55 protein-coding genes and 1 pseudogene are annotated in these 55532 nt (G+C 74.1%); 20 read left to right on the forward strand and 36 right to left on the reverse strand.

From position 1 onward, the window contains the following. Positions 1–75: 75 nt before the first annotated feature. The 5 genes and pseudogenes from IN07_RS04280 to IN07_RS04300 form a co-directional block, all read right to left on the reverse strand. A pseudogene (locus IN07_RS04280) lies at positions 76–531 on the reverse strand (GNAT family N-acetyltransferase); the annotation flags it as partial. Positions 532–552: 21 nt separating this feature from the next. Beyond that, complete coding sequence (locus tag IN07_RS04285) at positions 553–1281, reverse strand: alpha/beta hydrolase (protein ID WP_052090766.1); 729 nt, start codon at positions 1279–1281, stop codon at positions 553–555. A 4-nt stretch (positions 1282–1285) separates the two neighbouring features. After that, a complete protein-coding gene (locus tag IN07_RS04290; RefSeq protein ID WP_036333953.1) occupies positions 1286–1489 on the reverse strand; it encodes a hypothetical protein in 204 nt (67 codons plus the stop codon). A gap of 129 nt (positions 1490–1618) precedes the next feature. Then, complete coding sequence (locus IN07_RS04295; RefSeq protein ID WP_036333905.1) at positions 1619–2641, reverse strand: NADP-dependent oxidoreductase; 1023 nt, start codon at positions 2639–2641, stop codon at positions 1619–1621. Beyond that, positions 2638–3405: an SDR family NAD(P)-dependent oxidoreductase gene (locus IN07_RS04300; RefSeq protein ID WP_036333906.1), complete on the reverse strand. Its 768-nt coding sequence runs from the start codon at positions 3403–3405 to the stop codon at positions 2638–2640. Before IN07_RS04300 ends, IN07_RS04295 begins: the two co-directional genes overlap by 4 nt. 97 nt (positions 3406–3502) lie before the next feature. Between IN07_RS04300 and msrA the strand changes: the two genes are divergently transcribed. From msrA to IN07_RS04315, 3 genes are all read left to right on the forward strand, one after another. Then, positions 3503–4156 carry a peptide-methionine (S)-S-oxide reductase MsrA gene (gene msrA / locus IN07_RS04305; protein ID WP_036333907.1) on the forward strand — a complete coding sequence of 218 codons (654 nt, stop codon included), beginning with the start codon at positions 3503–3505 and terminating at the stop codon, positions 4154–4156. A gap of 83 nt (positions 4157–4239) precedes the next feature. Next, positions 4240–5154 carry a haloalkane dehalogenase gene (locus tag IN07_RS04310; protein WP_036333908.1) on the forward strand — a complete coding sequence of 305 codons (915 nt, stop codon included), beginning with the start codon at positions 4240–4242 and terminating at the stop codon, positions 5152–5154. A gap of 118 nt (positions 5155–5272) precedes the next feature. Next, entirely contained in the window at positions 5273–6394 is a 1122-nt protein-coding gene (locus tag IN07_RS04315) for a class I SAM-dependent methyltransferase (RefSeq protein ID WP_036333954.1), read from the forward strand. An 89-nt stretch (positions 6395–6483) separates the two neighbouring features. On the opposite strand, the gene IN07_RS04320 is transcribed toward IN07_RS04315, so the two are convergent. Next, the gene (locus tag IN07_RS04320; RefSeq protein ID WP_036333909.1) at positions 6484–6975 is read right to left on the reverse strand and encodes a phosphoribosyltransferase; all 492 of its coding nucleotides are present in this window, start codon (positions 6973–6975) and stop codon (positions 6484–6486) included. 191 nt (positions 6976–7166) lie between these two features. On the opposite strand from IN07_RS04320, the gene IN07_RS04325 reads away from it, so the two are divergent. After that, positions 7167–8777 carry a methyl-accepting chemotaxis protein gene (locus IN07_RS04325; protein WP_052090771.1) on the forward strand — a complete coding sequence of 537 codons (1611 nt, stop codon included), beginning with the start codon at positions 7167–7169 and terminating at the stop codon, positions 8775–8777. Positions 8778–8815: 38 nt separating this feature from the next. On the opposite strand, the gene IN07_RS04330 is transcribed toward IN07_RS04325, so the two are convergent. The 4 genes from IN07_RS04330 to uraD form a co-directional block, all read right to left on the reverse strand. Next, a complete protein-coding gene (locus IN07_RS04330; protein ID WP_036333910.1) occupies positions 8816–9550 on the reverse strand; it encodes a hypothetical protein in 735 nt (244 codons plus the stop codon). A gap of 123 nt (positions 9551–9673) precedes the next feature. After that, positions 9674–10573: a factor-independent urate hydroxylase gene (gene pucL / locus IN07_RS04335; protein ID WP_036333911.1), complete on the reverse strand. Its 900-nt coding sequence runs from the start codon at positions 10571–10573 to the stop codon at positions 9674–9676. 54 nt (positions 10574–10627) lie between these two features. Continuing rightward, a complete protein-coding gene (gene uraH, locus IN07_RS04340; RefSeq protein ID WP_036333912.1) occupies positions 10628–10948 on the reverse strand; it encodes a hydroxyisourate hydrolase in 321 nt (106 codons plus the stop codon). After that, positions 10945–11448: a 2-oxo-4-hydroxy-4-carboxy-5-ureidoimidazoline decarboxylase gene (uraD, locus tag IN07_RS04345; protein WP_036333913.1), complete on the reverse strand. Its 504-nt coding sequence runs from the start codon at positions 11446–11448 to the stop codon at positions 10945–10947. The genes uraH and uraD overlap by 4 nt, the downstream gene beginning before the upstream one ends. Positions 11449–11468: 20 nt before the next feature. Between uraD and IN07_RS04350 the strand changes: the two genes are divergently transcribed. From IN07_RS04350 to IN07_RS04365, 4 genes are all read left to right on the forward strand, one after another. Next, positions 11469–12692 carry a DUF6986 family protein gene (locus IN07_RS04350; RefSeq protein ID WP_036333914.1) on the forward strand — a complete coding sequence of 408 codons (1224 nt, stop codon included), beginning with the start codon at positions 11469–11471 and terminating at the stop codon, positions 12690–12692. Between the two features lie 184 nt (positions 12693–12876). Then, positions 12877–13854, forward strand: a complete 978-nt coding sequence (locus tag IN07_RS04355; RefSeq protein ID WP_064972360.1) for a sensor histidine kinase — start codon at positions 12877–12879, stop codon at positions 13852–13854. A gap of 68 nt (positions 13855–13922) precedes the next feature. After that, the gene (locus tag IN07_RS04360; protein WP_036333915.1) at positions 13923–14771 is read left to right on the forward strand and encodes an SDR family oxidoreductase; all 849 of its coding nucleotides are present in this window, start codon (positions 13923–13925) and stop codon (positions 14769–14771) included. Beyond that, on the forward strand, positions 14768–15349 hold the full coding sequence (locus IN07_RS04365; RefSeq protein WP_231557986.1) for a MarR family winged helix-turn-helix transcriptional regulator: 582 nt from the start codon (positions 14768–14770) through the stop codon (positions 15347–15349). The genes IN07_RS04360 and IN07_RS04365 overlap by 4 nt, the downstream gene beginning before the upstream one ends. A gap of 97 nt (positions 15350–15446) precedes the next feature. Here IN07_RS04365 and IN07_RS04370 read toward each other — a convergent pair whose 3' ends face one another. Next, complete coding sequence (locus IN07_RS04370) at positions 15447–15842, reverse strand: STAS domain-containing protein (RefSeq protein ID WP_036333916.1); 396 nt, start codon at positions 15840–15842, stop codon at positions 15447–15449. A gap of 29 nt (positions 15843–15871) precedes the next feature. Beyond that, on the reverse strand, positions 15872–16411 hold the full coding sequence (locus IN07_RS04375) for an NUDIX domain-containing protein (RefSeq protein WP_036333917.1): 540 nt from the start codon (positions 16409–16411) through the stop codon (positions 15872–15874). Between the two features lie 39 nt (positions 16412–16450). Between IN07_RS04375 and IN07_RS04380 the strand changes: the two genes are divergently transcribed. Then, entirely contained in the window at positions 16451–16936 is a 486-nt protein-coding gene (locus IN07_RS04380; RefSeq protein ID WP_036333918.1) for a DnaJ family domain-containing protein, read from the forward strand. 46 nt (positions 16937–16982) lie between these two features. Here IN07_RS04380 and IN07_RS04385 read toward each other — a convergent pair whose 3' ends face one another. The 15 genes from IN07_RS04385 to IN07_RS04450 all read right to left on the reverse strand — a co-directional run bounded on the left by IN07_RS04385 (position 16983) and on the right by IN07_RS04450 (position 33268). Further along, positions 16983–17546 (reverse strand): hypothetical protein, encoded by a 564-nt coding sequence (locus IN07_RS04385; protein ID WP_036333919.1) that lies wholly within the window; start codon positions 17544–17546, stop codon positions 16983–16985. 151 nt (positions 17547–17697) lie between these two features. Next, complete coding sequence (locus IN07_RS25070; protein WP_156119034.1) at positions 17698–17838, reverse strand: hypothetical protein; 141 nt, start codon at positions 17836–17838, stop codon at positions 17698–17700. 52 nt (positions 17839–17890) lie between these two features. Beyond that, a complete protein-coding gene (locus IN07_RS04390) occupies positions 17891–19774 on the reverse strand; it encodes a hydantoinase B/oxoprolinase family protein (RefSeq protein ID WP_036333920.1) in 1884 nt (627 codons plus the stop codon). Beyond that, positions 19771–21834 (reverse strand): hydantoinase/oxoprolinase family protein, encoded by a 2064-nt coding sequence (locus IN07_RS04395; RefSeq protein WP_036333921.1) that lies wholly within the window; start codon positions 21832–21834, stop codon positions 19771–19773. Before IN07_RS04395 ends, IN07_RS04390 begins: the two co-directional genes overlap by 4 nt. 115 nt (positions 21835–21949) lie before the next feature. Then, complete coding sequence (locus IN07_RS04400) at positions 21950–24385, reverse strand: FAD-dependent oxidoreductase (protein ID WP_052090778.1); 2436 nt, start codon at positions 24383–24385, stop codon at positions 21950–21952. Next, positions 24382–25623 carry a beta-ketoacyl synthase N-terminal-like domain-containing protein gene (locus IN07_RS04405; protein WP_036333922.1) on the reverse strand — a complete coding sequence of 414 codons (1242 nt, stop codon included), beginning with the start codon at positions 25621–25623 and terminating at the stop codon, positions 24382–24384. The genes IN07_RS04400 and IN07_RS04405 overlap by 4 nt, the downstream gene beginning before the upstream one ends. Beyond that, positions 25620–26909 carry a beta-ketoacyl-[acyl-carrier-protein] synthase family protein gene (locus IN07_RS04410; RefSeq protein ID WP_036333923.1) on the reverse strand — a complete coding sequence of 430 codons (1290 nt, stop codon included), beginning with the start codon at positions 26907–26909 and terminating at the stop codon, positions 25620–25622. Before IN07_RS04410 ends, IN07_RS04405 begins: the two co-directional genes overlap by 4 nt. After that, a complete protein-coding gene (locus tag IN07_RS04415) occupies positions 26906–27337 on the reverse strand; it encodes a cupin domain-containing protein (RefSeq protein ID WP_036333924.1) in 432 nt (143 codons plus the stop codon). Before IN07_RS04415 ends, IN07_RS04410 begins: the two co-directional genes overlap by 4 nt. Then, a complete protein-coding gene (locus IN07_RS04420; protein WP_036333925.1) occupies positions 27334–28308 on the reverse strand; it encodes an ACP S-malonyltransferase in 975 nt (324 codons plus the stop codon). Before IN07_RS04420 ends, IN07_RS04415 begins: the two co-directional genes overlap by 4 nt. Then, positions 28305–28799 (reverse strand): SRPBCC family protein, encoded by a 495-nt coding sequence (locus tag IN07_RS04425; protein ID WP_036333926.1) that lies wholly within the window; start codon positions 28797–28799, stop codon positions 28305–28307. Before IN07_RS04425 ends, IN07_RS04420 begins: the two co-directional genes overlap by 4 nt. A gap of 100 nt (positions 28800–28899) precedes the next feature. Next, positions 28900–29169 carry an acyl carrier protein gene (locus tag IN07_RS04430; RefSeq protein WP_197058351.1) on the reverse strand — a complete coding sequence of 90 codons (270 nt, stop codon included), beginning with the start codon at positions 29167–29169 and terminating at the stop codon, positions 28900–28902. Then, a complete protein-coding gene (locus tag IN07_RS04435; protein ID WP_156119035.1) occupies positions 29151–30656 on the reverse strand; it encodes an acetyl-CoA carboxylase biotin carboxylase subunit in 1506 nt (501 codons plus the stop codon). The genes IN07_RS04430 and IN07_RS04435 overlap by 19 nt, the downstream gene beginning before the upstream one ends. Further along, positions 30653–31177, reverse strand: coding sequence for an acetyl-CoA carboxylase biotin carboxyl carrier protein (locus IN07_RS04440; RefSeq protein WP_052090780.1), 525 nt, complete (start codon positions 31175–31177; stop codon positions 30653–30655). The genes IN07_RS04435 and IN07_RS04440 overlap by 4 nt, the downstream gene beginning before the upstream one ends. 1 nt (position 31178) lies before the next feature. Next, the gene (accA, locus tag IN07_RS04445) at positions 31179–32894 is read right to left on the reverse strand and encodes an acetyl-CoA carboxylase carboxyltransferase subunit alpha/beta (protein ID WP_231557987.1); all 1716 of its coding nucleotides are present in this window, start codon (positions 32892–32894) and stop codon (positions 31179–31181) included. A gap of 47 nt (positions 32895–32941) precedes the next feature. Beyond that, a complete protein-coding gene (locus IN07_RS04450; RefSeq protein WP_036333928.1) occupies positions 32942–33268 on the reverse strand; it encodes a TcmI family type II polyketide cyclase in 327 nt (108 codons plus the stop codon). Positions 33269–33647: 379 nt separating this feature from the next. Here IN07_RS04450 and IN07_RS04455 point away from each other — a divergent pair, with 379 nt between their 5' ends. Together IN07_RS04455 and IN07_RS04460 are read left to right on the forward strand one after the other, a co-directional pair. Continuing rightward, positions 33648–34370, forward strand: coding sequence for a LuxR C-terminal-related transcriptional regulator (locus IN07_RS04455; protein WP_052090783.1), 723 nt, complete (start codon positions 33648–33650; stop codon positions 34368–34370). 135 nt (positions 34371–34505) lie between these two features. Then, entirely contained in the window at positions 34506–35321 is an 816-nt protein-coding gene (locus IN07_RS04460; protein WP_081975182.1) for a response regulator transcription factor, read from the forward strand. A 37-nt stretch (positions 35322–35358) separates the two neighbouring features. Here the strand turns inward: IN07_RS04460 and IN07_RS04465 are convergent, their stop codons facing one another. Together IN07_RS04465 and IN07_RS04470 are read right to left on the reverse strand one after the other, a co-directional pair. After that, a complete protein-coding gene (locus tag IN07_RS04465; protein WP_052090785.1) occupies positions 35359–36285 on the reverse strand; it encodes an ABC transporter permease subunit in 927 nt (308 codons plus the stop codon). Next, complete coding sequence (locus IN07_RS04470; RefSeq protein WP_081975183.1) at positions 36282–37304, reverse strand: ABC transporter ATP-binding protein; 1023 nt, start codon at positions 37302–37304, stop codon at positions 36282–36284. Before IN07_RS04470 ends, IN07_RS04465 begins: the two co-directional genes overlap by 4 nt. 336 nt (positions 37305–37640) lie before the next feature. On the opposite strand from IN07_RS04470, the gene IN07_RS04475 reads away from it, so the two are divergent. Continuing rightward, entirely contained in the window at positions 37641–38921 is a 1281-nt protein-coding gene (locus IN07_RS04475; RefSeq protein ID WP_036333929.1) for a right-handed parallel beta-helix repeat-containing protein, read from the forward strand. 158 nt (positions 38922–39079) lie between these two features. Continuing rightward, entirely contained in the window at positions 39080–39436 is a 357-nt protein-coding gene (locus IN07_RS04480; protein WP_036333930.1) for a VOC family protein, read from the forward strand. Between the two features lie 19 nt (positions 39437–39455). On the opposite strand, the gene IN07_RS04485 is transcribed toward IN07_RS04480, so the two are convergent. After that, positions 39456–40292 carry a dienelactone hydrolase family protein gene (locus IN07_RS04485; RefSeq protein WP_036333966.1) on the reverse strand — a complete coding sequence of 279 codons (837 nt, stop codon included), beginning with the start codon at positions 40290–40292 and terminating at the stop codon, positions 39456–39458. Between the two features lie 183 nt (positions 40293–40475). On the opposite strand from IN07_RS04485, the gene IN07_RS04490 reads away from it, so the two are divergent. Then, complete coding sequence (locus IN07_RS04490; RefSeq protein ID WP_081975184.1) at positions 40476–42050, forward strand: molybdopterin-dependent oxidoreductase; 1575 nt, start codon at positions 40476–40478, stop codon at positions 42048–42050. Positions 42051–42121: 71 nt separating this feature from the next. On the opposite strand, the gene IN07_RS04495 is transcribed toward IN07_RS04490, so the two are convergent. Then, positions 42122–42736, reverse strand: a complete 615-nt coding sequence (locus IN07_RS04495) for a copper chaperone PCu(A)C (protein ID WP_036333932.1) — start codon at positions 42734–42736, stop codon at positions 42122–42124. Between the two features lie 133 nt (positions 42737–42869). On the opposite strand from IN07_RS04495, the gene IN07_RS23785 reads away from it, so the two are divergent. The 3 genes from IN07_RS23785 (at position 42870) to IN07_RS04510 (ending at position 45938) form a co-directional block, all read left to right on the forward strand. Next, positions 42870–44357 carry a phosphatase PAP2 family protein gene (locus tag IN07_RS23785; protein ID WP_052090787.1) on the forward strand — a complete coding sequence of 496 codons (1488 nt, stop codon included), beginning with the start codon at positions 42870–42872 and terminating at the stop codon, positions 44355–44357. After that, entirely contained in the window at positions 44354–45244 is an 891-nt protein-coding gene (locus IN07_RS04505) for a metallophosphoesterase (protein WP_052090788.1), read from the forward strand. The genes IN07_RS23785 and IN07_RS04505 overlap by 4 nt, the downstream gene beginning before the upstream one ends. A gap of 70 nt (positions 45245–45314) precedes the next feature. Beyond that, on the forward strand, positions 45315–45938 hold the full coding sequence (locus tag IN07_RS04510) for a dihydrofolate reductase family protein (RefSeq protein ID WP_036333933.1): 624 nt from the start codon (positions 45315–45317) through the stop codon (positions 45936–45938). Positions 45939–45947: 9 nt separating this feature from the next. Here IN07_RS04510 and IN07_RS04515 read toward each other — a convergent pair whose 3' ends face one another. Beyond that, positions 45948–46364, reverse strand: a complete 417-nt coding sequence (locus IN07_RS04515; protein WP_036333934.1) for a MarR family winged helix-turn-helix transcriptional regulator — start codon at positions 46362–46364, stop codon at positions 45948–45950. 67 nt (positions 46365–46431) lie between these two features. On the opposite strand from IN07_RS04515, the gene IN07_RS04520 reads away from it, so the two are divergent. From IN07_RS04520 to IN07_RS04530, 3 genes are all read left to right on the forward strand, one after another. Further along, positions 46432–48276, forward strand: coding sequence for an ABC transporter ATP-binding protein (locus tag IN07_RS04520; RefSeq protein WP_269429945.1), 1845 nt, complete (start codon positions 46432–46434; stop codon positions 48274–48276). A gap of 63 nt (positions 48277–48339) precedes the next feature. Then, the gene (locus tag IN07_RS26620) at positions 48340–49650 is read left to right on the forward strand and encodes a methyl-accepting chemotaxis protein (RefSeq protein ID WP_036333935.1); all 1311 of its coding nucleotides are present in this window, start codon (positions 48340–48342) and stop codon (positions 49648–49650) included. 125 nt (positions 49651–49775) lie between these two features. Beyond that, a complete protein-coding gene (locus IN07_RS04530) occupies positions 49776–51125 on the forward strand; it encodes a pectate lyase family protein (RefSeq protein WP_036333936.1) in 1350 nt (449 codons plus the stop codon). Between the two features lie 43 nt (positions 51126–51168). Here IN07_RS04530 and IN07_RS04535 read toward each other — a convergent pair whose 3' ends face one another. From IN07_RS04535 to IN07_RS04550, 4 genes are read right to left on the reverse strand one after another with little or no spacing between them, the layout of a single operon-like run. After that, positions 51169–52257, reverse strand: a complete 1089-nt coding sequence (locus tag IN07_RS04535; RefSeq protein ID WP_197058353.1) for a M24 family metallopeptidase — start codon at positions 52255–52257, stop codon at positions 51169–51171. Positions 52258–52276: 19 nt separating this feature from the next. Continuing rightward, a complete protein-coding gene (locus tag IN07_RS04540; protein ID WP_081975188.1) occupies positions 52277–53374 on the reverse strand; it encodes a LacI family DNA-binding transcriptional regulator in 1098 nt (365 codons plus the stop codon). Further along, positions 53371–54288, reverse strand: a complete 918-nt coding sequence (locus IN07_RS04545; RefSeq protein ID WP_064972359.1) for a DUF6807 domain-containing protein — start codon at positions 54286–54288, stop codon at positions 53371–53373. The genes IN07_RS04540 and IN07_RS04545 overlap by 4 nt, the downstream gene beginning before the upstream one ends. Before the next feature lie 2 nt (positions 54289–54290). Beyond that, entirely contained in the window at positions 54291–55484 is a 1194-nt protein-coding gene (locus IN07_RS04550; protein ID WP_231557988.1) for a Gfo/Idh/MocA family protein, read from the reverse strand. Between the last annotated feature and the right edge of the window lie 48 nt (positions 55485–55532).

Here is a 55532-nt window from a genome sequence, read left to right on the forward strand (position 1 = left end):
GCACTCACCGCGGCATGATCAACGAACCGAACGTGTCCGGAAAACCGGGTCAAGCTCCCCCTGAGCATGGCGCGGTCATGTCGTTGGCCGCTCGGCGGCCAGTAGCGACCACAGGACAACATCGCCGGGTGTCCCTCGGTGCAGGTACCGGGAGCGCAGCACGCCCTCCGCGGTGAACCCGGCGCGCTCGGCGACCCGGTTCGACCCGACGTTCGCCGGGTCAGCGATGAGTTCCACCCGCCTCACGTTGAGCACGTCGAGCGCCCAGTCGCCGAGCACCCGCAGTGCCTCAGCTGTCAGGCTCTGCCCGCGCTGGTCAGCGACGGTCCAGTAACCGGCCGGGGCCACGCCATCGCGCACGCCGTGCAGACCCATGCTGCCGACCAGGCGGTCGTCGGCTTGGGCTTCCACCGCGAACAGGGCGCCGCCTGCGGCCCAGGTGCTGGTGGCGACCTCGCCGACGAACTGCTCGGCGTGCTCGGGCAGGTAGGGCACCGGTGATTCGGTCCACCGCTGCAGCTCAGCGTCTTGGCAGGCGGCGAAGCTGACGGGTCAGAGGGGGACGGCGAGGCCCTCGGGGCTCGGCTGGCGCAGGGCGTCGGCGATCGCTTCGGGCATCGGCGCCAACCCCGTCCCGGCCAGGACGACGTCTCGGGCGAAGCGGTGCCAGCGCTGCGACCGCCGCACCATGCCGTGCCCGCCGACGATGGTGAACCGGGCCACCCGGGCGTGCGCCCGCCGGGCCCGGACGGCGAACTCCGCGGACAGCCGCGGGGGCACCCAGCGGTCGCCGCGGCCGTGCAGGATCACCACCGTCTGACCGCCCAGGTGCATGACCGGCTCACCGGGCGGGGTCCACGGGGCGAGGGCGCAGACCGCGGTCACCGAGGGCTCCCCACCCGCGCGGAGCGCGGCCCGGCCGCCCATCGAGTGCCCGACCAGCACGATCGGGACGTCGGTGCCGTGCTGCTCGCGCAGCTGACCGATCGCCCAGCGGACGTCCTGGTAGGCGTCGGCCGCCTCCCCGTTCCAGCCGGCGACCCGGTAGCGGAGGACGGCGGTGGCGATGCCCTGGTCGGCGGTGCTGGCGTGCACGTACTGCTCGAAGGCCCGCATCCGCACCAGCGAGAGCGCCCGGGTCTTCGGTGGCTCGATGCTGGCGGGGGTTCCGCCGTGACAGAACAGGGCGATGCCCCGGGTCTCCCCGACCGCCGACCGCTGTTCCAGTTCGGGGGAACGGGGGTCGGGGCGATCGGCGTCGGGGGTGGAGAACTCGGTCACGTCGTCAGCGGCCGCGGCGCTTGCCGCCCAGCTTGAGGCGGGCCTTCTCACCGAGGTCGCCGGCCTTGAGCAGGCCGTTGCTGATCGTGGAGGGGCCGTTGCGCTTCCGCAGGGCCTGGCCCAGGTTGCGCAGCACCTTGGTCGCCAGCGGCGCGAGGACGGTGAGGATGACCCACATGCGGAAACGGCGGGTGAGGAAGAGCCACATGATCCGCACTCTGCCCTGATCCCGCGGTCGCCAACCGGCGGCCACCGGCTCCGCATGATCACCACGGGCTGAGGGTGGTCTCGATGGAGCGGAGACAGCCATCAGCCCGTGGTGATCACCGGGGCGGGGTCAGGAAGGGTCGGGCGCCAGCCGGACGACCATCTTCCCGGTGTTGCCCCCGCTCAGCAGTGCCCGGAACGCGTCGACGGCGGAGTCCAGCCCGTCGACCACCGTCTCCCGGGCGACGAGCGAGCCGTCCTGCAGCCAGCCCGACACCGCGCCGACGAACTCCGGCCGCAGGTCGGCGTGGCTACCCACGATGAACCCGCGCAGTGTCAGCTGCTTGCCGACGATGAACCCCAGGTTGCGCGGCCCGGGGGGCGCCGTGGTGGCGTTGTAGCCGGAGATCGACCCGCACAGCGCGGCCCGCCCGTACGTCCGGAAGGCGCCGATCGCCGCCTCCAGGTGCTCCCCGCCCACGTTGTCGAAGAAGACGTCGATCCCGTCGGGTGCGGCGGCGGTGAGCAGGTCGGCGACCTTGCCGTCGTGGTAGTCGAACGCCGCGGAGAAGCCCAGCTCCTCGCGCAGCCAGCGCACCTTCTCCGGTGTCCCGGCGCTGCCCACGACCCGCGAGGCCCCGCGCAGCCGGGCGAACTGGCCGACCAGGCTGCCCACCGCCCCGGCGGCGCCGGAGACGAAGACGGCGTCCCCCTCGCGGAAGTCGGCGAGCCGGAACAGTCCCGCGTACGCGGTGAGCCCCGGCATGCCGAGCACCCCCAGGTACAGCGACAGCGGCAGGCCGGGCAGCGGCTCGACGACCGAGACGTGCTTCGCCGGGACGACGGCGACGTCCCGCCAGCCCAGGCCGTGCAGCACCAGCGCGCCCTCGGGGACGGCGTCCGAGCGGGAGGCGACGACCTGGCCGACGGCGCCGCCCTGCATCGTCTCGCCCAGCTCCCAGCTGGCGGCGTAGGACTTCGCCGCGCTCATCCGGCCGCGCATGTACGGGTCGACCGACATCGCGATGGTCTGCACCACGACCTCGCCGTCCGCCGGGTCCGGGCGCTCCGCCGACACCAGCCGGAAGTCCTCGGCCACCGGCTCGCCGTGGGGGCGCCGGACCAGCTGCCACTCGCGCGTGGAGATGCTCATCGCGGGAAGTCCGGCTCGTTGCGGGGGATGACGAAGACCTCGGGCACGAAGCTGGTGTCGGGCATGGTGACCATGGTCAGCACCATCCGGGCCACGTCGGACGGCGGCATCATCCGGTGCGCCGGGATGCCCCAGCGCTCCATCATCGGGGTGTCCATCGCGGCCGGCACGATGCTGTGCACCCGCGCCGGGAAGGGCACCTCGGTGCCGTCCGCGCTGACCGTCCCCTTCTCCCGCAGCTCCCGCTGGATGCACCAGGTGGCGCTGCGGAAGGCGGCCTTCGAGCTGTTGTAGGCGATCGCTCCGCTGCCGGAGGTCACCGCCGACAGCGAGGTCACGTGCACCACGTCGGCGACGGTGTCGGCCGGGCGGTGCTGCACGGTCTTGAGGAACTCGCTGGTGAGGAAGACCGGGCCCTCGCAGTTCACCGCCTGGACCATCCGGTAGTCGGCGAGGTCGATGTCGGTGATGTAGCCGGGCCGGTCGATGCCCGCGACGTTGACCAGCAGGTCGAACCGGTCGCCGTGCCGCGCGAACAGGTCGGCGACCACCCGGCGGCGGGCGTCGTCGTCGGTGACGTCGAGCGCCACCACCTCGGCGTCCCGGCCGATCTGGGCGCGGGTCTTCTCCGCCCCCTCGGTGTCGACGTCGCCCAGCGCGACCGTGGCCCCGGCCTCGGCCAGGGCGACCGCGACCGCCCGGCCCAGGCCGCTGGCCGCACCGGTCACCAGGGCCACCCGGCCCGACAGCTCGTCTGTCCCCATGTGTCTGCGGTCTCCTCCACGTCGGTGGCGCTGCCTTGCGCCCCCGCCACCTTGGCGCAGGGCGGGGCGCCCTGCAGCACGGACCTACAGTCGAGGCATGTTCTTCTCCCGCGCCAAGACCCAGCCGGTCACCGCGGCGGACGCCCTGACCGGCCGTTCCGAGCCGCTGCCCGGCATCCCCGAGGTGCACGCGGTCAACGGCAACCGCATCCAGCCGCCCTTCCCCGAGGGCCTGCAGACCGCGGTCTTCGGCGCCGGCTGCTTCTGGGGGGTGGAGAAGGTCTTCTGGGAGACCCCGGGCGTGTACTCGACCGCCGCGGGTTACGCCGGCGGCCACACCCCGAACCCGACGTACGAGGAGGTGTGCTCGGCCCGCACCGGCCACACCGAGGCGGTGCTGGTCGTCTTCGACCCGGCCGTCCTCTCCTACGACCGCCTGCTCAAGGAGTTCTGGGAGGAGCACGACCCGACCCAGGGCATGCGGCAGGGCAACGACATCGGCACCCAGTACCGCTCGGCCGTCTACACCCAGGGCCCGGAGCAGGAGGCGGCCGCCAAGGTGAGCCGCGACCTGTTCCAGGAGCGGCTGACCGCGGCCGGCTACGGCGACATCACCACCGAGATCGCCCCGCTGGGCGACTTCTTCTACGCCGAGGGCTACCACCAGCAGTACCTCTACAAGGTGCCGGGCGGCTACTGCCCGGTGAACTCCACCGGCGTGAGCTGCCCGGTCGGCCTCCCGGGGGTCTGAAGAAACACCCCCTGCCCCCCACCGCTCGCAAGCTCGCGGCGGGCCCCTGCAGGGGGCCGTCCCACCAGTCGAGGAGGCCTGTGATGGACGCGCTGCGCACACCCGAGGACCGGTTCACCGACCTGCCGGAGTTCCCCTACGAGCCCCGGTACGTCGAGGTGGACGACGGGGACGGCGGCCGGCTGCGGATGGCCGTCCTGGTCGAGGGCCCGGACGACGGCGAGACGGTGCTGCTGCTGCACGGCGAGCCGTCCTGGTCGTTCCTCTACCGCCGGATGATCCCGGTGCTGACCGCGGCCAGGCTGCGCGTCGTCGTCCCGGACCCGGTCGGCTTCGGCAGGTCGGACAAGCCCACGGAGCTGACCGACTACAGCTATGCCCGGCACGTGGCATGGCTGCGGCAGGCGCTGCTGGAGGAGCTGGGGCTCACCGACCTGACCTTGGTCTGCCAGGACTGGGGCGGGCTGCTCGGCCTGCGCCTCGTGGCCGAGCACCCCGAGCGGTTCACCCGGGTCGTCGTCGCCAACACCGGCCTGCCCACCGGTGACCACCCGATGAGCGAGGCGTTCCTGGCGTGGCAGCGTGCGGCGGCCGGCATGACGGACATGCAGGTGGGCCGGATCATCTCCAACGGCACGGCGACGGAGATGGCGTCCGAGGTGGTGGCGGCCTACGACGCCCCGTTCCCCGACAGCCGGTACAAGGCGGGCGCCCGGGTGTTCCCGTCGCTGGTGCCCACGAGCCCCGACGACCCGGCGGCCGCGGCCAACCGGGCCGCCTGGGGCGTGCTGCGCAGCTGGGAGAAGCCGTTCCTGACCGCCTTCTCCGACAGCGACCCGATCACCGGCGGCGGTGACGCGGTGTTCCAGAAGCTGGTGCCCGGGGCGCAGGGGATGCCGCACACCACGCTGGCCGGCGGCGGCCACTTCCTCCAGGAGGACGTCGGCCCGCAGCTGGCCCAGGTGACCGTCGACCTGATCGCGGCCACTCCCCGGTAGCCCGGTCACGACGCTGCGCCCCGTCGACAGTGTGGGGCAGCCCACCGAGTGCCTTGCCGGAAGAGCAGGGGCACGGGCCGGTGTCGGGGCGGTGCACGCCGCCCGGCACAGTGGGGACGTGGCCCCCGACGAACTGTTCGCCCAGCTCCGCCGCGAGCCCGACGTCGACGCGCCCGAACTGGTCGCCGTCGACGCCACCGACCGCCTGCTGCTGGACGAGGCGGCCGAGCTGATCGGGCAGCACCCGGACGGCGTGGTCGTGCTCGACGACTCGCACGGGGCGCTGACGCTCGGTGCGGTGGCGCTGCACGGCGCGACCGGCGTCCGGGTGCACCAGGACCTGCTGGTCGGCGAGCTGGCCCTGGCCGGCAACGCCGAGCGCACCGGGCACGCCGGCACCTACCGGTCGCTGCCGCTGGGGGCCGAGCTGGTGCGAGGGGCCCGGGTGGTGCTGGCGCAGGCGCCCAAGGGGCTCGACGCGCTGCGCGAGCTCGCCGAGGTGGTCGCCGCCGATGCCGACCCGGACGTCACCTTCCTGGTCGGCGGTCGGGTCAAGCACATGACCCACGCGATGAACGACGTCCTGGCCGAGAGCTTCAGCGACGTGCACGCGACCCGGGGCCGGCAGAAGTCCCGGCTGCTGGTCGCCCGGGGGCCGAAGCCGGGGACGTCGTCCTTCCCCGTCTGCCGCGAGCACCCCGACCTCGGGCTGACCGTGTGCGCCCACGGCGCGGCCTTCGCCGGCGCGAAGGTCGACCGCGGCACCCGGGCGTTGCTCCGCTCGCTCCTCGGCGCCGTGCCGGACGCCGCGACCGCGCTGGACCTGGGCTGCGGCACCGGGGTGCTGGCCGTCGGGCTGGCCATGGCCCGGCCCGGGCTGTCGGTCATCGCGTCGGACCAGTCGGCGGCGGCCTGCGCGTCGGCCGCGGCGACCGTCGCCGCGAACGGGCTGGCCGAGCGGGTCACGGTCGCCCGGGACGACGCCGCCGCCGGCGTCCCGGACGGCAGCGTGGACCTCGTCGTCTGCAACCCGCCCTTCCACCTCGGCGTCGCCGTCCACGCCGCGGCGGCCGAACGGCTGTTCGCCGCCGCAGCGCGGGTGCTGCGGCCGGGGGGCGAGCTGTGGTGCGTCTACAACAGCCACCTGCCGCACCGCGACGCGCTGCGCCGCATCGTCGGGCCGACCCGCCAGGTGACCCGCGACCCCACGTTCACGATCACGGCTTCCACGCGCCGTTAGCTCTCGTGGCTCTGCTGCAAGGGTCCCGCCGTCGGCCCCGTCCAGAGGCTCGTCCCGAGCTTGCGAGGGATGAGGAGGACGGGGTCCTTCTAGTGTCCGGCGCCGCCGCGGGAGACGACCGGCGGGAGGGTCGACCACGGGAAGTCGATCCAGGCGTCGGTCCGCTTCCACGCGTAGTCGCAGGTCACCAGCGACCGGGGCTTCTCGTAGACGACGGCGGTGCGCACCTCGGTGACGTGGCCGGCGCAGAACTCCTTGACCAGCTCGAGGGTCTTGCCGGTGTCGGCGACGTCGTCGGCGACCAGCACGTTCGTGCCGGTCAGGTCGACGACGTCGAGCGTCGGCGGCAGCACCACCGGCAGCTCGAGCCGCTCGTCGACGCCGGTGTAGAACTCGACGTTCATCACGAAGAGGTTCTTCACGTCCAGCGCGTAGCCCAGCGCGCCGCCCAGGAAGAGCCCGCCGCGGGCGATGGACAGGATCAGGTCGGGTTCGAACCCGCTGTCGGCGACCTGCTGGGCCAGCTCCCGGGCCGCCCGGCCGAAGTCCTCGTAGGTCAGGGTCTCCCGCTCGTCGCTCACGCACGGATCCTGGCAGGTCCGGGGCCGATCGGCCGACGGGGCGGTGAACGTGTGATGCACAAGACGGGCGTGCACGGCTCATCTCTGGTGTGTTGCGGTTCGGATGTGCTAACCAGTCTCGACTGGAGACCGTCCGGTCTCGGTCGACAACGCAGGTACGGCAACTGCGCCGTCGACGACGGGAGCACGGCATGGGCACACGACTGCGGGACGTCCTCACCGGCGGGGGGTTGCGCCGGATCCGGATCAGCACCCGTCTCCTGGCGCTGGTGCTGGTGGCCGTGGTCGGCATGGGCACCATCGCCGTCATCGGGGCGCTCCAGGTGCGCCAGACCATCGAGGCGGAGCAGCGCAACAAGGCGCAGTCCGCGGTCGAGGCGGTGCTCGGCGTCGTCGCCTTCTACGGCGAGCAGGAGTCCAGCGGGGCGCTGACCCGTGAGCAGGCGCAGGCCCAGGCCAAGAGCGCACTCAGTGGGCTCCGGTACTCCGGTGAGGAGTACTTCTGGATCAACGACATGGACCCGGCGATGGTCATGCACCCGATCAAGCCCGAGCTGGACGGCACCGACCTCGGCGCCAACACCGACCCCACCGGCAAGGCGCTGTTCGTGGAGATGGTGCAGGTCGTCGAGCGCGACGGCAGCGGCTTCGTCGAGTACATGTGGCCCAAGCCCGGCGAGGAGGAGCCGCAGGCGAAGATCTCCTTCGTCGCGGGCTACGAGCCCTGGGGCTGGGTCGTCGGTTCGGGGATCTACGTCGCCGACCTGAACGGCGCCTTCCTCGACGTCCTGGGCACCATGCTCCTGTGGGCGGCGCCTGTGGTCCTGGTGATCGCGCTCGTCTCGCTGCTGGTGTCGCGCAGCGTCACTCGGCCGCTGCGCCGGATGACCGACGTCCTCGCGGCCGGGGAGCTGCGGGAGCGGCTGGACGTCGGCGCCGGGCGGAACGAGCTGGACCAGCTCGCCGGTGCGCTCAACGACACCCTCGACCGGGTGTCCGACGTGGTCGACGAGGTGGCGGAGGCATCCCGGCTGCTGGACGGGGCGGCCAAGTCGCTGTCGGCCACAGGGGTGACGATCGCCGGTGCGGCTGGGCGGTCCACTGGGCAGGCCGACACCGTGACCGCGGCGGCGAAGGAGGTCAGCAGCTCCATCGACGCCGTCGCCACGGGGGCGGAGGAGATGGGTGCCTCGATCCGGGAGATCGCGCACAACGCCGCCGAGGCCGCGCGGGTGGCCGGGAGCGCGGTGACCGCGGCCGAGAGCGCGAACCAGACGGTGGCCCGGCTGGGTGAGTCCTCGGTCGAGATCGGCAACGTGGTCAAGGTGATCACCTCGATCGCGGAGCAGACGAACTTGCTGGCGCTGAACGCCACGATCGAGGCCGCGCGGGCCGGTGAGGCCGGCAAGGGCTTCGCGGTGGTGGCCAACGAGGTGAAGGAACTGGCGCAGGAGACGGCGAAGGCGACCGAGGACATCGCCCGGCGGGTGGAGGCCATCCAGGCCGACACCGACAGCGCCGTCGGCGCCATCGGTGGGGTGACCTCGGTCATCGCCCAGATCAACGACTACCAGATGACCATCGCCTCGGCGGTGGAGGAGCAGACGGCCACGACGAACGAGATGAGCCGGGCCATCGGCGAGGCCGCGCAGAGCGGGCGGTCGATCGCCGAGACGGTCGCCGAGGTCGCCCGGGCTGCCCAGGAGACCCATGCCGGCGTGGCCGAGATGCAGTCGGCCACCGGCGACCTGGTGCGGATGTCGGAGGGCCTGCAGCAGTCGGTCGACAGCTTCCAGCGCTGACCTGCCGGTGCGGGCCGGACGTGCCGGCCGCACCGGCCTCAGTGCCCGGTCTCGGCGGCCTGCGACAGGTCGGCCAGGCTGAGCCGGTCCGCCAGCACGGCCTCGGCCACCTCGTCGAGGTCCCGGCTCGATCCGTAGGCCTGGGCGCGCAGCAGGGCCAGCGCGTCGGTGCTGTCCAGCTCCAACCCGGTGCTGACGAAGCCGACCGCCTGCCAGACCAGTGCCCGGCGGCCGGCGGCGGGCGCGTCCAGCCAGGCCGGCCCGGACTCGCTGCGGGGCTCCTGGTCCATCGCGGCGGCGAAGCTGTCGCTGAGTGCGGTGGTGACCGTGAAGGCGTCGGCGAGGCTCAGGTCCCGGACGGAGCCGGGCGGCTCCACGAACAGGTCCAGTGAGCCGATGCCCCGCAGTCCGCCGGCCAGCGGCAGGGCGATGACACCGCGGATGGCGGTGCGCGCGACGAGCGCGTCGTGGAACACCGGCCAACGGGTGCGCAGCTCCTCCTCGTCGGCGAGCACGGGGTTGCCGCTGCTGTGTGCGGTCAGGCAGGGCCCTTCGCCGACGGTGAACTGCAGGCGCTCCGCGATGCCGGCCGCCTGGCCGCTGCCGCCCAGCGGCAACCGCCGGTCGGCGGAGAAGTAGACGCTGAGCCCGGCGCCGGCGACCGGCAGCACCTGAGCGCAGGCACGGGCCAGTCGCAGGGGCAACAGCTCCGGGCCGGGCAGCTCCGACTCGGCGGCGGTGACGCGGGCAGCGAACTCCTGCGTGAGGTCCATGCCTCCCTCTCCGGGAGCTGACGACCACGGTGGAAGAGGCCGGGGCTGGGCCGTGCGTCCGAGGTGTCGCTGGAGGCTGCTACCCCCAGGGGAGGGCGCCGCACACCTCCCGACGCGTCAGCATCAGCCGGGGGTGCTCAGCCAGGCTGCCGGCGCTGCCGGGACGTCGTCCCGCAGCACGGTGCCCTCGATCAGCCCGTAGGGCCGGTCGTCGGCGTGGTAGACCACCGCGCCCGGGCCGTTCAGGTCGTTGTCGAGCCCGAACGCGGAGAGGTCCTGCAGGAAGTGGTGCCTGTTCGGCATCGACATCCGCACCTCGACCACGTCGGCGTGCTGCTCGAGCACCGCCTCGCCCATCGCGTAGAGCGTCTGCTGCAGCGCCAGGGAGTGGGTGGCGGCAAAGGTCTCCAGCAACGTCGTCCGGACGGCGTCGTGGGTGGCGTTCCAGTCCACGTCCAGCCCGGTGTACCGCCACCGTGCGGTCACCGCGGTCGCCAGGATCCGGTCGGTGGTCTCCGGCAGCGTGGTGTAACGGTCCCGGGGGAAGCCCCAGAACTCCGAGCCGGTGGTCTTGAGGACGACGAGGTCACCGAGCCCGGCGAGCACGTGCACGTCCGCGCCGTCCACGGTCACCACCGCGGTGCGCACGTCGCCGCCGGTGCGGGAGAAGGCGTGGTCGTGCGGCGCCCCGCCCACGGTGATCCGGTCCCAGCCGTAGGACTCGATCGCCACCCGGGCCCCGGTGACCCACTCGTAGCTGCCGGCGAGGTGCCGGGCCAGCCGCAGGCCGAACTCCTCTGGCGAGCTGATCCCGTCGCGGGCGAAGGCGAAGACGGTGTTCTTCTGCGCGTCGGTGGTCAGCACGTGCGCGTTGTCGCCCGCGGTGTGCGCCGCCGCGAAGTCACCGCGCAGCGCAGAGCTGACGTTGAGGTCGACGAGGGAGTGCCGGGCGGTGGAGCGGTCGACCGCGACGACCCGCACCTCCGCCTTCCCGTACTGGTTGGGCCCGAGGACGATCGCCATGCGCGCACTCTCCCTCATCCGCGTTGCTGGGATGTTGCACGTGGAACCGACGGCTCAGGACCCTCGGTAGGTGGAGTAGGCGAACGGGGAGAGCAGCAGCGGCACGTGGTGGTGCTCGGTCGGCTCACGGACGGCGAAGGTCAGCACCACCTCCGGCCAGAACGTCTCCCGGCCCAGCCCGGCGGCCCACTCGCCGGTGCCGAAGACGATCCGGTGCGGGCCGGCGGCGGTGGGCTCCTCGGTGAGCCGGCAGCGGCCGTCGGCGTCGGTGACCCCGGCGGCGACGGCCTCGCCGGCGTCGTCCAGCAGCTGCACCGTCATCCCCGCCGCGGGGCGACCGGCCACGGCGTCCAGCACGTGGGTGGAGACGCTCATGCGAGCAGCCCCGCCACCCGCAGGCCGGTGATCTGGGCCAGCTGTTCGGTGGTCTCGGCGCGCTCGGTCTCCGGGTCGTTGCGCAGCCGGCGGTGCAGCTCGACGAGCATCTCCTCGGCGGACCGGCCGGCTGCGCGGATCAGGAAGACGTGGCCGAACTGCTCCTCGTAGTCGCGGTTGCCGTCGACCATCGCGGCCCGGACCGAGTCCGCGGCGGTGGTCATCCCGCTCTGCTCCTCCCGCGACGTCCGCGCCTCCGCCGAGGGGCCCTGCATCCGGTCCCCGATCCGGGCGTGCGCCGCCAGCGCGGTGCTCACCTCGGTCCAGGGCAGCGCGCGGCTGACCTCCTCGGCGCGGGAGACCAGTGCCTCGGTGGAGTCGTAGGGGCGGCCGGCGGTGACGGTCGGGGCGAAGGACGGCGCTGCGTTGCAGGCTCGCAGCAGCTCCTCGGCCCGCGCTGCCGGTTCGGCGTTGAATCTGTCCAGCGGGGAGTCGGGCACGGCTGACAGGATGCCAGCCCATGATCCCCGTGGAGCTGTACGACGAGCTCGACCGGCGGCTGGCGCCCGTGGACGCCGCGCGGCTGGCCGCCTACCCGGGGGAGTCGTCGGGCCGGCAGCCGGTGCACACCTGTTACGTGCCCGCCGACGCCGTCGTCCCCGGGCTCGTCGCGCACTGGGGCGCCGCGGCGCTGGCCGCGCTGGACGAGCACGGCCTCCCCGACCTCGGCCTGGACGCCGGCCTGGTCGAGCAGGTACTGCCCCGGGTACGGGCGAAGCTGGCCACCGAGCCGGTCGAGGACCTGCGGGTCGACGCCGAGGACGGCTACCGCGGCCCGCCCGAGGCCGAGGACGGCGACGTCACCGCGGCCGCTGCGGTGCTCGCCGCCGAGACCGGGCTGCCGCCCTTCCTCGGGGTCCGGGCCAAGTCGCTGGAGGAGCCCACCCGGCGCCGCGGGGTGCGCTCGCTGGACCTGTTCCTCACCGGCCTGGCCGCGGCCGGCCGGGACCGGGCGATCGTCACGTTGCCCAAGGTGACCGCGGTCGAGCAGGTCGCCGCGTTCCTGCCGGTGCTGGACGCACTCGAGCAGGCCAGCGGGCTGGCGCTGGACCTGGAGCTGCAGGTGGAGACACCGCAGGCGGTGCTGGGCGCCGACGGCAGGACGACGCTGGCCCGGATGCTGCACGCCGGCGCGGGCCGGGTGACGAGCCTGCACTACGGCACCTACGACTACAGCGCCGCCCTCGGCATCGCCGCGGCCCACCAGTCCTCCGACCACCCGGCCGCCGACGTCGCCAAGCAGGCCATGCAGGTGGCGGTGGCCGGCACCGGGGCCCGAGCGGTCGACGGCTCGACGAACGTGCTGCCCGTCGGCACCACCGCGGCGGTGCACGAGGCCTGGCAGCTGCACGCCGGGCTGGTCCGCCGGGCACTGGAGCGCGGCTTCTACCAGGGCTGGGACCTGCACCCGGCGCAGCTGGTCACCCGCTACGTCGCCACCTACGCGTTCTTCCGCGCCGCACTGCCGGCCGCCGCGGTGCGGCTCGCCGGGTACGTCAGCCGGGTCGAGGGCGGGGTGCTCGACGAGCCGGCCACCGCGCGGGCGCTGGCCACCGTCGTGCTCCGCGGCCTGGACTGTGGAGCCCTCGACGTCGCCGAGGTCCAGTCGGCCACCGGGCTGGACCGGACGGCGTTGGACACCCTGGCCGGTCGCCGCCGTGACGCGACACGCGCGCCGTCCTGACTCTGAGCTGACCGGCCGTCGCACTGCGTGCGACTGTGCGGCGGTTCACCCGTTCGGGGCGGTGCGGTTCCCGGAAGCGGTTGCCGAGACCTGGGGCGGGTGATCGAGAATGCCAGCAGTTCCTCAGGTCCACCGTCCGTCGAGAGGTGCCGTGTCCGTGCTCGGAGCTCGTCCCATGCGCTCGGTGCAGCGCAACGGAGACGACGCGTGCCCCACCGGGCTCGAGCACGCCGCCGTCCACACGGCGTTCGTGGTCGGCTCCGACGACGCGCTGCTCGAGGGGGCCGTCCCGTGGCTGCAGGCCGGCCTCACCGCAGGTGACGTGACGGTGCTGTCCTGCGCGGAGGAGACGGCCGGGTTGCTCCGCGCCGCTCTGGGCGCGTCGGAGACACAGCTGCCCAACGACCCACGGGTCTCGATGCGCGGCAGCCGCGGCCCGGACGCCATCGTCGCCGCCCGGCGACTGCTCGACCGGGCCGCCGCGTCGCCGTCAGGCGCACTCCGGGTCCTCGGCGGACTGGACTTCGGTCCGGAGCTGCGCGGCTGGCGCGAGGGGCAGCGCTTCGAGTCCGTGGTCAACGACCTGCTCGCCGGCGCCCCGCTGGACGTGCTGTGCGTCTACGACCAGCGGCAGCTGTCCCCCGACGTCATCGCGAGCGCCGGGCAGACCCACCCCCACCTGCTCGTCGACGGCGTCCGGGTGGCGAGCGCCGGCTACCTCCCTCCGGCCCAGTACCTGCCGGCGCTGCCGCTGCCGCGCGAGCCGATGGAGGACGGCCCGCCCCTGTTCGCCGTCGACGGCGCCCGGGCGCTGGCTCCGCTGCGACACCAGCTGGCCGCCGTGCTGGCCACCTGTGTGCCCGACCGCGAGCAGGGCACCGACCTCCACCTGGCGGTCAGCGAGATCGCGGCCAACGCGTTCCGGCACGGCACGCCGCCGGTGTCGGCCCGGGTCTGGGCCTCGGCCGACCGGGTGATCTGCACCATCACCGACCGCGGCACGGGGTTCGACGACCCGCTCGCCGGCTTCCAGCCGGCGCACGGGGACGACCTCTCCCAGGGAGGCATGGGCCTGTGGCTGGCCCGCAAGCTCTGGGACCACGTCGACCTGCTCCCCGGGCCCGACGGACTCACCGTCCGGCTGAGCTCACCGCTGCGCTGAGCTGCGGGGTCGCCCGCCAGGTGCCCGGCGCCCGCCCGGGTCGGTCTCTCAGAACTAAGGTGTCCGGTGTGATCGTGGTGACTGCGGCCGGTGGGCCCACGGGGACGGCGGTCGTGCGTGCGCTGCGTGCCCGGGGGGAGTCGGTGCGCGCCGTGGTCTCCAGCAGAGGCCCCCGGCCGGAGCTGACCGGCCTCGGCGCCGAGGTGGTCGTCGCAGAGCTGACCTCTCCGATGGCCTGGTCGTCGGTGTTCCAGGGTGCGGACGCGATGTACCTCATCTGGCCGAACTTCGACCCGGACGAGGCCGAGGGCGCGGCGGCGCTGTTCGCCGAGGCCCGCCGGGCCGGGCTGCCCCGGGTGGTCTACCACTCGGTGATGCGCCCGCAACTGCGGGTCATGCCGCACCACGCCGGCAAGGACCTGGCGGAGGAGGCCCTCGACAGCAGCGGGTTGCCGTCGTGGCGGGTGCTGCAGCCCTGCTCCTACGCCGACAACCTGGACAGCCAGCTCGAGGCGGCGCAGACCAGCGGGGTGCTCCGCAGCTTCTGGGGCCTGCGGACGGCGCAGTCCATGGTCGACCTGCGGGACGTGGCGGAGGCAGCAGCCGTGCTGCTCACCGAGGACGGCCTGGACGGCGGGACCTTCGAGGCGGCCGGTCCGGAGGCGCTGACCGCGCCGCGGCTGGCCGAGCTGATCGGTGAGTGGCTCGGTGACGAGGTCGTCGCCGACGACGTCATCCCCGGGGGCGAGGTCCCCACCGGGTATGCGGCCCGCTGCCAGCGCACCATGTTCGACCACTACCGGGCGCACGGCTTCGTCGGCAGCCCGCGGGTGCTCACCGCCCTGCTCGGCCGCCCGCCGCGCACCTTCGCCGAGCACCTCGCCGACCTGCCGCGCCCCGCGGAGCCGGCGTCGTGAGCGACCTGCTGGACGACCCGGCGCGCGCCCACGACGGGAACGGGACAGACGGGAGTGGGACGGCCGGGGACGCGATGGACGTGATCCTGGCGCAGTGGGCGCAGGAGCGGCCGGACCTGGACTGCTCCCCGATGGGCGTCATCGGTCGGGTCAGCCAGCTGCAGCGCGAGGTCTTCCTCGCCCAGCGGGGCACCTTCGCCCGGCACGGGCTCGATGCACCGTCGTTCGACGTCCTCGCGGCTCTCCGCCGGGCGGGGGAGCCCTACCAGCTGACCCCGACCGCGCTGATGCGGACCGCCCTGGTCACCTCCGGCGCCATCACCCAGCGGCTTGACCGGCTGGAGGAGAAGGGCCTGATCACCCGGGGCCGCAGCGAGGCCGACGGGCGGGCCGTCGTGGTCACCCTGACCGACGCGGGGCGGACGGCGCTGGACGCAGCGCTGCCCGACCACCTGGAGACCGAGCGCGGCATGCTGGCGGCCCTCTCGCCCGAGGAGCGCACGCAGCTGGCCGAGTTGCTGCGCCGCTGGCTGATCAGCCTGGGCCGCGTGCCCGGCGGCACGCCCGACCCCAGCTGACCCGACCTCGCCGCCGCCGGGAGCCCACCGGACTGGTCGTCCGGCAGGCCCCGGCCGGGGCAGGTGCCCGGCGAGCGGAGCCCGGCTGGAGCGTCGGTCAGCTGTGGTCGTGGCCGTGGGGGGTGGCCTCGTGCACGTCCTCCGGGTGGCCCTCGCGGCGGTCGACGATGGTGAAGCGCCGCCACAGGCCGCTGAGCTGCAGGGGGCGGGCGACGGCGGCGGTGTGCACCACGAGCGGGGTGTCGATGCCCCGGGGCTGGGCCATCCGCTGCAACTGCACGAGGGTCGCCATCCCGGCCGAGTTCATGAAGGTGACCTCGCACAGGTCCACCCGGACCTGCTTCAGCGTGGCGCCGGCCAGCATCAGATCGGTCATCTCGCGGACCAACGGCCGGCGGGCGTGCTCGGTCAGTTCACCGACGACCGTGATCTCGGCAGACTCTGCGTCGTGCGTGATGACCGTGACCTCGACGTTGTGGGCAGGTTCGTCCATGGCTCCTCGGTTCCCGTCCGGCGTGCAGTTCACTCCTGTGCCTCTGCTCGGGTGAGCAGCAGCAGGCTGTAGGCGGCCAGCGAGGGGCCGTCGGTGAACCGGTCGTCGCGGACCATCGCCCGGAGCTCGGCCTCGGTGACGAACGCCGAGCGCATGTCGGCCTCGGTCGCCTCGCGGGCGGTGGGGCCGGGCGTCAGGCCCTCGGCCAGCCAGACGTCGAACTCCTGGGTCGTGAGCCCCGGCGCCAGGTCCAGGTGCCCGAGGTGGCTCAGCCGGGCCGCCCTCAGCCCGGTCTCCTCCGCCAGCTCGGCTCGGGCCAGCTCCTCCGCCGTCCCGGTCCCGCCCGCCGGCCAGGTGCCCTGGGGGAACTCCCAGGAGCGGCGGCCGAGCGGGTGGCGGAACTGCTCGACCAGCCAGAAGCCGTCCCGCTCGGCAGCGATCACCAGGCCGAAGTGCGGCCGCTCGACGACGGAGTAGACGCCCGGCGATCCGTCGTCCAGCTCGATGGCGTCCTCACGCAGCCGGAGCCATGGGTTCCGGTAGACCTCTCGGGTGCCCGTCGTCCGCATGCCGCCCAGACTGGCAGAGGAGCGCGGAGGAGGACGCCGATGACGGAACGCAAGCCGGAAGGTGTGTCGTTCGAGAGCTGGGTCGAGCACCAGATCACGCAGGCCCGCGAGCGAGGAGACCTCGAGGGGCTGGCCGGGGCGGGGAAGCCGCTGCCCCGGCGGGAGCGGGAGAAGACCACCTACGAGTGGGCGCTGGAGTGGGCGCGGCGGGAAGAGGCCGACGTCGCCGCGATCATGCCCACCGGGCTGGCGCTGCGGAAGGAACGGGAGGAGCTGCCCGCCCGGGTCGCCCGGCAGCCCACCGAGGAGCTGGCCCGCGCGGTGGTCGAGGCGCACGTCGCCCGGGTCGACCGGTACTACCGTCAGCCGGTCGAGGGACCGTGGATCCCGGTGGGGATGCCGGACGTCGAGGAGATGGTCGCCGAGTGGCGGCTCAGCCGCCCGGTCGTCGTCCCCGGGCCCGCGGTGTCGGAGCCGGAGCCGTCCCCCCGCCGCCGGTGGTGGCTCGGACGGCGGGCCGGCTGACCTGCCCTCCCGGGCACCGCCCGAGCGCGCGCGGTGCCCGGGTGGGTCACTCCTGCTCGGCCGGCACCTGGATGTCGACGCTCTCGGCGACGATGTACTCCCGGCCCGCGAAGTCGGCGTAGCCGTCGTCGGTCAGGTCGAGGCCCAGCTCCTCCTCGACCGCGACCTCGTCGAACCCGCTCTGCACGGTCCCGGTGACGAGGAGGACCTGCCCCTCCTCGAGGACGCCCGCGATGTCCGAGCCCACGACGAGCAGCGGCTCGGCGGAGGTCTCCTCGATGCCGGTGATGGAGAAGGAGTTCGGGTCGACCACCTCGTTCACGGTCGCCGACACGGTCACCTCCTCGCCCACGAGGGCACTCGCCTGCTCGGAGAACCCGGAGTCGTAGCTGCCGTTGAAACCGGCGTCCGCGTCGGCCCCGGCCTCGCCGCCCTCCCCCTCCCGCTGCTCCAGCAGGTCCCCGGCGCTCCACACCCCCTCGGAGGGGTCCATCTCGGCGGCGGTGTCGTCGCCGGTGCCCTCGTCGCCACAGGCCGCCAGGGTGACGGGTGCAACGGCCAGGACGCAGGCGAGGAAGAGCTTCGCGGTGGGACGGGTGCGCTGCTGCACGGTGGTTCCTCTCGTCGAGCTGGGCGCGGGACGCCCGCCGCAGGTTCCGGACACCACAGTCATTGCCACAGCCGGCCGTGGCATGCCCGCCGACGAGAACTCGTCGCCAACACGTGACGGGGCGCGCCGCACGGCCCGGTCCGCTCCCTCGTCAGCCGTGCTCCTGGTCGCCGTCCTCGGCGTCGGCGTGCCGGGCCTGCAGCTCGCGGGTGGCCATGCCGCCGCTGCCGCCCTCGTCGTACTGGCCGGGGTGCAGGTTGGGCTGGTCGGTCTCGTGCTCGCTCTCGCTCATCACGGTCGAGCCTGCCCCGGCCGACTTGGACCGGCCAGCCGGGGAGGCTCGCTCACAGCAGGTCGAACTCGTTGTGCGACGCACCGCCGGACAGCAGCGCGTAGCCGGGGCCGCGGTCGAAGAACGGCTGCACCTCCGGGCGGGCCGCGCGGAGCTCCTCGCGCAGCCGGGCCGTCGCCGCCTCGTCGGCGGTGCCGTCGTCCCGGACGACCACGCCGTAGTCGTCCCGGGCGCCGGTGACGCTGACCTTGTGCCAGGAGATGTCCCGCAGCACCTCGTCGACCGGCCGGTCCAGCGGGTCGCCCCAGCCGCCGCCGCCCGTCGTCCGTACCCGCACGACGGTGCCGGCCTTCAGCGGCTCGGCGTCGGCCAGCGCGTCGACCTCGTGCTCGTCGGGCCCACCCGGGTCGACGGTGATCGAGAACGGCCGCCCGGCCCTGCCGCCCTTCACGCCCCAGCAGGACAGGATCGACCGGTCGGCGATCGACATGAAGTGCGCGTCGCGCAGCACCCGGATGTCCTTCTCGTAGCCGCAGCCGCCGCGGTACCGGCCCGGGCCACCGGAGTCCTTCGCCAGCGCGAGCCGCTCGATCCGCAGCGGGAAGCGGGACTCGGTGAACTCGGTGGGCAGGTTCCGGGAGTCCGGGACGACGTGGATGGTGTCCTCGCCGTCGGCGTAGTACCGCCCGCCGGAGCCGCCGCCGAGCACCTCGCGCATCAGGTACGGCTCGCCGTTGGCGTCGGTGCCGTAGACGCCGGTGTACCGGATCGTCTCCTGGTCGGCGGGCATCCGGCCGCCGGTGGCCTTGGCCAGCACCCCGGCCAGCACGCCGAGCAGCCGCAGGATCACGAACGTCCGGGCGTTGGTGGGCGCCGGGAAGATCGGGGTGAGCAGCGTGCCCTTCTCCGGGAACCGCATCTCGATCAGCGGGACGACGCCCTCGTTGACGTCCAGCTGCGCCATCCGCTCCGGCGACTCGGCCAGGTTGCGCAGGATCGGCGCCAGCCACTTCTTCAGGAAGTTGCCGTCGGCGTAGTCGCCGCAGTGGTTGATCGGGCCCTTGGCCTGCGGGCCGGTGCCGGTGAAGTCGATGACCAGCGGGACGTCCTTGGTGGAGTCCATGGTCAGCGTGATCCGCTGCCGGTGCAGCTGCGGGGCGTCGACGCCGTCGTGCTCGGCGTAGTCCTCCCAGACGTAGGAGCCGTCGGGGATCTGGGACAGGATCTCCCGCCGGTACACCTCGGTCGAGCTGCTCAGGATCGACTCGAAGCACGCCTCGACCGCGGCCACGCCGTACCGGTCGAACAGCTCACCCAGCCGGCGCGCTCCGGCCAGGCAGGCCGAGCACTCGGCGTCCAGGTCGGCGGCGAGCGAGTCGGGCATCCGCGAGTTGCGGGTCATGATCGTCAGCGCGGCGTCGTTGCGGACGCCGCGGTCCCACAGCTTGATCGGGGGGACCATCAGGCCCTCCTCGAACACGCTGGTGGCCGCCGACGGCATCGAGCCCGGCACCGCGCCGCCGATGTCGTCGTGGTGCCCGAACGCCTGGATGAAGGCGACGACGGTCGGTTGACCGGCCACGTCGGCGAACACCGGCACCGTGACGCACAGGTCGGGCAGGTGGCCGATCCCGCCCTCGGACAGGTAGACGTCGTTGTGGAAGAAGACGTCGCCGGGGTTCATCGCGTCGATCGGGTGGTCGCGGACCACCGGCTGCACCAGCGCGGAGTACGAGCGGCCGGTGAGCTTGCGCAGCTGCCGGTCGTGGATGCCGGCCCGGAAGTCGTGCGCGTCGCGGATCATCGGCGAGCGGGAGGTCCGCCCGATCGACGTCTCCACCTCCTTCTCGATCGCGGCCAGCGTGCCGGCGACGATCTCGACCAGCACCGGGTCGGCGGCGTCCGTGCCACCAGAATGGCCATCTTGGTGGTTCATCGGGCGGTCTCCTTCGTGAGCAGCAGGTTGCCGAAACGGTCGACGGTGGCGGAGAAGCCCGGGTGCACCGGGACGGTGGAGCCGAACTCCTCGACGATCGCCGGGCCGGCGACGACGTCGCCGGGGGAGAGGTCGGGCCGCCAGTACAGCGGGGCCTCGACCCACTCGTCGAAGAACACCGGACGCGTGCCGCGGCGCGCGTCGCGGTCGGACGGCGCCGGCTCGACGATCTCCGGACGGCGGATGGGCCCGATCCCGCTCACCCGCAGGTTCACCCACTCCACGGCCTGCCGGGGGTCGGTGGCGAAGTCGTAGCCGTAGAGCTGGTGGTGGGCCGCGTGGAAGGCGGTGGCGACGGCGTCGATGGCCGCGTCGTCCAGCTCGCCGTCCCCGACCGGCACCCGCACCTCGAACGCCTGGCCGACGTAGCGCAGGTCGGCGGTGCGCTGCATCCGCTGCTCGCCGCGCGGGAAGCCCTCGCCGTCCAGGGCGACCTCGGCCTGCCCCTCGAGCTCGGCGAAGGCGGTGGCGAGGGTGGCGGGGGAGACGTCGGCGTGCCGGGCCACCATCGTCTGCACGTAGTCGTTGCGGACGTCGACGGTCAGCAGCCCGAAGGCGCTGACGTTGCCGGGGTTCGGCGGCACCAGGGTGCGCGGCAGCCCCAGCACGTCCATCAGCCGGCAGGCCAGCAGCGAGCCGGAGCCGCCGAAGGTGGTGAGGGTGAAGTCGCGGACGTCGAGGCCGCGGGCGACGGTGACCTGGCGCAGCGCGTTGGCCTGGTTCCACGCCGAGATCTCCAGGATCCCGGTGGCCAGCGCCTCGACCGTCAGCCCCAGCTTCCCGCCGAGCTGCTCCAGCCCGGCCCGGGCGGCGTCGACCGACAGCGGGATCTCGCCACCCAGCAGGTGTGGGGGGATCCGGCCGAGGACGACGTGCGCGTCGGTGACCGTCGGCTGCTCGCCGCCGTTGTCGTAGCAGATCGGCCCCGGGTCGGCCCCGGCCGACTTCGGCCCGACCTTGAGCGTGCCCTCCGGCGACAGCCAGGCGATCGAGCCGCCGCCGGCGCCGACGGTGACGACGTCGATCATCGGGATCTTGGACGGGTAGTCGCCGACCGAGCCCTCGGTGGTCAGCGTCGGCTCACCGTCGATCACCACGGTGACGTCGGTGGAGGTGCCGCCGCCGTCGCAGGTGAGCACCCGGTCGAAGCCCGCGGTGCCGGCGATCAGTGCGGCGCCCAGCGCGCCCGCGGCGGGGCCGGAGAGCATCGTGGTGATCGGCTGGTGCACCACCTCGGAGGCGCTGAGCACGCCGCCGTTGCTCTTCATCACGTAGAAGGGGACGGCGGGGGCGATGTCGTCGAGCCGGCGGCGGATGTTGCTGACGTAGGCGCCGACCTTCGGCTTCACCGCGGCGTCGACCAGGGTGGTCACCGAGCGCTCGTACTCGCGGTACTCGCGCAGCACCTGGGAGCTGATCGACACCACGGCGCCGGGATGTTCCACGTGGAGCACGTCGAGCATCGCCTGCTCGTGCGCGTCGTCGGCGTAGGAGTGCAGGAAGCAGACGCCGATGGTGGTGATCCCGGCGTCCTTGAAGAACCGGGCGGCCGCGACGGCGTCCTCGCGGGAGAAGGGCCGCACCTCGGCGCCGGTGACGTCCAGCCGGCCGCCCACGGTGCGGACCAGGTCGGCCGGCACGATCCGCGGCGGCTTGACCCAGAAGTAGCTGTTGCCGTAGCCGTCGGGCACCGACTGGCGGGCGATCTCCAGCACCGACTCGTAGCCCTCGGTGGTGATGAACCCGATCCGGTCCAGCTTGCCCTCGAGCAGTTGGTTGGTGGCGACGGTCGTCCCGTGGCTGACGGCGGTCACCGCCGACCCGTCCAGCCCCAGCTGGCCCAGCACCTTCTGGACACCGGCGAGGAAGCCGTCGGCCGGGTCGCCCGGTGTGGACGGCGTCTTGGTGGTGGAGACCTCCCCGGTCTCCTCGTCGACGGCGACCACGTCGGTGAAGGTGCCGCCCGTGTCGATCCCGATGCGGACCCGGCGAGTGCTCATGCCGAGAAACCTTAGTGCTGAGATACCTCCACCGGAAGACGCCCACCGATGAACTCCGTGTTTCCCCCGGTGACCCCGCGCGGTCGGCAGTCGCCGGCCGCGCGGGGCCCGGGCCTCAGCCGGCGAACACCCCCGCCAGGTGCTCGCGCAGGGCCGGCTCGCTGACCGGCCGGGTGCGGAAGCCGACGTGCCCGTCGGGTCGCACCAGGTAGGCCGCCGTCCCCGCCCCGCCCGTGCCGTAGGCGGCGGCGAACGCACCTCGCGCGTCCCGCAGGACCGGCAGGTCGACCAACGGCGGGACGGCGAGGTCCGGGCCGGCGACCAGGTAGGGGCGCACCTGCCCCCCGGTGGCCTGCCGGACCGAGGCGGCCAGCTCCTCCAGGGCCCGCAGCTCCTCGGCGCCGGTCCCGTCCCCGGCGGTCAGCAGCAGGGTCGCGTGCGTCCCCCGGGTGAGGTCGAACAGCCGCAGGTCGTGCGCGACCCCGAACCGGCGGAGCCCCAGCACGTCGGGTGCCCGGTGTCCGGGCAGCGGACCGCCGGTGAACCCGGCCGGGCCGGTGACCTCCCCGACCAGCGGGCTGTCGGCGTAGTTCATCGTCATCTGCATCTCGAGCAGGAACTGCGCCCGCTCGTCGTCCATGTCCATCTCGTCGGTGAACGCGATGGCCACGGCGCGGTCGACGATGGCCTTCCCGGCGGGCCGCCGCTCGGCCTCGTAGCTGTCCAGCAGGCCGGATGAGGCCTGCCCGCGGACGGCCAGGGCCACCTTCCAGGCCAGGTTCCAGGCGTCCTGGATCCCGGTGTTCATGCCCTGGCCCCCGGCCGGCGGGTGCAGGTGGGCGGCGTCCCCGGCGACGAAGACCCGGCCGGTGCGGTACCGGTCGACGATGCCGTGCTTGACCCGGAAGATCGACGACCAGCGCAGGTTGCTCGCCGTCGTCCCGGCCGGGCCGAGGTCGTCGATCGCGGCCTGGATGTCGGCCAGCCCCGGCGGGTCGTACTCCTTCCAGAACCCGGGCGGCACGACCCCGCTGCCGATCGTCTTCTGCAGCCGCTGCGGGGCCAGCGTCGCCACCCGGTACCGGTGGTGGCCCTTGAGCGGCACGCACACCAGCATCCCGGTGAAGTCGCCGTCCTCCTCGATCCGCACCCAGCGCACCAGGTGGCCCGGCGGCATCTCCCATTCGACGTCGACGTCCCCGAGCATGAACAGCTGCGGGAACATCGACAGGCCGCCGTCGAAGGTGAGCTCGAGCTGCTCCCGCACCGCGCTGCCGGACCCGTCGGCCCCGATCAGGTACTGCGCGCGGCTGCTCGACCGGGTGCCCGCCGCGTCGACGAACTCCGCGGTGACGCCGTCGTCGTCCTGGCTGAAGCCGGTGAGCTCGACCCCCCGGTCCACCGGGACGCCGAGGGACGTCAGCCGGTCGACGAGGATCCGCTCGGTCTCGTACTGCGGCAGCCCGAGGTGGGCGTAGGGCAGCTCCTCCAGCCCGGACCAGTCGACCTGGTGGGTCTGCTTGCCGTTGACGAACACCGTCTGCCCGTGCAGCCAGCTGCCGGCGTCCATCGCCTCGGTGACGATGCCCTGGTCCTCCCAGATCTCCATCGTCCGGCAGTGCACGCCGATGGCTTTGTCCGCCTGGGCGGCCGGCTGGGAGCGCTTGTCCACCACCCGGACGGCGATCCCGCGCCGGGCCAGCTCGATCGCCGCGGTCAGCCCGGTCGGGCCCGCGCCGACCACCAGGACCTCGCACGCGGTGCGGGTCGGGGCGTCCACCGGCGGGGGAGCGGCCGCGACCGCCGGCTCGGCCCGGGGCGCCGGCACGCTGGTGGTCTCCGGCGCGGCAGGGGCCGGTGTGGGGCGGGTGGCCCGGACGCCGCGGACCCCGGCCTCCTGCGGGCGGAAGCGGATCTCGTAGAGCTTGCGCTCGAAGAAGACCGACAGCCAGCGGATCAGCGGCCCGCTCTGGTCGGCGTGCGAGGGGTCGTCCACCCAGTTGCGGAAGTCCTGGTCGGACTCCCACTCGGCGAAGATGTGGAAGATGTCCGAGCCCGGTTCCCGGAGCAGCTCCTCGCGGATCAGGCCCGGCGTCCCGCGCAGCCGGTCGGTGACGACGGCGTAGGCCCGTTCGAACGCCTCCTCCTCGCCCGGGGCCACCCGGGTGCTGATGTCCACCCGGACGTGCGAGCCCTGCTCGCCCCCGGCGATGCCGTAGCGGATCTCGTACGTGCTGCGGTCGGCGTCCTCCCGCAGGTCGCGGAGCGAGGCGGTCAGCGCCTCCCGGGCGGCGGACCGGCCGAACGCGTCCGCAGCCGCCCGGTCGGCCCACTCGCCGACGATCAGGAAGGTGCGGGGGTCGTCGGCGTCCCGCATCAGCTCCTGCCGGACGTTGCCCGGTTCCCCGGCGATCTGGACCGCCGCCGTGCGCCACGCATCCTCGAACTGCTCCTCGCAGCCCTCCCGCACCCGCATCCGCAGCAGGGTGCGGACCGCGCCGCCCTGCTCGGCGGTGGTGGTGGTGGTGGCCGCGTCCTCCAACGTCGTCATGACGTCCTCTCCTCGGTGGGCCGGCGCAGCACCAGGCTGCTGTTGAAGCCGCCGAACCCCCGGGCGAGGACGACAGCCGTCTCGACCTGCTGGGCCCGGCTGTGCTGGACCAGGTCGAGCCCGGGGGCGTCGACCGGGTCGTCGAGGTACGCGGTTCCGGGCACGATCCCGTCCCGCATGGCCAGCAGCGCGGTGGCCACGTCGAGCGCCGAGCCGCCGGCCATCAGCCGTCCGGTGAAGGACGACGGCGCGGTCACCGGCACCGGGTCGGCGCGCCCGCCGAACACCCGCTGCAGCGCCTCCAGCTCGAGGGCGTCCAGCTCCGGCACCCCGGCCCCGTCGGCGAGGACCAGGTCCACCTCGTCCGGGGTGATCCCGGCGTCGGCGAGGGAGAGCTGGATGGCCCGGGCGTACTGCCGGGCGTCGGGTGCGGGGTCGGCGTGGTGGTGGGCGTCGTGCGTGGCGCCGTGGCCGACCACCTCGCCCCACACCCGTTCCACCCCGCGGGCCCGGGCGGCGTCGGCCTCCTCGACCAGCAGGATCGCCCCGCCCTCGCCGACGACGTGGCCCGAGGCCCGCCGGTCGAAGGGCTTGTAGGCGTCCTCGGGGGCCGTCGCCGTGGAGAGCCGCCCGCTGGTCGCCTGGCAGAGCAGGGCGTAGGGGGTGACCCCGGCCTCGGTGCCCCCGACCAGCACCGCCGGGGTGCCGCGGCGCACGACCCGGCGGGCCCAGCCGATGCTGTCCAGCCCGCCCGCGCCCTCGCTCACCACCACACCGGAGGGGCCCTTGTAGCCGTCCCGGATGGAGATCTGGCCGGTGCTGGCCGCGTAGAACCAGGCGATCGACTGGTAGGCGCCGACCGACTTGGGCCCCTTGGCCCACAGCCCCTGGATCTCGTGCTGGCTGAACTCGTTGCCGCCGGAGCCCGCGGCCAGGAACACCGAGGTCGCGTAGGCGTCCTCGGGTGGGGTGTACCCGGCGTCCTGCGCCGCCAGCGTGGCCGCCGCCAGCGACATCCAGGTCCAGCGGTCGGTCTGCACCATCAGCCGGGGGTCCACGTGGTCGGCCGGGACGAAGCCGGTCACCTGCCCGGCCAGCGAGACGCCGTACTGCGCCGGGTCGAAGCCGACGATCGGCCGGATGGCCGGCTCGCCGCGCACCAGGGAGGACCAGTGCGCCTCCACACCCACGCCGGTCGGCGCCACCACGCCGATCCCGGTGACGACCAGCCCGGTCACGGGGTCCTCCTCGTCGGGTGGGCCAGCACGATCGCGGACTGGAAGCCGCCGAAGCCGCTGCCCACCGACAGCGCGACGTCGACCTTCTGCTCCCGCGCGGTGTTGGGCACGTAGTCCAGGTCGCACTCGGGGTCGGGCACCTCGTAGTTCGCCGTCGGCGGCACCACGCCGCGCTGCACCGCCAGTGCGGTGGCGGCGATCTCGATCGAGCCGATGGCGCCCAGCGAGTGGCCGATCATCGACTTGATCGAGCTCATCGAGACCTGCTGGGCGGTCGGGCCGAGGCTGAGCTTCACCGCGGCCGTCTCGTGCCGGTCGTTCTGCTTGGTGCCCGAGCCGTGTGCGTTGACGTAGCCCACCTCGTCGGCGTCGATCCGGCCATGGTCGAGGGCCAGCCGGATCGCCTCGGCCATCTCCACCCCGTCGGGGCGCAGTCCGGTCATGTGGTGGGCGTTGCAGCGGTTGGCGTAGCCGCTGACCTCGCAGTACACCTCCGCGCCGCGCCGGCGGGCGTGCTCGAGCTCCTCCAGCACCAGCACGGCGGAGCCCTCGCCCATGACGAACCCGTCCCGGCGGGCGTCGAACGGCCGGGCGGCGTGCGCCGGGTCGTCGTTGTTGCCGGTCGTCGCCCGGATCGTGTCGAAGCAGGCCATCGAGATCGGCGAGATCGGGGCGTCGCTGGCCCCGGCGATGACGACGTCGGCGTCGCCGTCCTCGATCAGCTGGCTGCCGTAGCCGACGGCGTCGATGCCCGACGTGCAACCGGTGGAGACCACGGTGGCCGGCCCCGAGGCGCCGAAGCGCACCGCCAGCTCGGTCGCCCCGCAGCTGGGCACCAGCGCGTGGTGCAGGAACCGCGAGGCGTACTGCGGGTCGACCAGCCAGTGCGTGCCGGCGTCGCTGACCGCGACGTACTCGTCCTCCAGCCGCATGGTGGCCCCGACCGCACTGCCGAGGACGACGCCCACCCGGTCCGGGTCGGTGGCCTCGACACCGGCGCCGAGCGCCAGTCCGCTGTCGGCCACCGCCTCGTCGGCGGCGACCATCGCCATCTGCACGAAGCGGTCGTTGCGGAACACCTCGTGGGCGGTCAGGCCCAGCTTCCGCCCGTCGAAGTCGACCTCGGCGGCGACCTGGGAGCGGAAGCGGCTGGGGTCGAAGAAGGTGATCCGCCGGGTCGCCGTCCGGCCGGCGGTGATCATCTCCCAGAACCCCTCGCGGCCCATCGAGCCGGGCGCGACGACGCCGATGCCGGTGATGACCACCCGGCACCCGGTCGTGGTCACCGGACGCCCATCGAGCCCGGGGAGGGCTCGATGTCGACGTGGCCCAGCTCGGGACGCGGGGCCAGCGGGCCGGCGAGGAAGACGAAGAACGCCGACTCCGCGCCGTCGTTGACGATCCGGTGCCGCACGCCGATCGGGATGTGCAGCGCCGACTCGCCGCCCAGCCGGCGCTCCTCGCCGTCCAGCGTCACGAGCACGTCGCCGGAGACGCAGTACAGGAACTCCTCCGAGTACGGGTGCCAGTGCTCGGTGACGACCTCGCCCGGCTCGAGGGTCAGGGTGCCCATGAAGCCGGCGGTGGCGCCCACGCTGGTCGGCGAGAGCAGCACCCGGATGTCGCCGCCGCGCCGGCGGTTGGGCGCCGCGTCCGAGCGGGACACGGTGGGTCCGCACCGCACCTTCGTCGTGGGGTGCTGGATGGTGGTCATCTCTCTCCTCTGCTGGGGGCCGCGCCGGTGAGCGCGTGTTCGTCATGGGGATCCGGGCCGGGCACGCCCGGGCCGGTGGCCAGGAGGACCGGGAGGTCGGGGTGGACCTGGCGGATCAGCGGGCCCAGGGTCGGGACGGTGCCGACCTCGACGACCCAGGTCGCCCCCGCGTCCGCCACCAGGGCGTGTGCGGTGGCCTCCCACTGCACCGGCGACGTGAGGTGCCGCTGCAGGCACCGGGCCAGGTGCTCCGGGTCGCGGGAGGGCCGGGCGTCGACGTTGGACAGCACGGGCACGTACGGGACGGACCAGTCCAGCTCGTCGAACGAGGGCGCCAGGCGCTCGGCGATCGACTGCACCAGCGGACCGTGGCCGGCGGCCCGCCCCGGCAGCCGGACCAGGTCCAGGCCGGCGGCGACGACGCCCTCCCGGGCCTGGGCCAGCTCCGGGCACCAGCCGGAGAGCACCACCTGGGCCGGACCGTCGTACGCGGCGATCGCCAGACCCGAGGTGGTCCCCAGGTCCGCGACCACCGCACGGGCGACCTCACCGGCGCCCGGCCCGACGACGGCGGCCATGCCCGCGGTGGACGGGCGCGGGCCGTGGGCCAGCATCTCGGCCCGGCAGTCGACGAGGTCGACCACCTGGTCCAGCCGGAGGGTGCCCGCTGCGACCAGGGCCGCGTACTCCCCGACGCCGTGCCCGGCGACGGCGACCGGCTGCAGGCCGGCGGCGGCGAGGCTGCGGCAGCCCGCCACGCCGACGACGAGGGCCGCCAGGTGGGCGACCACCGGGTCGTGCAGGTTGAGCGGGTCGCCCCACCACGCGACGACGTCCCGGCCCAGCACGTCGGAGGCCTCGGCCACGACGTCCCGGGCGGCCGGGTCGGGCAGCCAGGGCTCCAGAGCACCGGGTGCGGCCGTCCACTCGCCCGGCAGGACGACGGCCGCCCCGGTGCGCGGGCCGGTCACCGCGCCGGCTCCGGATGCCGGGCGGCCGCCTCCACCTTGTCCCGGATGACCGCCATCTGGATCTTGCTGTTGGCGTCGATCCGCTCGGTCATGCCGGCGGTGTCGATGGGGGCCTCCGGACGCATCCGGAAGTCCTGCACCCACCGCATCCGGGTGCCCGTGCCCTCCGGGGCGTAGCTCCAGCGGATGTCCATCAACTCGAACGGGCCGGGCTCGACCCGGTGCGCCACCACCTCGTGCCGCTCCTCGTCCAGGGTCCGTTCGGAGACCCAGCTCCACACCCGGCCGCTCTCGTCCGGGTGCATCTTCAGCCGGAACCGGAAGGTCGAGCCGGTCTGCGCGAGCACCTCCACCTCGGCGTACTCGGTGAACAGGTCCGGCCACGTCGGCAGGTCGTTGGTCATCCGCCAGACGTGGTCGATGCCGGCGTCGATGAAGATCGAGTTGTCGGTGTGGCCGACGGTCCGGCCGTCGTTCTCGGGCGTGCTCATCTGGGTCCTCCGGTGGTCGAGGGGATGTGGCGGTGGGGGTTCGGCCCCGTCCAGGGGCTCGCGCCGAGCTCGCGAGGCGGGAGGAGGACGGGGTCCTGCTTCAGGCCGGCTGGGACTGGGCCGCGGAGACGGTCGCGACGATGTCGCCGAGGGTGTAGCGCTCCGCGTCGTCGTCGGGCATCTCGGTGCCGAACCGGTCGTGCAGCTCGGTCTGCATCGAGAGGAAGGCCAGCGAGTCCAGCCCGATGTCGGAGAAGTGGGCGTCGGGGTCGGTGGTGCGCGACTCCGGCGGGAGACCCGCCTTCTCCGACAGCAGGTCCATCAGGTCGTCGAGGGTGAACGGGGCTTTGGTCATGGCGGGGTCGGACATGGCGGTGTTCCTTCCAGGGACGGGGCGGGGACGGGAGGTCCCGGCCGGTGCTGCTCGGGGGCCGGGACGAGTTGGAGGGGGCCGTGCGGGACGGGCAGCCCCGTGGTCGAGCTCTCGGCGAGGGCCGCCGACTGCACGAGCAGGTCGGGCAGTGCGCGGTCGAGGAACTCGATGTCGTGGCAGTCGGCGCGCACGTCGGGGTGGCGCAGCAGGGCGCGGTGCAGGCCGACGGTGGTGCGCAGGCCCGGGCCCTCGACCCGCAGCTCGGCCAGCGCGCGGTCCATCCGCCGGATCGCCTGGTCCCGGTCGGGAGCCCAGACGACGAGCTTGCCGAGCAGCGAGTCGTAGTGCGGGCCCACGTCGTCGCCCTGGCGGTAGCCGGTGTCGAACCGGGTCCACGGGCCGCCCGGGGGGCGCAGCACGTCGAGGTGCCCGGGTGCGGGGGCGAAACCGCGGGTGGGGTCCTCGGCGTTGATCCGGCACTCGACCGCGGCCCCGCGCGGGACGACGTCCTCCTGGCGCAGCTGCAGCCGGCGGCCGCTGGCGGCCAACAGCTGCTCGCGGACCAGGTCGACCCCGGTGAGCATCTCGGTGACCGGGTGCTCGACCTGGATCCGCGCGTTCATCTCCATGAAGTACGCGCCGGCCTCGTCGACGAGGAACTCCACGGTGCCGGCCCCGGTGAACCCGACCGAGAGCGCCCCCTGCACGGCCAGGGCGCCCAGCTCCTCGCGCTGCTCGAGGGAGAGCCGACCGGCCGGGCCCTCCTCCAGCAGCTTCTGGTGCCGCCGCTGGAGCGAGCAGTCACGTTCGCCGAGTGAGATCCCGGAGCCGTGGGCGTCGCAGAGGACCTGGACCTCCACGTGCCGGGCCCGGGTCAGGTAGCGCTCCACGTAGACCGTCGGGTCGCGGAAGACCGCCCGGGCGACCGCCCGCGTGCTGGTGAAGGCCTCGGTGAAGTCCGCGGGGGAGGTCACCACCGTCATCCCGCGGCCACCCCCGCCCGCGACGGCCTTGATGATCACCGGGTAGCCGATCGCGTCGGCGATGGCGCGGCCCTCGTCCGCCGTCCGGACCGGTTCGACGACCCCGGGCAGCAGCGGCAGCCCGGCGCCGGCCATCAGCCGCCGCGCCGTCGCCTTGTTGCCCATCTGCTGCATGACCTCCGGCGGCGGGCCGACGAAGGTGAGGCCCTCCTTGTCGCAGATCTCGGCGAAGTCGGGGTCCTCGGAGAGGAAGCCGTACCCGGGGTGCACGGCGTCCGCGCCGGTGCGCAGCGCCGCCTCGATGAGGTTGGGCACGTGCAGGTAGCTGTGCCGTGGTGCGGCCGGGCCGATGTGGACGCTCTCGTCGGCCATCTCCACCACGGCGGAGTCCCGGTCGGGGGTGGAGCAGGCGGCGACCACCTCGATGCCGAGCTCCCGGCAGGCCCGCGCGATGCGGACGGCGATCTCACCGCGGTTGGCGATGAGCAGCCGGCTGATCACCGCGGGCCCCCGTCGCAGCGCAGGTACATCAGCACCTGGCCGTACTCGACGGACTCGGCGTCCCCGACGACGACCTCGGCGACCACGCCCGCCTCGTCGGCGACGATCGGGTTCATCAGCTTCATCGCCTCGACGATCCCGAGCGTCTGACCGGCCTCCACCTCGTCACCGACCCGGACGAAGGGCCCGGCGTCCGGGGCCGGCGCCGCGTAGAACGTGCCGACCAGGGGGGCGTGGACGGCGGTGAGGTCCGCCGGCACCTCGGCGTCGGAGGCAGGGTCCGCGGCGAGCGTGAGACCGCGCGGCCCGGGGACGCCGGCGCCGTCGGCGGGCGGACGGTCCTCGGTGGCCCACTCGATCTCGATCGAGCTGTCCCCGTTGCGCACGGTGAGCCGGCGCAGGTCCCCGGGGAGGGCCCGGGCCAGCTGCAGCACGTCCTCCCGCAGCGAGCGCACCTCGTCGTCCTCGCCGGTGGGCGGGCCGGTCACCTCGGCTCGCTGGGCGAGCTCCCCGGGGCGCACGTCACCGCTCCACCGGCAGGACGGGCTGGAGCGCCCGCACCGGCCGTCCGTCGTCCACGTCGATGCGGGAGAACCGCCGCGACCGGGCCGCCAGCAGGGCATCGACGTCCTGCCCGGCGAGTTCGTCCAGCTCCCGGCGGACCGCTGCGCGGAGCAGCCGCGCCGCCTCGGCCGGGTCGGTGTGCGCACCGCCCGGGGGCTCGGCGACCACGGAGGTGGCGATGCCCGACCGGTACAGGTGGGCCGCACCCAGGCGCATGGCCCGGGCGGCGGTCGGCGCCGCGGTGGACGTCCGCCACAGGATGGCCGCGCAGCCCTCGGGGCTGATCACCGACAGGTAGGCGTTCTCCAGCACCAGCAGCCGGTCGGAGGTGCACAGGGCCAGCGCGCCGCCGCTGCCGCCCTCCCCGGTCACCACCGAGACGACCGGGACGCGGAGCCGGCTGCTGCGCATGATGATCTCGGCGATCGCGTGGGACTGCCCGTGCTCCTCCGCCTCCGGTCCCGGATGGGCGCCGGGGGTGTCGACGAGCGTGACGACGGGCAGCCCGTGCACCTCCGCGTGCCCGAGCAGCCGCATCGCCTTGCGGTAGCCCTCCGGATGGGGCATCCCGAACTCGTGCGCCACCCGTTCGCGGACCGAGTGCCCCTTCTCGTGCCCGAGGACGACGACGCTGTGGCCGCCGATCGAGGCCACGCCCCCGATCAGGGCGGGGTCGTCACCGAAGGCCCGGTCGCCGTGCAGCTCGACGAAGTCGTCGAAGGCGGTGTGCAGGTAGTCCAGCGTCGTCGGCCGCTCGACCACCCGGGCCCGCTGGACCACGTCCCACGGGTCGCTGTCCGGTGGCGGCGTCACGTCGGGGGCGGTGGGGTCCGCCTCCTCGTCGACCTCGCCCCGGGGCCGGTCCGGCGCGTGCAGGGCCAGCAGCCGCACCAGCAGCGGACGCAGCTCGGCCCGGCTCTCCACCCGGTCGACCAGGCCGTGGGCCAGCAGGAACTCCGCGGTCTGGAAGTCTCTCGGGAGCTCGGCCCGGATCGTCTCCTGCACGACGCGGGGGCCGGCGAAGCCCACGTGCGCGCCGCGCTCGCCGACGAGGACCGAGGCCAGGGTGGCGAACGAGGCGGACACGCCCCCGTAGGTGGGGTCGGTGAGCACGCAGACCGAGAACAGCCCGGCCTCGCGCAGCCGGCCGAAGGCCTCGCTCACCCGGGCCATCTGGAAGAGCGAGAAGACGCCCTCCTGCATCCGCGCACCGCCGCTGGCGCAGACGGCCAGCAGCGGCAGGCCCCGCTCGAGCGCCAGCCCGGCGGCGCCGCTCACCCGGCGCCCGACCTCCACGCCCATGCTGCCGCCGAGGAAGCCGAAGTCCATGACGGCCAGCACCACGGGGGTGCCCCCGATCGCGGCCACCCCCACGACGACCGCCTCGGACTCCCCGGAGCGGTGCGCGGCGTCCCGCAGCCGGTCGGGGTAGGCGCGCAGGTCGGTGAAGCCGAGGGGGTCGCCCTCCCGTTCCGGGAAGACCGTCTCGGCGAAGCTCTCGGGGTCGACGAGCTGGTCGATGCGGGCCCGGGCGCCGAGCCGGAGGTGCGCGTCGCACTCCGGGCAGACGTGCAGGTCACGCTCGAGCCGTCTGCGGTAGAGCAGCCACCCGCAGGCGGGACAGGAGGTCCAGTCCGTCGGCGCCGGCGGTGCGGACACCCCGGGCGTGGTCATCGAGGAGCGTGTCATCTCGGCCTCTCAACCGTGTGCTGTCGCTCGCCTCATTCGGGCGAGGACGTCCAGTGGTAGAAGCGGCGGGCCATCGCGTCCTGCGGTGAGCGCCAGGTGGGGCTGTAGGCCTCGATGTAGGGCTGCAGGTCCGTGCTCACGGCGCGGAAGGCAGGCAGCGACTGGGCGACCTGCATCGCCTCCGCCGGGGGGCGGTCGAAGCCGACCAGGTGCACGTAGATGCCGTGGAACTGGAAGAGCGACCGGTGTCGCACCCCGATCTCGTGGGGCATCGAGGTCGCGTCGTAGCGACCGAAGACGGCGGCCACGTCGTCGGCGTGGGCCGGGTCCATCTTCGCGATGATCATCGTCTCGTGCACGGCTGCTCCTGCGGGCGTCGGGACCGGACGAACGAGGCGAACGCTAGGTCTGCGCCGGTCCGGCCGGCATCGGCCGCACGGGCGGTTCTGCAGGCGCACCCGGGGGCGTGGGTGGGGGCGTCGCCTCCACCGCGAGGAGGGGGACCGGCTCGCCCGGACGCCCGGGGTGGCCCGTCCGCCGTCGGTCACCTCCACCGCCCGGCGGGGTCGGGTCGTGCACCCGGGGCCGGGGGGACCACGACCCGGGTATGAACCCCGGGTGCGTTCGGTGACAACGCGCCCAAGCCGGTGGCGCTCACCGTGCGTCATCCCCTAACTTCCGAGACCGGTGAGATCCAGGCGGACGCCTCCTCGCGCCCGCCCGAGCGGAGTTGACAGGATGACCGGCGACCCGTACCTCGGCACGGCCCGCGAGGCGCTGCCCGATGGCCCGGTCCGGGACGACGGTGCCTCTTTCCGGGTGCTCATCTGTGACGACCACGAGGTGCTCCGGCACGGCCTGCGGGCAGTGCTGCTCCGGGCGTCCGACCTGCGCGTGGTCGCCGACGCGGGGTCGGCGACCGACGCACTCGCCCTGGCCGCCCGGTTCCGGCCCGACGTCACCGTCGTCGGGCTCGGGGCGTGGGGACCGGTCGTGGCCGAGCTGGTGCGCGCGCTGTGCGGACTGGGGGTCCGGGTGGTCCTCCTCGGTGAGCCCGGATCGGGCAGCGACCTGGTCGACGCCCTGCAGGCCGGTGCGTGCGGCTACGTGCACACCACGGTCAGTCCCCAGCGGCTGGTCGACGGCGTGCGGGCGGTGGCCCGGGGCGAGATGGTGCTGGACGCAGCGGCCACCGGCGAGCTGCTGCACCGGCTGGACGACGCACCGCGGCAGGCCGACGGCGCTCGGACGTCGTTCAGCGGGGTGCTGACCACGCGGCAGATGGCCGTGTCGCGGCTGGTCGCCGAGGGCCTCACCAACGCCGAGATCGCCGAACGGCTCGACGTCAGCCGGGCCACCGTCAAGGGCCACATCACGGTGGCCCTGCGTCGGCTGGGGCTGCGGGACCGCACCCAGCTGGCGATCCACTTCAACCGTGCGGCCGGCGACCTGCAGGCCTGAGCGCCTGCTGTGAGTTCCGTGGACGAGAACCGACACAGGAACTCGATTGTTCGTTACCGTTCCGTCACCGCGACTCCCGCCGGCCCACTGTGGCGGTCAGGGGCGGTGGTTGCGGTGGCATCAGGGGGAGTTCGCATGAGACTTGCCGACCCAGGGACCGAGACCGAGCACACCGATGCGCGCCCGCAGCCTGCCGACCCATCGAGCGTCCGGGCGGTGCTGCACGACGGCGTGGTCGTGCCGGACGGCCCGCCACCGCGGCCCGGCCTGCGGCCCTGCGCTCGGCGGACGCCCCGGCACCTGGTCCAGGTGCTGATCTGCGAGGATCAGGAGGTCTTCCGGCTCGGGCTCCGTGCGGTCTTCGAGGCCCAGCCCGACATCGCGGTCGTCGTCGAGACCGCCGACCTGATGGAGGTCGTGGCGGTCGCCGACGGCCCCGGGACGCGCGTCGTCATCGTCCGGCAGAGCCTGGTCGGCAGCGCCGCACTGCCGTTGCTGCGTGACCTGTGCCAGCGCGGGGTGGGCGTCCTCGTGCTCGCTGAGGCCGGCGGCGGTGGCCGGACCGGCCTGATGGACGTGCTGCAGTGCGGGGTCCGGGGGTTCCTGCCGCGTCGTGCCGCTGCCCAGCGGCTGGTGGAGGCGGTGCGCGCCCTCGCCCGCCAGGAGCCCGCCCTCGACGCCGCCGTGACCAGTCAGCTCGTGCGCCACCTGACCGGGGAGGTCCCCAGCCAGACCGTGGTGGCCCGGGCCCTCGACCGGCTGACCGAGCGCCAGCGCGAGGTGGCCGAGCTGGTGGCGCAGGGGCTCAGCAACGAGGAGATCGCCGGCCGGCTGTTCCTGAGCTCGGCGACGGTGAAGAGCCACCTGACGGCGGTGATGCGCCGGCTGGAGGTCCGGACCCGGACCCAGCTGGCGATCCTGGTCAACCGGGAGGACATCCCGGCAGCCTGAGACAGGACCGCCGCCCCTGGGGGGCGGCGGTCCTGTCTCAGACGACGTCGCGCCGGGTCAGCAGCAGGCCGGTCACGGTCGTGAACAGCACGAGGAACCCGGCGAGCACCCAGGCGGCCTGGGTCCCGTCGACGATCGCCGCCACCCCGGGCGTGCGCAGGGCCGCATCGGGCCCGGCGAGCGCGGCGACCAGCGAGCCGGCGTTGACCCCGGGCAACGCGGCCTGGGCGGCGTCGAACGCCCCGAGCAACGGTGCGGCGACGTTCACGATCAGGTTCTCCACGGCCAGCACCCAGACCAGCCCGAGCGCGATCGGCAGCGCGGTGCTGCGGAGCGCGTGCCCGAGCAGCAGGCCCAGCGCACCCCAGGCGGCCGCGATGAGCAGGCCGCCGCCGAGCCCGCGGAGGAGCCGGCCGACCGTCGGCCAGTCGGCGGCGGCGGACTCGCCGGCGGCGATCGCCCCGCTCGCCAGGGCGGTCAGCGCGAAGCTCACCAGCACGGCCACGGCCAACACCACGAGCAGGGCCAGGAGCTGGGCCGCCAGCACCTGGAGGCGGCGGGGGCCCTGGCCGAGCAGCGTCTTCAGGGTGCCCCAGCCGTACTCGCTGCCGGCCAGCAGGGCGCCGAGGGTGAGCAGCAGGGCACCACCGAACAGCGGCAGCCCGGAGAGCGAGTTCAGCACCAGCTGGTCGGGCAGCATGCTCGCCAGCAGCACCTCCGGCGGCAGTCCCTCGAACGTGGCGCCGCGCTGGTAGCTCACGTAGGGGATCACCGTGCTGAACACCAGCTGCAGCGCCGGCCACAGCCCGAGCAGCACCCAGGTGGCCGGCCGCCGGAGGAGCTTGGTCAGCTCGGCCCGGACCATGGCCCCCAGCGACCCCGCCGTCCGGCCGGTCGTCGGTGCGGGGCGTGCGGGCTCCGCCGTCCCCACCCCGGGGTCGTCGGTCTGCGTCGTCGCGCTCATCGCGCCGCTCCTCTCCGGGAGATCCGGGACAGCCGTCCGGTCCGTCGCGCCGGAGGAACGTCCGGATCGGGGCCCGCGGCGGCCAGCTCCGACCCGGTCATCTGCAGGAACACCGCCTCGAGGGTCTGCGCCTCCTGGCGGAGCCCGGACACCTCGACGTCGGCCAGCACCAGCGCCCGGTTGATCCGGGCGGCGTCCTCCGGCCCGGCCTGGGCGTGCACGACCCCGTCGACGACCGACACCCGTTCCGGGCCCAGCAGCCGGGTGGTGACCGCGGCGGCCTCGCCCAGCGGCTCGGCCTCGATCACCAGCCGGCGGAGCCCGAGCAGTTCGCCGACGCTGCTCTCCACCACCAGCCGGCCGGAGGAGATGACCGCCACCCGGTCGCAGACCTGCTCGACCTCACCGAGGAGGTGGCTGGACAGCAGCACGGTGTGGCCGTCGGCGGAGAGCCGCCGCAGCAGGGCCCGCATGTCGGAGATGCCCGCCGGGTCCAGCCCGTTGGTCGGCTCGTCCAGGACGACGAGCTCGGGGTCCTTGAGCAGCGCAGCGGCGACGCCCAGCCGCTGCTTCATGCCCAGGGAGTAGGTGCTGTAGCGGTCACGGGCGCGATCGGTCAGGCCGACGGTGCCCAGCACGGCGTCCACCCGGCCGGCGGGTGCACCGGCGTACCGGGCGAGCACGCGCAGGTTCTCCCGGCCGGAGAGGTACGGGTAGAACCCCGGGCCCTCGATCAGCGCGCCGACGCCCGCCGACGGGGAGCCGGCCGGCCGGCCGAGCACCGACGCCGTCCCGCTGGTCGGGCGGACCAGGCCCAGCAGCGCCCGCAGCGTGGTGGTCTTGCCCGCCCCGTTGGGGCCGAGGAAGCCGTACACCTCCCCGCGGCGCACGGTGAGGGAGAGGTCGTCGACGACGGTGCGCGGCCCGTAGCGCTTGGTGAGGCCGGCGATCACCACCACCTCGTCGCCGGGGCCGGACTCGACGAGTGGCCGCACACCGACGGCCTGCGCTGGGGGCATGGCGGGACTGTGCTCCTGCGGCTGCGCTGCTGTCGACGGCGACCCGGGGTCGATCCGCAATTCCCTCGGCGGACGGCAGACCTGCGGTGCGCGGGCCAACCAACGGCTGCGACCTGGGGCGCGTCCGGGGTGCGACCTCGGTCGCGGGTCGCCTCCTCCGCCGGTCGGGGGTTGCCACCTCGGGTGGGGAGAGTTGTCGACCCGCGGCGGCTGGGCGTGGTGCAGCGCGTCATCGAGGGTTGTCCTCGCCTCGGGACCCGATGCGGGACCGAGACGCCGGAGTGGGCGCCGCACCGGCGCGGCTCACCAGCGCGGTTCCTTTCCAGGAGGGCGAGAATGGACAGCAGCACCAGCACAACGAGGGCAGGCCGGGCCAGCTGGCGGACCCGTGGCCGGACGATCGTCCTGGCCGCAGCACTGACCGTCGGTGCCCTGCCGGTGGGCACCGCCGCCGCGGGTGGCCCCAGCACCCTGGTGGTGCGCCCGGGGGAGTCGATCCAGGCGGCGGTCGACCGGGCGTCCTCCGGCGACACCATCAAGATCGCGCCCGGCACCTACCAGGAGGCCGTGTGCGTCGAGGGCAAGGGCCTGAAGATCATCGGGTCCGGCCCCAACACGACGCTCATCACCTGGCCGGAGTGGGGCCAGGGCGCACCGCTGCCCGACGTCGCGCCCAACGCCTGCTGGACGGCCAGCGAGAACACGGACGCCGAGGGCGATCCCGGCACCCTGGCCGACGACGTGTCCGGGATCTTCTTCCTGAACCCGGACAGCCCGGTCACCGTCGCGAAGCTCGGCACCCGGAACCACCCGGCCAGCGGGATCGTCGGGTGGCAGGCCGACGGCTTCACCGTGAAGGCGACCTCGGGCATCGGCCACGAGCGGTACGGCGTGCTGGCCGCGGCGTCCACGGACATCACGATCGCCGGGAACGTCGAGCGGGGCGTCGACCGGGGTGCGCCCTGGTTCTCCGGCACCGGCGGCATCAGCGTCGGCGACTCCGACGGGGCGAACGCCCGGATCACCGCCAACTACGTCGAGGGCTTCAACCTCGGCATCTTCTTCCGCGAGTCACGTGGCGCGTCGATCACCGCCAACAAGGTGACCGGGAACTGCGTCGGTGTCCTCGTCTTCGACGACGCCGTCACGGAGATCCCGGACAGCACCCGGCAGGTGCAGGGCGGTGACGTCACCATCAAGGCCAACGCCTCGATCGCCAACAACCGGTACTGCATCGCCGGGCGGGACGGCACCCAGCTGGTCTCCGGCGTGGGGATGTCCATCGCCAACGCGGACTCCGTGCGGGTGATCGGCAACCGGATCACCGACAACCGCCCGGTCGTCCCCGCCGGCCAGGCACCCACCAACTACCCGGGCGGCGGGTTGACGCTGGTCAGCTTCGCCCCGCCGCCGGGCACCCTCCCGCCGGGCGTCGCCGGGCCGGGGCTGGTGGAGAACGTCGAGGTCAAGGCCAACCGGATCCTGGACAACGAGCCGGTGGACGTCTGGGTGACCCGGGCGATCCCGGGCACGCTGCTGCAGGAGGCCGGCCCGGGGATCACCTTCCGGGGCAACAACTGCCGGGTCAGTGACCCGGCGGAGATCTGCGCTCCCTGACCGACCCGGGCACCGCGAGGCCCCCTCCCGTCCGCGGGAGGGGGCCTCGTCCACGGTGACCCACGAGGTCGAGCACGTCACCGACATCCTGATCCGGGACCATGCCCCGGACACCCACATCGAGCAGAACGGCTGACCACGTGCAGGACCGACCGCGGATGACGCTGACCGCCACCGTGCTCGACACCCCGGACCCGCGCGGGCTCGCGCGCTTCTACGCGACGATGCTCGGCTGGCCGATCGGCACCGACGACCCCGAGTGGGTCATGCTGCGCCCGGGCGGGCCGGGGTTGTCGTTCCAGTTGGAGGCCGACCACGTGCCCCCGGTCTGGCCGGCCGGCCCCGGAGACCCGCGGATGCAGGCCCACCTGGACGTCGCCGTCGACGACCTGGACGCGGCCGTGGAGTTCGCCCGGTCGCTGGGAGCGACCGTCGCCGAGTTCCAGCCGCAGGCCGACGTCCGGGTGATGCTGGACCCGGCCGGCCACCCGTTCTGCCTCTACCTCCCCGGGTGAGCCGGCCGGGCGCCGGCGGTCAGTCGCGCCCGGCGCCGACGCTGTCCGCCGGCCGGCGGGCCAGGCGTTCCCGCAGGAACGCCACGACCTGCGCGCGCGCCTCGTGCGTCGGGTGGCCGGGGGTCTCGACATCGGCACTGGTGAGCACCCGGTGCTCCTGCTGGCCGATCCCCGCCTCGTTGCCCGGCCGGTTGTTCAGCGACACCGGCAGCCAGCCGTCGCCGAACACCGCCCGCAGGGCCCGGAAGCGGTCGCTGGGCGCCGTGGTGTCCTCGCTGAACCGCAGGCCCATCAGGCGCAGGCCCTCGGTGGTGACCCGCGCCCGGATCACCTCGCGTTCCCGGTCGGACATCCCCAGGTCCCGCCGGCGTCCCGGGGTCAGCGGGAACGGCGTCGACGGCTGGCTGGCGACCGGTGCGAGCACGGCGGGTTCGGCGGCGGAGGCCAGCGCGAGCCCTCCGCTGACGCCCATCCCGATCACCCCGATCCCCGGGCCACCCACCCGGTCGCGCACCCGGCGGGCCGCGGCCCGGACGTACTCGGCCGTCGGCCGGTCGGCCCGTCGGGCGAGGGCGCGGAGCTCCCGGCTGGTGCAGGCCCCGGCGGAGCTGCGCACGGCGTAGCCCGGGCTCGTCGCCCGGCCCGGGTCGCCGAAGAGGCCCACGACGGTGACGGTGAACCCCGCACCGACCAGGTGGTCGGCCAGGCCCATCACCTCCGGCGTGAGGCCGGGCAGGTCGGGCAGCAGCACCAGGCCCGGCCCGGAGCCGCGCGTGTGCAGGGTGTGGGTGATGCCGGCGTTGGTGAAGGGCTCGGGTGCCCAGCCGGCCAGGACGGCGGATGACGACTCTGTCATCGGCTGATCGTGGAGCACGGAGGCCGATCGGTCGAGTCCTCGGCGAGGAGAACCGCTCGGTCCGCTTCCCGGCGACGCTGCTCGGGCCGCACGGATGCCCGCCGGGCCGGTGTTCCGTGACGATCCTGCGTCGGTTCCCCGGCTCGGCGTGTCCCACCCGCCGAGCCGGGTGAAGCTGGGTGGATGGATGACGCACAACCGGTCGAACGACCGCGGGACGACGACGTGGCGCGGCGGGCACCGGCCGGCCGTGCCGCACTGTGCGGGCTGTTGGCGGCTGCGGCGGGCATCGGGGTGGTCGAGCTGGCCGCCGGCGCCGTCGACGGGGTGCCCTCGCTGGTCATCTCGGTGGGGGACGCCGTCATCGACAGCGTGCCCGGCTGGTTGGAGCGTGCCGCGATCGCCGCGCTGGGCACCAACGACAAGCCGGTGCTGCTGGCCTCGATCGGGCTGGTCGCCGCGCTGCTGGGCGCCGGCACCGGGCTGTTGGCACGGCGCTCGTTCGTGGCGGGTGCGGTCGCGTTCGTGCTGATCACCGCGCTCGGTGTCGCCGCCGGCCTCGCCGCGCCGGACGACTCCGCCGTCCTCACCGTGCTGGCCGGGGCGCTGGGCGCCGCGGTGGGGGTCGCGATCCTGTACCACCTGCTGGCTGCCGCGGCCGCGGAGACGCGGGCGTCGGACGGGCCCGGGACGACGGGCCGCCGCAACTTCCTCCTGCTGGCCGGCGGCGCGGCCGCGGTGGCGGTGATCGGTGGCGTCGGCAGCCGACTGCTCATGGGGCGCGAACGGCTGACCGAGCTGCGGGCGGCGATCCGGTTGCCCGTGCCGGTCCGGCCGGCGGGACCGGTGCCGGCGGGTGCCGACCTGGAGATCTCAGGCCTGACGCCGCTGTTCGTGCCGAACGAGGAGTTCTACCGGATCGACACCGCACTCCGGGTGCCGACCATCGACCCGGACGAATGGCGGCTGGAGATCCGGGGGATGGTGGACAACCCGTTCACCCTCACCTACGCCGAGCTGATGGCGATGCCGCAGATCGAGGCCGACATCACCCTGTCCTGTGTCTCCAACGAGGTCGGCGGCGACCTGGTGGGCAACGCACGCTGGCAGGGGGTCCCGCTGTTCCGGCTGCTCGAGCGCGCGGGGCTGCAGGAGGGGGCGACCCAACTGGTCGGCCGGTCGGTCGACGGGTTCACCGCCGGGTTCCCCACCGTCACCGCCCTGGACGTCACCGAGGCGATGGTGGCCGTCGGGATGAACGGCGAGCCGCTGCCGGCCGAGCACGGCTTCCCGGCGCGGCTGGTCGTCCCCGGGCTGTACGGCTACGTGTCGGCGACCAAGTGGCTCTCCGCGATCGAGCTCACCGACTGGGACGTCGACGGCTACTGGATCCCCCGCGGCTGGGCCAAGGAGGGGCCGATCAAGACCTCCACCCGGATCGACGTCCCGGGCCCGGGGCGGACCATCACCGCCGGGGAGCGTCCGATCGCCGGGGTGGCCTGGGCGCCCACCCGCGGCATCGAGGGGGTGGAGGTGCGCATCGACGACGGTCCCTGGCAGTCCGCGACGCTGGCCGAGCGCCTCGACGTCGACTGCTGGCGGCAGTGGTACCTGCCCTGGGACGCGACCCCGGGCGCCCACGTCATCACCGCCCGGGCCACCGACGGGCTCGGGGAGGTCCAGACCGACGAGCGCACCCCGGTGGCCCCGGACGGCGCCTCCGGGTACCCGGTGATCGAGGTCGTCGTCGAGGACTGACCGGCCCGGGGCGCCACTCCGCGGCCTGGTCCGTCAGGTGGCGGAACGTGACCGGACCGCAACCCACCCGTTCACTCGTTGCTGGGGTCCTCGGCCGGGTCGGGGAAGCTGAACCGCTCGAAGGGGTCGCTGTCGTCGGCGGACACCGGGACCTCGACGGTGATCTCGCCGGCCTCCTCGAACACGAACGTCACCGGGATCGACTGGGAGGAGCGCAGCTCCGTCTCCAGACCGACCAGGACGATCGAGGGCGAGCCCTCGGCCCCGATGTAGGTGTTGTCGTTCTGCGCGACGGTGATCTCGATCGCGTCCGACGGCTCTGCGCTCCCGCCGCCGCTGACGGCCTCCTCGAAGTCCGGGCCGGTGACGTCGACCAGGGTGACCGGCTCGGTGCCGATGTTGGTCAGCGCGGCGTAGAGCGGCACCTCCGCACCCACCTCGTGGAGCCCGTCGACCGGGTAGGCGAGCTCGACGCCCACGACCTCGACGTCGGAGTTGACGTCGACCGACGGGGCCTCGGGGCCACCGACGATCTCGCCGCCGTCGTCCGTCACGACCTCGCCCTCGTCGTCGTTGAGGCTGGGGGAGTCCTCCGTCTCGCCGCAGCCGGTGACGAGCAGCAGTGGGGTCGCGGCGGCGAGCGCGATGCCGGGCCACCGTCGGTACCGCGGGAGGTGCGAGGTCATGGGGGGTCCGTTCTCTCGGCGAGCAGGGATCTGCCAGCGCGTACCCGTCGGGTGGCGCGGTAGGCGTGTCGCTGAGGTCACGGTGTCGCAACGATGGCCGGGGTCCCCGGCGAAGCTGGGTAGCGGGCTCCTCATGAGCCGGCCCCTCACCACCTCGACCCAGTCGCCATCGGACCGCGAACCGCCGGAGGCACCCGGTCGCTTCGGCGTCCGCGCGGTCCTGGGGCTGGTGGCCCTCCTGGTCGGCGCCGTGCCGTTCCTCGCGCTGTGGCTGCTGGTCCAGGAGAGCTGGTCGCCGCTGGCCTCCCTCGACGGCGAGGTCGCGGCCGACCTGAACGAGGCGGTCAGCGGCTCGCCCGTGGCGGTGAGCGTGCTGCGCGGGGTGACCGACCTGGGCGGCACCGGCGCCTCGGTGCTGGTGACGGTGCTGGCGACGCTCTTCCTGCTCATCCGCCGGCACCGACGGCTGGCCGCGTTCGTCGCGGTCACCGGGATCGGCCTGCCCGTCCTGATCCTGCTCACCAAGTACGTGGCCGACCGCGCCCGCCCGGTGGTGCTGAAGCCGGTGGTCGAGACCCCGGCCAACCAGAGCTTCCCCAGCGGCCATGCGATGACCGCCGTGGTGACCTGGGGCGTGCTGCTGCTGGTGTTGCTGCCGGTGGTCAGCCGCCGGGTGCGCCCGTGGCTGATCGCCGCGTTCGCGCTGCTGGTGTTCGCGATCGGGTTCACCCGGCTGGCCCTCGGCGTGCACTTCGTCTCGGACGTGCTGGCCGGCTGGGCGCTGGGGGCGGCCTGGCTGGCGATCACCACGATGGCCTTCCGTGGCTGGCAGCACGACCGGCACGAGTACAGCGACGAGCCGCTGGACCCCCTGGAGGTCGACCCCGTGGAGGCCCCGCGGCCGGCTCCCACCCACCAGCCGGTGCTGCCCGCCGGCCGGACGACGGTCCTGCAGCTGGTCGGTGCGGCGGCGGCGTTGTTCGCCGTGCTCGTCGGGCTGGGGCTGCTGGTCACCCGCGTGCTGAGGGACACCGCTCTGGGCCGGTTCGACCAGAGCGTCACCGTCTGGTTCGTCGACCAGCGCACCGAGACGCTCACCACGGTGGCCGACGCGGTGGGGATGCTGTCCGGCACCCGGGCGGCCATCGCGGTCGGGCTCACCCTGGCGGTCCTGTCACTGGCCTGGGTGGGCAGCTGGCGCCCCGTCGTCTTCGTCCTGGTCACGATCGTCGGCGAGGTGGTCATCTACTTCGTCGTCGGCCTGGTCGTCGGCCGGGTCCGGCCCGACGTGGTCGACCTGACCGAGGGGCTGCCGGCCGGCGCCAGCTGGCCCTCCGGCCACTCCGGGATGGCCGTCGCCCTCTACGGCGCGCTGGCCGCGCTGGTCATCGGCTACGGGGTCAGCCGCTGGCGGTGGGCCGTGCTGGCGTTGCCGGTGCTGCTCGCGCCGGCGATCGGCATCACCCGGATCTACGTCGCCGCCCACTTCCCGACCGACGTCGCCGCCGGTCTGCTGCTGGGCACCGTGTGGGTGCTGGCGTGCGCCTGGGCCCTCGACCTCGGCTCCGGCCGAGGTCTCCGGCACCCCGCCCGAGGCGTGGCGATGGCCGGCCGGGCATGAGGCGCTGGTCCGTCCGTGTCGGGCTGGCCCTGCTGGCGGCCCTGGTCCTGCTCATCGGCTACGGCGTCCTGATCGAACCGCGGTTGGTCCTCGACGACGACCGGGAGGAGGTGGAGCTCCCCCGGCTGCCCGCAGAGGCGGCCGGGCTGGAGGTCGCCCTCCTGGCCGACATGCAGATCGGCATGTGGTGGGCCAACACCGGGATGGTCGAGCGGGTGGTCGAGCGGGTCGTGGAGGACGAGCCCGACCTCGTGCTGCTGGGCGGGGACTTCGTCTACCACGCCGGTCCGGACGTCGAGCCCGAGGTGGCGGCGGCGTTGGACCTGCTGACCCCGCTGCTGGACGCCGGGATCCCCACCTACGCCGTCCTGGGCAACCACGACTACGCCAGCGACGCCGCGGAGGAGCTGACCGCCGCCCTGGAGGGCGCCGGGGTCCCGGTGCTGCTCAACGAGGCGGTGCAGGTGCCCGGCACGGGTGCCGACCCGCTGTACGTCGTCGGGGTCGGCCCGGTGCGCCCCGGTCTGGTCGACGTCGACCAGGCGCTGAGCGGGCTGCCGGAGGACGCGCCGCGGGTGGTCCTGATGCACAACCCGACGGCCTTCCCCGAGATGCCGCCCGGCAGCGCGCCGCTGACCGTGGCCGGGCACACCCACTGCGGTCAGATCGCGTTGCCCGGCCTGCCGCGCTGGAGCTGGCTCGGGCTGACCGAGGCGGAGCAGGTGGTCGCCGACGGGTGGTCACCGGCGGACTACGGCGCCGAGGGCAACGCGCTGTACGTCACCTGCGGCATCGGGTTTCAGCGCGGTGCCGATGCGGGTCAACGCCCCGCCGCAGGTCGTGTTCTTCGAGCTGCAGCCGGCGGGGTGAGCGCCTCCCGCCGATGACTTCGGCCCGCCCGCCGGGTCTCTGGGTGCACGGGCCGCCGTCCGGGCGGCCGGACTCCGGAGGTCTGCCATGCGCCCGCTCGTCGTCACCACGTTCCTCACCCTCGACGGGGTCGCCCAGGCTCCGGGCGGCCCGGCGGAGGACACCTCCGGCGGCTTCGCCCACGGCGGCTGGCTGGTGCCGCACTTCGACGAGGTCATGGGCGACCAGATGGACGCCTGGTTCGCCACCGCTCAGGACTTCCTGCTCGGCCGGCGCACCTACGAGATCTTCGCCGCGCACTGGCCGAAGATGCCGACCGAGGGCGACCGGATCGCCTGGTCGCTGAACTCGCTGCCGAAGCACGTCGCCTCCCGCACGCTGGAGTCGGTCGACTGGTCGGGCGCCCGGCTGATCGAGGGGGACGTCGCCGACGCCGTCCGCGCGCTGAAGGTCGAGGACGGCGGTGAGCTGCAGGTGCACGGCAGCCTCGGCCTGGTGCAGACGCTGCTGGCGGAGGACCTGGTCGACGAGCTGCGGCTGGTCGTCTTCCCGGTCGTCCTCGGCTCCGGGCGGAAGCTGTTCGCCGAGGGCACGGTGCCGCGCACCTGGCGGCTGGCCACGTCGACGGTGTCCGGCACGGGGGCCGTCCTGGCCGGCTACCAGCGGGTCGGCGAGGTCGAGACGGGCTCGTTCGCCCTCGACGAGGGCTGAGCCCGCCGGTCAGTCGGTGAGCTGGCGCAGGATCCGTTCCAGCTCGGCGCGGTCGGCGGCCGAGAGCCGGGCGAACAGCTCCTGCGAGTCCGCGGCCCGCGCGTCGTCCACCTCGCGCTGCACCCGGCGGCCGGTCTCGGTCGGCGTCAACCGCACCGCCCGCCGGTCGTCCGGGTCGGCGGCGCGCTCGACCAGCCCACGCTCCTGCAGCCCGTCGGCCACCTCGGTCGCCGATCGCGGGGCGATCCGAAGTGCCTCGGCCAGCTCGGAGAGCCGGACGCCGTCGCGGGCGCAGACCACCCGGAGCGCGCGGGCCTGGTGCGGGGAGAGGTCCCAGGGTGCGAGCGCGGCGATGAACCGGCGGCGCAGCGTCCGGGCGACCCGCATGAGCAGGTCGCCGAGCGTCGCCGTGCCGCGGTCCGTCACGGCGGGAATGCTACCTGCTTTCCTGAGGTTGCCACACCGTGAGGTAACCTCAGGAAAGCAGAGAGGGGTGGTCGCCATCGACCCCATGGACCCAGGTCGGGGAGGCGGGCGCTCCGGCGGGCGGCCCGACCCGGCCGACCGCGCCCAGCTGGAGCGGGCACCGGTGAGCTGGAGCCGCGTCGCGGGGCTGTTCCGGCCGTACCGGGGGCAGCTCGCCACCGTGGTCGCGCTCATCGTCGCCAGCTCGGCCATCGCGCTGGCCACGCCGTTCCTCATCCGGCTGGTCATCGACGAGGCGATCCCCGAGCAGGACGTGCCCCTGCTCGGCTGGGCGGTCGCCGGCATGGTCGCCGTGGCTGCGGTGACCGCCGTCCTCGGCGTGCTGCAGACCTGGCTGTCCACCACCGTCGGCCAGCACGTCATGCACGGCCTCCGGACGGCGGTGTTCACGCACCTGCAGCGCCAGTCGCTCGGCTTCTTCACCCGCACCAAGGGCGGCGAGGTGCAGTCCCGGCTCACCAACGACATCGGGGGCATGCAGTCGGTGGTGACCACGACCGCCACCTCGTTCGCCGCCAACGCCACCACCGTGATCGGCACGGTCGTCGCCATGGCCGTGCTGAGCTGGCGGCTGTCGCTGCTGTCCCTCGTCGTCCTGCCGCCCGCCGTCTGGCTGACCCGGCGGGTGGCCCGGATGCGTCGCACCATCACCGCCGAGCGCCAGCGGTCCCTGGCCGACCTGCACTCCCAGGTGGAGGAGGGGCTCAGCGTCAGCGGCGTGCTGCTGGGCAAGACCCTCGGCGCGGGCCCGGCCCAGTCCCAGCGGTTCGCCGGCACCTCCGACGTCCTGGTCGGGCTCGAGGTCCGGTCCCAGCTCGCCGGCCGCTGGCGGATGGCCACGATGAGCATCGTCTTCGCCGGCATCCCGGCGCTGATCTACCTGATCGCCGGGATGCCCGCGACGTCGGGCGGGATGACCATCGGCACGCTCGTCGCGTTCACCGCGCTGCAGGGCGCGCTGTTCCGCCCGCTGATGGGCCTGCTGGACATCGGCGTCTCGCTGACCGCCTCGATGGCGCTGTTCAGCCGGGTCTTCGAGTACCTGGACCTGCCGGTCGACATCGACGACCCGGCCGACCCGGTGACCCTCGACCCGCGCGCGGTCCGCGGCGAGGTGCGGTTCGACCACGTCGGATTCCGGTACCCCGACGGCGCCCGCGACGCGCTGGACGACGTCGACCTCACGGTGCCCGCCGGGGCGACCCTGGCGCTGGTGGGGGAGACCGGGTCGGGCAAGAGCACGCTCGCCTCGCTGGTCGCCCGGCTCAACGACCCCACCGCCGGGCGGGTCACGATCGACGGCGTCGACGTCCGCGACGTCACGCTGGCCGACCTGGCCCAGGTGGTCGGCGTCGTGGCGCAGGAGACCTACCTGTTGCACGGCACGATCGCCGAGAACCTGCGGCACGCCAAGCCCGACGCCACCGACGCCGAGATGGTCGAGGCTGCCCGCCGGGCCCAGGTGCACGAGGTCATCGCCGCCTTGCCGGCCGGCTACGAGACGGTGGTCGGAGCCCGCGGCCACCGGTTCTCCGGCGGGGAGAAGCAGCGGCTGGCGATCGCCCGCACGCTGCTGCGCGACCCGCGCGTCCTGGTGCTCGACGAGGCGACCAGCGCGCTGGACAACACCACCGAGCGCGCCGTCCAGGCGGCCCTGGACGAGGCCAGCCGCGGCCGGACGACGATCACCATCGCCCACCGGCTGTCCACGGTGCGCGACGCCGACCTCATCGCCGTGCTCGCGCACGGCCGGGTGGTCGAGCAGGGCACCCACGAGGAGCTGCTGGCCCTCGGCGGCCGCTACGCCGCGCTGGCCGGCGCCGCCGAGCGGGAGGCCGTGCTCGCCGCCTGATCCACGGGCCGAGACGTTCCCGGGTCGACTCAATTGTGCCCAACCTGTTGCCGATAGCTGGGCATGACGACGACGTCGACCGGCGCCCCCGAGCATGTCCCGTTCCTGCCGCGCGGGGTCCGGTTGGACGAGGCGAGCTTCGTGGCCCGCCACCGGGTGATCTCCCTGGTGCTCGCCGCGCACGTCCCCGTGCTGGCCGGGATCGGGCTGGTCCGGGGTGTCGGCGGATGGCTGCTCTGGGGGCAGCTGGCCGTGCTGGCCGTGTTGCTGCTGCTGGGTCAGGTGCTGGGCGGTCAGGTCGCCCGGTCCAGCGCGGTCGCCCTCGGCCTGATGATCGGCGCCGACGTCCTCGTGCACGTCGGGGGTGGCCTCACCGACCTGCACATCTGGTTCTACGTCGTGCTCGCCCTGGTCGCGCTCTACCAGGCGTGGGTGCCCTTCCTGCTCGCCGTCGTCTTCGTCGCCGTGCACCACGCGGTGATGAGCCTGGCCATGCCCATGTCGGTCTTCTCCACCGAGGAGGCCCAGGCCGATCCGCTGCTCTTCGCCCTGCTGCACGCGGTGTTCCTGCTGGCCGAGGCGACGTTCCTGGCCTACGGCTGGAAGTTCGCCGAGCAGGCCGAACGGGCCCGGCAGGCACAGCAGCAGCTCGCCGAGGAGCAGTTGGCGGCCCAGGTGGCGGCCGAGGAGGAGCTGGCCGTGGAGCGGGCCAGGGTGGCGGCGGAGGAGGCGGCCCGCCTCTGCGAGCGTGCCAACCGGGCGGCCGCCCAGCAGGACCAGCTCGCGGGGCTGCTCGGCGCCGGGCAGCGGCTGGACGAGAACGTCGGGGTGGCCACCGAGGTCATGCAGGGGCTGCGCGCAGCGATCGGGGAGATCGCGGCGGCGGCGAGCCATGCGACGTCGACGGCGCACCGGGCCAGCGTCCAGTCCCGGGACAGTGCGGCCACGGTCGAGCGGCTGGCCGGCACCATGACCGAGATCGACCAGATCGCCAGCAGCATCTCCAGCATCGCCGACCAGACCAACCTGCTCGCCCTCAACGCCACCATCGAGTCGGCGCGCGCGGGCGAGTCGGGCAAGGGCTTCGCCGTGGTGGCCGGGGAGGTCAAGGACCTCGCGACGGAGACCGCCCAGGCCACCGAGCGGATCCGGCGGGTGGTCGACGCGGTCCGCGGCGACGTGGCCGCGGCCGGTGTCGCGCTGACCGGGGTGCAGGAGGTCATCCGCGGCGTCGTCGACGCCCAGACGACGATCGCGGCGGCGGTCGAGGAGCAGAACTCGTCGTCGGCGCAGGCGCAGGAGGCGATCACCGGGGCCTCTCGCGAGGCCGCCCGGATGGCCGCCGACCTGCGGGGTCTCGTCTCGGGGATGTGACCCGCCCGGGTCCGCCGCGAGGCCCGGCGAGTCGTCTCGGACGTCTTGACACCGTTTCGGATCCGCAACTAGTGTGACGCGCATCACTTGGGAAACCGCTTTCCCAATCTCCTCGAAGGAGTGGCATGCGCGCACTGCGTCGCACCCTGATCGTCACCGCGGCCGGAGCCCTGGCCGTCACGCTCGCCCCCACCGCGGCATCCGCGAACGGCCGGGACCCGGGCCGGGACCTCGGCCGGGAGGTGCTCGGCGCGCAGGACGGCTGGGCCGCCGCCGAGGGCGGCACCACCGGCGGCTCCACGGCCGACCCGGCGCACGTGTTCCACGTCCGCACCTGGGACGAGTTCCGTGCCGCCCTGGGTGGCGACGCCGCGCGCGGGGACACCACGCCGCGGATCGTCCACGTCCACGGCGTCCTGGACGCCCAGCGGCGCACCGCCGACGGCGCCGTCGACTGTGCGTCCTACGAGGTCGAGGGCTTCGACATGGCCGACTACATCGCGGCCTACGCACCGGAGGTCTGGGGCACCGAGACCGAGCCCACCGGTCCGCTGGAGGAGGCCCGGGCGGCGTCCGCGGACGTCCAGGAGGCCCAGGTGCGCCAGTACGTGGGCTCCAACGTCACGATCGTCGGGGTCGGCCGGGACGCCGGCATCGTCGGCGCCGCGCTCACCGTGCGCGGCTCGGACGACGTGATCATCCGCAACCTCCGGCTGTCCGACGCCTACGACTGCTTCACCGCCTGGGACCCCACCGACGGCGACGCCGGCGCCTGGAACGCCGCCTACGACAACCTGTGGCTCGCCGAGTCCACCCACATCTGGGTCGACCACAACACCTTCGACGACGGGCAGAACCCGCCGGAGGCGCTGCCCGTCGTGTACGGCCAGAAGTTCGAGGTTCACGACGGCCTGCTGGACATCACCAACTCCTCGGACCTGGTCACGGTCTCCTGGAACGAGTTCCAGGACCACGACAAGACCAACCTCGTCGGCTCCTCCAACAGCCGCGTCGCCGACCGCGGCCGGCTGCGGGTCACCTTCCACCACAACCTGTGGGAGGACATCGGCCAGCGCGCGCCCCGGGTGCGCTACGGCGACGTGCACGTCTACAACAACTGGTACGTCGTCTCCGACCCGGCGGCCTACCAGTACAGCTGGGGCGTCGGCGTGGAGGCCGAGATCGTCGCCGACAACAACTTCGTGCAGCTGGCGCCCGGGGTCGACCCGGCGTCCTTCGTCGAGGACTGGCGCGGTGACGTGCTCGACGGCGCGGGCCTGGACGAGTCCGGGACGCTGGTCGGCAGTCGCTCCTGGCCGCGCCGGACCAGCCTCGTCGAGGCCTACAACGCCGTGAACGACCCGGACATCCCGACCACGGTGAGCTGGACGCCCACCTTCGTGGAGCGGATCGACCCGACGGTCGCGGTGCCGGCGCTGGTGAAGGTCAAGGCCGGCTCCGGCCGCCTCCGCTGACCGAGGGCGCCCTCCCCGCCGGTCCGGCGGGGAGGGCGTCGTCTCAGGTGCGGACCAGGACGTCGGGGCGCAGCAGTCCCAGCTCGTCGCGGGTGGTCGGCCACAGGCCGTCGGTGGTGAGCACCTCCGGGCCGCCGTCGCCCAGGAGCAGGGTGTCCTCGATCTTCACCCCGGGGGCGGACGGGTTCCACGCGACGGCCTGTCCGGCCACCAGCTGGACCTCGCTCTCCGGGGTGGCGACCGGGTCGCGCCCCCAGTAGCCGGTCGGGCCGCCCTGGTGGTGCCGGGTCCACTCGTCGGCCGCGAAGCCCTGGTCGGCGTAGGCGCTGGCGCCGGCGGCGAAGACCTCACCGAGCGCGCGTCCGGGGGTGGAGGCGGCCAGGAACGCCGTCTCCACCGCGCGGATCCGTGCGTCGGCATCGGCCTCGGTGGCGGTCGGCGGCGCGAGGGCGACCCAGCGTGTCGCGTTCGCGATCAGCCCGTGCCGCCGCGCGCACACGACGAGCATCACCCGCCGGCCGAGCACCCCGTCGGTGGGCAGCGCGTGCCGGAAGGGCAGCCGCGCCTCCCCGGCGACCAGGACGACGAACGGTTCGGCCCCGCGGGCGATCAGCTCACCGCCGAGCCGGGCCGCAGCCTCGCGCTCGGTCGTCCGGGGCTCCAGCGACAGTGCGGTCGCGGTCAGCGCCTCGGCGGCGTCCCGGCCGAGTCGGCGGTACCGCTCGGTCTCGACCGGGAGCAGGCTCGCCCGGGCGGCCCGCAGCCCCTCCGCGGCGACCCGGTCGGCCTCGGTCAGCACTCCCGGGGTGCCCGGAGCCAGGTCGGGCCCCAGCAGCGGTGCCCACCAGTTGGTCACCTGCACCCGGACGTCGGCGGGCAGCTCCTCGGCGGCGAGCCGGTCGGCCTCGTTGTTCGGCACGAACACGGTGTCCCCGGCGGCGTCGACCACGACGGCGATCACCCCGTCCTCGGCGGACAGCTTGACGGCCGGCCGGGCGCCGTCCAGGTACCAGGACAGCGAGCCCACCGAGGTGAGCACCAGTCGCTCCTGCCCGGTCCGGCGCAGCAGGTCGAGCACGCGTTCGCGCTTGCCCGCCCGATCGGCGGCCGACGGTCGGTCCAGGTGGTGCACGGTGTCCTCCGGTGGTTGGTCAGGCGAGCCGGCGGGTGCTGTCGCGCAGCACCACCTCGGCATGGACCTTGACGGCCTGGCTCGTGGTCTGTGGTTCGGTGTCCAGCGCCAGCTGCGCCGCCCGGGCGCCCATCTCCTCCAGCGGCAGGTGCACCGACGTGAGCGAGGGCACGACGTCGCGCAGCGGGGCGATGTCGTCGAAGCCGGCCAGCGAGACGTCGTCCGGCACGCGCACGCCGGCGGCCCGGAAGCCGGCCAGCGCGCCGAGGGCCATCACGTCGTTGACGGCGAAGACGCAGGTCGGCAGCGGGCCCTGGGCGATCAGCCGGGCGGCCAGGCTCTCCCCGCCCTCCCGGGTGAACTCCCCGTGCAGCACCTGCAGGTCGGCGACGTCGACCCCCTCGGCGACCAGGCCCTCCCGGAAGCCGGTCAGCCGGTCACGGGAGGTCAGCAGCCCGCGTGGCCCGGCGAGCACCGCGAAGCGGCGGTGGCCCAGCCGGCACAGCTCGCGGGCCAGGGCGCGGGCCCCGGTGCGGTTCTGCGGCACCACGGCGTGGGTGCCCAGCCGGTCCTGGCTGATCACCGCGGCCTGGCCGCCGGCCGCCGCATAGCCCTCGAGCTCGTGGGCCAGCCGCTCGTTGTGCGCCCGGTCGGTGGTGCGGCTGCCGCAGATGATCAGCGCACGCACCCGGTGGGAGCGCATCGTCTGGACGAACTCCAGCTCGCGGTCGACGTCGCTGTGCGTGCTGGCCAGGAACACCACGAGCTCGCGCTCCTCGACCTGCCGCATCACCCCGCCGGCGATGCTGGAGAAGTACGGGTCCAGGACGTCGTGGATGATCAGGCCGACCACGTTGCTGGCCCCCCGGGCCACCGCCTGGGCCTGCGCGTTCGGCGTGTACCGGAGCTCCTGGGCCGCGGCCAGCACCCGGCCGCGATGCGGTTCACCGACCGAGCGGCTGCCGCTGAGCACCCGGGAGGCCGTGGCCAGCGAGACGCCGGCGTGGGCGGCGACCTCGGAGAGCAGCACGGGGCCGCTGCGCCGGACGGCGGGGGCCCCGACGACCTCGTCCGGCGTGGCCCGGCGGCCGGTCGGGCTCTCCCGAGCAGCGGTCATCGCCGTCCACCTTGGCCCGGCGCGGCCGTGAGCGCATCCCCGATGGCCTCGGAACCCGGCGTCCCGTCGGCCACCAGGGCCCGGAAGCTGCGGGTGGTGGCCGCCCCGGGGGCGAGCCGCACCGGGTGCTCGGCGGCCAGCTGGGAGCCCAGGCCCGGGTAGTCGTCGACGCGGACGAACCAGGGGTCGCCCTGGGTGGTCTCGTCGGTGCCGGCCAGCGCCACGGTGAACGGCGCCGGGCCGGTGGCGGCGAAGGCCACCCAGGCCGTCCGGGTGCCGTGCACGGCGTCCTCGCCCTCGGCGTCCGGGCTCCACACCCGGGCCCCGGTCACCGGGGGGAACCGCCAGAACAGCCCGCCGTAGCCGGCGCCGCTGCGCCCGTTGGTGGCGGGGCTGCCCAGCTCCACCGGGGCGTCGGTGGTGTTGCGCAGGGTGGTGGTCAGGTCGAGGGTCCAGGCGCCGGGGAGCGGGGCGGGCGCCGCCTTCACGGTGCGCTCCTCGGTGAGCAGCGTGCGCCCGTCCGGGCCCAGCCAGTCGAGGGTCTCCCGGAAGCCGTCGGGTGCCTGCGCCGTCCACCCGGTGTGCACCTGGCGGCCGTGGTCGGCCCGCCAGGTGTAGCCCTGGTCGCGCAGGTAGGTGCGGCCGCCCCAGACGTTCGCGCCGCCGACGTCCTGCAGGGTGACCGAGACGCCCAGGTGCCAGCGGTGGTCCTCGGGCTGGGCGTCGGTGACCGGGGTGCCGGCCAGGGTGCTGACCGGGTGCAGGAACGGCCGGGGGGCGAGCACACCGGGGAGCCCGGCGCCGTCCCAGCAGGTGGCGACCACGGTGCCGGCGACCGTCAGCGTGGCCAGAATCGCGCCGGCCGGGGACGGCTCCTCGGGGACGTGCCCCTGGTGCAGGGCCTTGAGCGCCATGGTCAGTGCCCCACCGGGGACGGCGCGGCACCCGGCCGCCGCACGGTCGGGGCCGTGGCCCAGGGAGCGCCGAGCTCGGAGAACAGCCGCAGCTCCTCCGCGGCCCGGTCGACCAGCGCGTCGATGCCCGGGACGACCTGGTGGGCGGTGGTGCCCTCGCCCTCGGCCCGCCGGTACCCGGCCGGGACCTCCGCCGGGTCCGGGGCGCAGCGCACCGCCTCCACGACCTCCATGAAGGAGCGCGTCGCCGACGGGGGGACGAGCAGCGGCCGGGTGCGGTCGCCGAGGTGGGCCAGCAGGTCCTCGAGCAGGTCGGCGGCGTCGTGCGTCGTGGTCTCGTCGACGCCGTCGGCCTGCAGCCGCACCTCACCGGTCTTGTAGGAGAGCGTGATCCGCCCGGTGCTCCCGTGCACGACGAGGACGGGGTCGCGAGGGTGCTCAGCGGCCAGCGTCGCGGCGATGGTCACGACCGTCCCGTCGGCGGTGCGGATCCGCAGGCAGGAGGTGTCGTCGGCCTCGATCGGGTTCGCCCGGTAGAGCTCGACCTCGATGGTCTCCAGCGAGCCGGCACCGGTGGCGCCGGCCAGGGCCAGGGCGGTGGCGACCGCGTGGGCGAAGGGGTTGGTCAGGGCGCCGTCGACGACCGGCACCCCGTCGACGCTGCGCCGCCCGGCCCAGCCGGCCCGGCCGTAGTAGGACGCGTCCCGGACCCACGCGCAGGCGCCGCCGATGCCCCGGACCGCGCCGATCGCCCCGCCCTCGACCAGCGAGCGCACCCGGCCGATGGCCGCCGAGCCCAGGCTCTGGAAGCCGATCTGGCAGGCCGCCCCGGTGCCCTCGATGCCCTCGATCAGCCGGTCGAACTCGGCCAGCGTCGGGGTGGGGGGCTTCTCCAGCAGCACGGCGCTGCCCGCCCGGGCGGCGGTGAGCGCCAGGTCGGTGTGGGTGTGGATCGGCGTGCAGATGATGGTCACGTCGGGGCTCGTCGCCGCGAGCAGCTCGTCCAACGAGGCGGCGACGGGGACGTCGCCGGCCAGTGCGCGCAGCTCGTCGTCCAGCGGTCGCGGGTCGCAGATCCCGACCAGACGGACGTCGCCGACCGCAGCCAGACGGCGCAGGTTCTGCAGGTGCCAGCGACCGTGGCCGTGGGCTCCGACGAGCACCACCCGGCCAGCGCTGCGGGACTGTTCTGGCACGTGATCCCCCTTGACCGAGCCAGTCGTCGGCGCGGTCGCCGACGGGAC

The organism is Modestobacter caceresii (assembly GCF_000761485.1).
GTDB lineage: Bacteria > Actinomycetota > Actinomycetes > Mycobacteriales > Geodermatophilaceae > Modestobacter > Modestobacter caceresii.

Bases quoted from the DNA above. Each gene is read 5' to 3' on its own strand.
- IN07_RS04495 (WP_036333932.1), bottom strand. From the start codon at position 42,736: ATGACCTCGCACCTCCCGCGGTACCGACGGTGGCCCGGCATCGCGCTC.
- pucL (WP_036333911.1), bottom strand. From the start codon at position 10,573: ATGGCGATCGTCCTCGGGCCCAACCAGTACGGGAAGGCGGAGGTGCGG.
- IN07_RS04455 (WP_052090783.1), top strand. From the start codon at position 33,648: ATGACCGGCGACCCGTACCTCGGCACGGCCCGCGAGGCGCTGCCCGAT.
- IN07_RS04425 (WP_036333926.1), bottom strand. From the start codon at position 28,799: ATGAGCACGCCCGAGAACGACGGCCGGACCGTCGGCCACACCGACAAC.
- msrA (WP_036333907.1), top strand. From the start codon at position 3,503: ATGTTCTTCTCCCGCGCCAAGACCCAGCCGGTCACCGCGGCGGACGCC.
- IN07_RS04290 (WP_036333953.1), bottom strand. From the start codon at position 1,489: ATGTGGCTCTTCCTCACCCGCCGTTTCCGCATGTGGGTCATCCTCACC.
- IN07_RS04390 (WP_036333920.1), bottom strand. From the start codon at position 19,774: ATGAACCACCAAGATGGCCATTCTGGTGGCACGGACGCCGCCGACCCG.
- IN07_RS04480 (WP_036333930.1), top strand. From the start codon at position 39,080: ATGACGCTGACCGCCACCGTGCTCGACACCCCGGACCCGCGCGGGCTC.
- IN07_RS04370 (WP_036333916.1), bottom strand. From the start codon at position 15,842: ATGGACGAACCTGCCCACAACGTCGAGGTCACGGTCATCACGCACGAC.
- IN07_RS25070 (WP_156119034.1), bottom strand. From the start codon at position 17,838: ATGAGCGAGAGCGAGCACGAGACCGACCAGCCCAACCTGCACCCCGGC.
- IN07_RS04310 (WP_036333908.1), top strand. From the start codon at position 4,240: ATGGACGCGCTGCGCACACCCGAGGACCGGTTCACCGACCTGCCGGAG.
- IN07_RS04545 (WP_064972359.1), bottom strand. From the start codon at position 54,288: ATGGCGCTCAAGGCCCTGCACCAGGGGCACGTCCCCGAGGAGCCGTCC.
- IN07_RS04540 (WP_081975188.1), bottom strand. From the start codon at position 53,374: ATGACCGCTGCTCGGGAGAGCCCGACCGGCCGCCGGGCCACGCCGGAC.
- IN07_RS04380 (WP_036333918.1), top strand. From the start codon at position 16,451: ATGACGGAACGCAAGCCGGAAGGTGTGTCGTTCGAGAGCTGGGTCGAG.
- IN07_RS04350 (WP_036333914.1), top strand. From the start codon at position 11,469: ATGATCCCCGTGGAGCTGTACGACGAGCTCGACCGGCGGCTGGCGCCC.
- IN07_RS04430 (WP_197058351.1), bottom strand. From the start codon at position 29,169: ATGTCCGACCCCGCCATGACCAAAGCCCCGTTCACCCTCGACGACCTG.
- accA (WP_231557987.1), bottom strand. From the start codon at position 32,894: ATGACCACGCCCGGGGTGTCCGCACCGCCGGCGCCGACGGACTGGACC.
- uraH (WP_036333912.1), bottom strand. From the start codon at position 10,948: ATGAGCGTCTCCACCCACGTGCTGGACGCCGTGGCCGGTCGCCCCGCG.
- IN07_RS04375 (WP_036333917.1), bottom strand. From the start codon at position 16,411: ATGCGGACGACGGGCACCCGAGAGGTCTACCGGAACCCATGGCTCCGG.
- IN07_RS04465 (WP_052090785.1), bottom strand. From the start codon at position 36,285: ATGAGCGCGACGACGCAGACCGACGACCCCGGGGTGGGGACGGCGGAG.
- IN07_RS04505 (WP_052090788.1), top strand. From the start codon at position 44,354: ATGAGGCGCTGGTCCGTCCGTGTCGGGCTGGCCCTGCTGGCGGCCCTG.
- IN07_RS04485 (WP_036333966.1), bottom strand. From the start codon at position 40,292: ATGACAGAGTCGTCATCCGCCGTCCTGGCCGGCTGGGCACCCGAGCCC.
- IN07_RS04400 (WP_052090778.1), bottom strand. From the start codon at position 24,385: ATGACGACGTTGGAGGACGCGGCCACCACCACCACCACCGCCGAGCAG.
- IN07_RS04300 (WP_036333906.1), bottom strand. From the start codon at position 3,405: ATGGGGACAGACGAGCTGTCGGGCCGGGTGGCCCTGGTGACCGGTGCG.
- IN07_RS23785 (WP_052090787.1), top strand. From the start codon at position 42,870: ATGAGCCGGCCCCTCACCACCTCGACCCAGTCGCCATCGGACCGCGAA.
- IN07_RS26620 (WP_036333935.1), top strand. From the start codon at position 48,340: ATGACGACGACGTCGACCGGCGCCCCCGAGCATGTCCCGTTCCTGCCG.
- IN07_RS04470 (WP_081975183.1), bottom strand. From the start codon at position 37,304: ATGCCCCCAGCGCAGGCCGTCGGTGTGCGGCCACTCGTCGAGTCCGGC.
- IN07_RS04395 (WP_036333921.1), bottom strand. From the start codon at position 21,834: ATGAGCACTCGCCGGGTCCGCATCGGGATCGACACGGGCGGCACCTTC.
- IN07_RS04510 (WP_036333933.1), top strand. From the start codon at position 45,315: ATGCGCCCGCTCGTCGTCACCACGTTCCTCACCCTCGACGGGGTCGCC.
- IN07_RS04475 (WP_036333929.1), top strand. From the start codon at position 37,641: ATGGACAGCAGCACCAGCACAACGAGGGCAGGCCGGGCCAGCTGGCGG.
- IN07_RS04460 (WP_081975182.1), top strand. From the start codon at position 34,506: ATGAGACTTGCCGACCCAGGGACCGAGACCGAGCACACCGATGCGCGC.
- IN07_RS04530 (WP_036333936.1), top strand. From the start codon at position 49,776: ATGCGCGCACTGCGTCGCACCCTGATCGTCACCGCGGCCGGAGCCCTG.
- IN07_RS04330 (WP_036333910.1), bottom strand. From the start codon at position 9,550: ATGGACCTCACGCAGGAGTTCGCTGCCCGCGTCACCGCCGCCGAGTCG.
- IN07_RS04295 (WP_036333905.1), bottom strand. From the start codon at position 2,641: ATGAGCATCTCCACGCGCGAGTGGCAGCTGGTCCGGCGCCCCCACGGC.
- IN07_RS04415 (WP_036333924.1), bottom strand. From the start codon at position 27,337: ATGACCACCATCCAGCACCCCACGACGAAGGTGCGGTGCGGACCCACC.
- IN07_RS04325 (WP_052090771.1), top strand. From the start codon at position 7,167: ATGGGCACACGACTGCGGGACGTCCTCACCGGCGGGGGGTTGCGCCGG.
- IN07_RS04490 (WP_081975184.1), top strand. From the start codon at position 40,476: ATGGATGACGCACAACCGGTCGAACGACCGCGGGACGACGACGTGGCG.